The organism is Photobacterium sp. 2_MG-2023 (assembly GCF_030547675.1).
GTDB lineage: Bacteria > Pseudomonadota > Gammaproteobacteria > Enterobacterales > Vibrionaceae > Photobacterium > Photobacterium arenosum.
The window spans coordinates 1-57671 of record NZ_JAUOQQ010000029.1 but is presented as its reverse complement, the minus strand read 5'-3'; the positions used below and the strand labels follow the sequence as shown (position 1 = coordinate 57671).

The 57671-nt window shown below is 48.5% G+C and carries 38 protein-coding genes and 2 pseudogenes (1 of these 40 running past the window's edge); 27 read left to right on the top strand and 13 right to left on the bottom strand.

The genetic code is table 11. From position 1 onward, the window contains the following. The 3 genes from hemB to malK form a co-directional block, all read right to left on the bottom strand. Positions 1-760, bottom strand: partial view of a porphobilinogen synthase gene (gene hemB, locus Q4491_RS18945; RefSeq protein ID WP_237795023.1) — the 5' portion only. Its footprint begins 230 nt before the window's first position; only the first 760 of its 990 coding nucleotides appear in the window; it begins with the start codon at positions 758-760; its stop codon lies off the left edge, out of view. Positions 761-1154: 394 nt separating this feature from the next. Continuing rightward, on the bottom strand, positions 1155-1340 hold the full coding sequence (locus tag Q4491_RS18940; RefSeq protein WP_027251572.1) for a hypothetical protein: 186 nt from the start codon (positions 1338-1340) through the stop codon (positions 1155-1157). A 253-nt stretch (positions 1341-1593) separates the two neighbouring features. After that, positions 1594-2703 (bottom strand): maltose/maltodextrin ABC transporter ATP-binding protein MalK, encoded by a 1110-nt coding sequence (gene malK / locus Q4491_RS18935; protein WP_237795025.1) that lies wholly within the window; start codon positions 2701-2703, stop codon positions 1594-1596. Positions 2704-3304: 601 nt separating this feature from the next. Here malK and malE point away from each other — a divergent pair. From malE to Q4491_RS18890, 9 genes are all read left to right on the top strand, one after another. Next, positions 3305-4486, top strand: a complete 1182-nt coding sequence (gene malE / locus Q4491_RS18930; RefSeq protein WP_303459864.1) for a maltose/maltodextrin ABC transporter substrate-binding protein MalE — start codon at positions 3305-3307, stop codon at positions 4484-4486. Between the two features lie 106 nt (positions 4487-4592). Next, positions 4593-6134 carry a maltose ABC transporter permease MalF gene (malF, locus tag Q4491_RS18925; protein WP_303459902.1) on the top strand — a complete coding sequence of 514 codons (1542 nt, stop codon included), beginning with the start codon at positions 4593-4595 and terminating at the stop codon, positions 6132-6134. A gap of 11 nt (positions 6135-6145) precedes the next feature. After that, a complete protein-coding gene (malG, locus tag Q4491_RS18920) occupies positions 6146-7036 on the top strand; it encodes a maltose ABC transporter permease MalG (protein ID WP_192013548.1) in 891 nt (296 codons plus the stop codon). A gap of 465 nt (positions 7037-7501) precedes the next feature. Next, a complete protein-coding gene (locus Q4491_RS18915; protein ID WP_303459861.1) occupies positions 7502-18751 on the top strand; it encodes an RTX toxin in 11250 nt (3749 codons plus the stop codon). Positions 18752-18759: 8 nt separating this feature from the next. Beyond that, a complete protein-coding gene (locus Q4491_RS18910) occupies positions 18760-20907 on the top strand; it encodes a type I secretion system permease/ATPase (RefSeq protein WP_303459899.1) in 2148 nt (715 codons plus the stop codon). Beyond that, positions 20900-22219, top strand: coding sequence for an HlyD family type I secretion periplasmic adaptor subunit (locus Q4491_RS18905; RefSeq protein WP_303459858.1), 1320 nt, complete (start codon positions 20900-20902; stop codon positions 22217-22219). The genes Q4491_RS18910 and Q4491_RS18905 overlap by 8 nt, the downstream gene beginning before the upstream one ends. 23 nt (positions 22220-22242) lie before the next feature. Then, entirely contained in the window at positions 22243-23577 is a 1335-nt protein-coding gene (locus Q4491_RS18900; protein ID WP_303459853.1) for a TolC family outer membrane protein, read from the top strand. Next, complete coding sequence (locus tag Q4491_RS18895) at positions 23574-24164, top strand: OmpA family protein (RefSeq protein ID WP_192013556.1); 591 nt, start codon at positions 23574-23576, stop codon at positions 24162-24164. The genes Q4491_RS18900 and Q4491_RS18895 overlap by 4 nt, the downstream gene beginning before the upstream one ends. Positions 24165-24180: 16 nt before the next feature. Further along, positions 24181-25086: a PstS family phosphate ABC transporter substrate-binding protein gene (locus Q4491_RS18890; RefSeq protein ID WP_303459849.1), complete on the top strand. Its 906-nt coding sequence runs from the start codon at positions 24181-24183 to the stop codon at positions 25084-25086. A gap of 83 nt (positions 25087-25169) precedes the next feature. Here the strand turns inward: Q4491_RS18890 and Q4491_RS18885 are convergent, their stop codons facing one another. The 3 genes from Q4491_RS18885 to Q4491_RS18875 all read right to left on the bottom strand — a co-directional run bounded on the left by Q4491_RS18885 (position 25170) and on the right by Q4491_RS18875 (position 29194). Beyond that, positions 25170-26408, bottom strand: coding sequence for a GGDEF domain-containing protein (locus Q4491_RS18885; RefSeq protein WP_192013560.1), 1239 nt, complete (start codon positions 26406-26408; stop codon positions 25170-25172). 149 nt (positions 26409-26557) lie between these two features. Next, positions 26558-27103, bottom strand: a complete 546-nt coding sequence (locus tag Q4491_RS18880; protein ID WP_192013562.1) for a DUF1415 domain-containing protein — start codon at positions 27101-27103, stop codon at positions 26558-26560. A gap of 81 nt (positions 27104-27184) precedes the next feature. Then, complete coding sequence (locus Q4491_RS18875) at positions 27185-29194, bottom strand: exoribonuclease II (RefSeq protein ID WP_303459846.1); 2010 nt, start codon at positions 29192-29194, stop codon at positions 27185-27187. A 411-nt stretch (positions 29195-29605) separates the two neighbouring features. Here Q4491_RS18875 and Q4491_RS18870 point away from each other — a divergent pair, with 411 nt between their 5' ends. Continuing rightward, positions 29606-31294: a diguanylate cyclase gene (locus tag Q4491_RS18870; RefSeq protein WP_303459843.1), complete on the top strand. Its 1689-nt coding sequence runs from the start codon at positions 29606-29608 to the stop codon at positions 31292-31294. 214 nt (positions 31295-31508) lie between these two features. Beyond that, entirely contained in the window at positions 31509-33389 is a 1881-nt protein-coding gene (locus Q4491_RS18865; RefSeq protein ID WP_192013569.1) for a DEAD/DEAH box helicase, read from the top strand. A 99-nt stretch (positions 33390-33488) separates the two neighbouring features. Here Q4491_RS18865 and Q4491_RS18860 read toward each other — a convergent pair whose 3' ends face one another. Beyond that, positions 33489-34445 (bottom strand): LysR family transcriptional regulator, encoded by a 957-nt coding sequence (locus tag Q4491_RS18860; protein ID WP_303459839.1) that lies wholly within the window; start codon positions 34443-34445, stop codon positions 33489-33491. A gap of 398 nt (positions 34446-34843) precedes the next feature. Here Q4491_RS18860 and fabG point away from each other — a divergent pair, with 398 nt between their 5' ends. Next, positions 34844-35578, top strand: coding sequence for a 3-oxoacyl-ACP reductase FabG (fabG, locus tag Q4491_RS18855; protein WP_303459837.1), 735 nt, complete (start codon positions 34844-34846; stop codon positions 35576-35578). A 618-nt stretch (positions 35579-36196) separates the two neighbouring features. Then, the gene (locus tag Q4491_RS18850) at positions 36197-37132 is read left to right on the top strand and encodes a DUF4382 domain-containing protein (protein WP_192013577.1); all 936 of its coding nucleotides are present in this window, start codon (positions 36197-36199) and stop codon (positions 37130-37132) included. Positions 37133-37172: 40 nt separating this feature from the next. Here the strand turns inward: Q4491_RS18850 and Q4491_RS18845 are convergent, their stop codons facing one another. Then, positions 37173-37505 carry a DUF3392 domain-containing protein gene (locus tag Q4491_RS18845; protein ID WP_192013579.1) on the bottom strand — a complete coding sequence of 111 codons (333 nt, stop codon included), beginning with the start codon at positions 37503-37505 and terminating at the stop codon, positions 37173-37175. A gap of 202 nt (positions 37506-37707) precedes the next feature. Here Q4491_RS18845 and arfB point away from each other — a divergent pair, with 202 nt between their 5' ends. Together arfB and Q4491_RS18835 are read left to right on the top strand one after the other, a co-directional pair. After that, entirely contained in the window at positions 37708-38121 is a 414-nt protein-coding gene (gene arfB, locus Q4491_RS18840; protein WP_303459836.1) for an alternative ribosome rescue aminoacyl-tRNA hydrolase ArfB, read from the top strand. 116 nt (positions 38122-38237) lie between these two features. Next, positions 38238-39122 (top strand): aspartoacylase, encoded by an 885-nt coding sequence (locus Q4491_RS18835; protein ID WP_237795036.1) that lies wholly within the window; start codon positions 38238-38240, stop codon positions 39120-39122. Here the strand turns inward: Q4491_RS18835 and Q4491_RS18830 are convergent. Continuing rightward, positions 39106-39435 carry a DOPA 4,5-dioxygenase family protein gene (locus tag Q4491_RS18830; protein ID WP_237795037.1) on the bottom strand — a complete coding sequence of 110 codons (330 nt, stop codon included), beginning with the start codon at positions 39433-39435 and terminating at the stop codon, positions 39106-39108. The genes Q4491_RS18835 and Q4491_RS18830 overlap by 17 nt on opposite strands. Positions 39436-39663: 228 nt before the next feature. Here Q4491_RS18830 and Q4491_RS18825 point away from each other — a divergent pair, with 228 nt between their 5' ends. Continuing rightward, complete coding sequence (locus tag Q4491_RS18825) at positions 39664-40200, top strand: cysteine hydrolase family protein (RefSeq protein ID WP_303459835.1); 537 nt, start codon at positions 39664-39666, stop codon at positions 40198-40200. A 69-nt stretch (positions 40201-40269) separates the two neighbouring features. Here Q4491_RS18825 and malT read toward each other — a convergent pair whose 3' ends face one another. Then, positions 40270-42987: an HTH-type transcriptional regulator MalT gene (gene malT / locus Q4491_RS18820; RefSeq protein WP_303459833.1), complete on the bottom strand. Its 2718-nt coding sequence runs from the start codon at positions 42985-42987 to the stop codon at positions 40270-40272. A gap of 385 nt (positions 42988-43372) precedes the next feature. Here malT and Q4491_RS18815 point away from each other — a divergent pair, with 385 nt between their 5' ends. The 3 genes and pseudogenes from Q4491_RS18815 to glgB form a co-directional block, all read left to right on the top strand. Continuing rightward, on the top strand, positions 43373-45835 hold the full coding sequence (locus Q4491_RS18815) for a glycogen/starch/alpha-glucan phosphorylase (RefSeq protein WP_303459831.1): 2463 nt from the start codon (positions 43373-43375) through the stop codon (positions 45833-45835). Between the two features lie 103 nt (positions 45836-45938). After that, a complete protein-coding gene (malQ, locus tag Q4491_RS18810) occupies positions 45939-48122 on the top strand; it encodes a 4-alpha-glucanotransferase (RefSeq protein WP_303459830.1) in 2184 nt (727 codons plus the stop codon). Between the two features lie 63 nt (positions 48123-48185). Beyond that, a pseudogene (glgB, locus tag Q4491_RS18805) lies at positions 48186-50030 on the top strand (1,4-alpha-glucan branching protein GlgB); the annotation flags it as partial. Positions 50031-50076: 46 nt separating this feature from the next. Here glgB and Q4491_RS18800 read toward each other — a convergent pair. Further along, complete coding sequence (locus tag Q4491_RS18800) at positions 50077-50595, bottom strand: RNA methyltransferase (RefSeq protein ID WP_303459828.1); 519 nt, start codon at positions 50593-50595, stop codon at positions 50077-50079. A gap of 612 nt (positions 50596-51207) precedes the next feature. On the opposite strand from Q4491_RS18800, the gene Q4491_RS18795 reads away from it, so the two are divergent. From Q4491_RS18795 to Q4491_RS18780, 3 genes are all read left to right on the top strand, one after another. Beyond that, positions 51208-51618, top strand: a complete 411-nt coding sequence (locus Q4491_RS18795; protein ID WP_303459896.1) for a cytidine deaminase — start codon at positions 51208-51210, stop codon at positions 51616-51618. A gap of 148 nt (positions 51619-51766) precedes the next feature. Further along, positions 51767-52312, top strand: a complete 546-nt coding sequence (locus tag Q4491_RS18790; protein WP_303459826.1) for a GNAT family N-acetyltransferase — start codon at positions 51767-51769, stop codon at positions 52310-52312. A 145-nt stretch (positions 52313-52457) separates the two neighbouring features. Further along, positions 52458-52988, top strand: a complete 531-nt coding sequence (locus Q4491_RS18780; RefSeq protein ID WP_303459824.1) for a GNAT family N-acetyltransferase — start codon at positions 52458-52460, stop codon at positions 52986-52988. A 28-nt stretch (positions 52989-53016) separates the two neighbouring features. Here Q4491_RS18780 and Q4491_RS18775 read toward each other — a convergent pair. After that, positions 53017-53163, bottom strand: a pseudogene (locus Q4491_RS18775) (IS110 family transposase); the annotation flags it as partial. Positions 53164-53423: 260 nt separating this feature from the next. Between Q4491_RS18775 and Q4491_RS18770 the strand changes: the two are divergent. From Q4491_RS18770 to Q4491_RS18760, 3 genes are all read left to right on the top strand, one after another. Then, a complete protein-coding gene (locus Q4491_RS18770; RefSeq protein ID WP_303459823.1) occupies positions 53424-53948 on the top strand; it encodes a hypothetical protein in 525 nt (174 codons plus the stop codon). A 92-nt stretch (positions 53949-54040) separates the two neighbouring features. Then, positions 54041-54439: a VOC family protein gene (locus tag Q4491_RS18765; RefSeq protein ID WP_303459822.1), complete on the top strand. Its 399-nt coding sequence runs from the start codon at positions 54041-54043 to the stop codon at positions 54437-54439. A gap of 376 nt (positions 54440-54815) precedes the next feature. Further along, positions 54816-55148, top strand: coding sequence for a hypothetical protein (locus Q4491_RS18760; protein WP_303459820.1), 333 nt, complete (start codon positions 54816-54818; stop codon positions 55146-55148). Positions 55149-55387: 239 nt separating this feature from the next. Here the strand turns inward: Q4491_RS18760 and Q4491_RS18755 are convergent, their stop codons facing one another. Further along, entirely contained in the window at positions 55388-55633 is a 246-nt protein-coding gene (locus tag Q4491_RS18755) for a hypothetical protein (RefSeq protein WP_303459818.1), read from the bottom strand. Between the two features lie 106 nt (positions 55634-55739). Here Q4491_RS18755 and Q4491_RS18750 point away from each other — a divergent pair, with 106 nt between their 5' ends. Together Q4491_RS18750 and Q4491_RS18745 are read left to right on the top strand one after the other, a co-directional pair. Further along, positions 55740-56054 (top strand): hypothetical protein, encoded by a 315-nt coding sequence (locus tag Q4491_RS18750; RefSeq protein ID WP_303459816.1) that lies wholly within the window; start codon positions 55740-55742, stop codon positions 56052-56054. 139 nt (positions 56055-56193) lie between these two features. Then, entirely contained in the window at positions 56194-56523 is a 330-nt protein-coding gene (locus Q4491_RS18745) for a hypothetical protein (RefSeq protein WP_303459814.1), read from the top strand. The last annotated feature ends 1148 nt before the right edge of the window (positions 56524-57671 follow it).

Genomic DNA, 57671 nt, shown 5'->3' with positions numbered 1-57671 from the left:
CAAGATAGGGTGTGCCGGGTTTGACCATTAAGATATCGGCACCTTCTTGTTCATCCATTGAAGCTTCAATCAGTGCTTCCCTACCGTTTGTCGGATTGGCCTGATAGGTTTTACGATCGCCTGATAATTCACAATCCACTGCTTGGCGAAATGGGCCGTAAAATGCAGAAGCGTATTTCATTGAATGAGCCAAAATGCCGACATGATGGTAACCGGCCTGATCGAGAGCCTGACGAATCGCCTGTGTCTGGCCATCCATCATGGTTGAAGGAGCCAGTATGTCAGCTCCGGCTTTTGCTGCGGTCACAGCTTGCTTGGCTAAATTTTCTAATGTGGCATCGTTATCGACATCGTCTCGGTGAATCACACCACAGTGGCCGTGTGTGGTGTATTCACAAAAACAGATATCGGGGATCACAACAATGTCTGGGCATGCCTGCTTTATCGTCCGGATCATACGTGCCAGTAAGCCATGCTCATCCCACGTATCAGAGCCTTGGTTGTCTTTTGTATGCGATATGCCAAATGGCATCACGTAACGGATGCCGAGCTCGTACAACTCACGAACTTCCTGTGCCACATTCTGCTCTGCATAGCGTACTAACCCCGGCAGCGCATCAATAGGCTTATTGGTTGTGATCTGCTCTTCGATAAAAAGAGGCTGAATTAAATCCTGAATACCGATCTGGTGTTCCTGAACGAGTTTTCGAAGATGAGGACTCGCTCTGAGGCGTCGTTGTCGACGGCACATTGTTGTCATTATGATCGACCTTTTATTGTTCGTTTGAATGCATTGTTATGTTTTGAGGGCGAGATGTATTTCGCAAATCGGACACTTTTTTATTCAAATCGGACATGGGCGCCACCGCCTTTGAGTGACTTACTCGGCGGTAAAATGACTGTTAAGCGCGTCAGTGAAAATACGTCTGTAAGTGATACGATGTTTACGATTTTGAAGGCGGTTAGCCGATGGACTGCAAATAAGTGTCATGAACTAGGTGATTGGGCGGTTGCTGGAAATCGGGGACTGGTTGGTGTGTTTGACATCTTTCCCGCCAATTCAGCCCCGCCAATTCCAGAAATGCTGGCGATTCCCGGTGACGATTCGCCCGGCCATAATCAGGCCGGGCTGAGGAATATCTTACTGGTGGTAATTACTCTCCATCATCGGGATAGAAGCGACCTTCCGGGGTGTAAGGTTCTTTATCATCCACAATACTGCGCTGGCCACGAATTTCTCTCAGTTGGTGTTCAAGCATTCTTACCTGCTGATAATCTCCCTCCTGATAAGCGGCTGTGAGGCGTAGTTCAATGTCTTCAATGCGTTCTCGGATACTCATTGTGACCTCCGGCTCAATAGCTGTGACACAGTGCCAGTCAGTGTCTTCCTGACACGTTCCACTAACAAGCATACTGTAAAAAAGCCGACCTGTTTATTCCTATAAGAGGCAGGTTGTACTGTGTATTAGATGTATTAGAAATAAAGAAACCGGAAAGCCAGATTGGCTCCCCGGTTATTGAGATGAAAATGGAGCAGATTCAGTTTTATAGCCGATGGGTAGGCGAATTAACTGATGTCCGGGCGGATTGAGATTACACCCCAAATTCCTGGAAGAGTCTGCGGCAAGCCTGGCCGTCGCGATGGAACAGGTGACAGCGATGCGCCGGAATACCGACTTTGAGCACCTGGCCTGCATCGACATCCAGTATGTCTGGCTGACGGTAAACGAAATCGGCATCAACCCCTTTAAGGTTCAGATAAACCTGAGTTTCGTTGCCCAGCTTTTCTACCACCTGAATATCACCTTCTACTGTGGCGTCCCCTTCATCACCTGAGAGCAGGTGTTCAGGACGAATGCCCAGCGACATGCGATCCCCGCGGGTGACTGTGGTGCCATCAACAGGGATCCAGAAAGTGGTACCGTTAGCAAGCTGAACCATCACGCGCTCTTTTTCAACCTGCTCGACAAACACGCTGATGAAATTCATTTTAGGCGAACCAATGAAGCCGGCAACAAACCGGTTCTCTGGGTAATGGTATAACTCAAGAGGCTTACCAACCTGAGAGACGAAACCGCCATCAAGCACGACAATCTTATCAGCCATCGTCATGGCTTCTACCTGATCATGGGTCACGTAGATCATGGTGCAACCGAGTTGCTTATGCAGTTTGGCGATTTCAATCCGCATTTGGACACGAAGCGAAGCGTCGAGATTGGACAAAGGCTCATCGAGCAGGAAGACATTCGGTTGCGCGACCAGTGTACGGCCAATAGCGACACGCTGACGCTGACCGCCTGACAAAGACTTGGGCTTGCGGTCTAAAAGGTGGCCTAACTGAAGGATGTCGGCGGCGTTTTCTACCCGCTTACGAATTTCTGCTTTATCGGCTTTCGCCAGTTTCATTCCGAACGACATATTGTCGAACAGGTTCAGGTGCGGATACAGCGCATAAGACTGAAAGACCATACCCACACCGCGCTGGGCAGGTGGGATATCATTCATACGCTGTTCACCTATGTATAAATCACCTGAGGTAATGTCTTCCAGGCCAGCAATACAGCGCAACAGAGTGGATTTACCGCAGCCTGATGGCCCGACAAACACCACAAATTCTCCTTCAGCGATATCCAGATTGACGTTTTTTGAAATCAGGTTATCGCCATAAGCTTTACTAACATTGCGTAAAGTGACACTCGCCATCTGGCTTCCCTCTATATTTTGTCTCTGGCCCGCACAATGGTAGATGTCATTAGGCGTGCCAGTAAAGTCGGTGTAGAAAAAACAGGGTAGCGCCCAAAGTACAGCGGCATTGGAGTGGCTGCTACCCGTAAACTGCGAAAATGACTTCCCAACACTCTCGCAGGTGTGACGATGCCAAGTGGTGGACATCAATGTTGCTTCATGCAGCAACAATCAACAATAAAAAGACAGTTTACCGTTGAACACGCTCAAGCCTTGTTGAGGTTGATGTCATTGTGCGGAAAACACCTTAATACAACATCCTCCCTGCACTATTCTTCTCAGGGGGATGAGTGGGGGAGGAGTATTCAGATCACATTTTCTCAGACGTCGTGCTGCCTGTTGAAATCATTGCAAGTAGTATGTGCTCTCTGTCACGAATGGTCGTTGTTTTTTGAACTTGGTCACCTCCGTAAATGATAAGGATCACGATTTCCACTCTGCGCTATGGGGGGCGTAGCGTCTGGGATGATGCTTCATAGGGATGACTGATAGATGATAGAGGCTGGAAAATGTGTTGCCGATTGAAAACGCAACGATAACCATCTGGAAGGATATAACAATGAAGAAAGTCCTCAGTACTGTCGCACTCTGTACCCTTGCCGCACTCAGTTCTGTTTCAGCGCATGCTGCTATTGAAGAAGGTCAGATCACTATCTGGATTAATGGTGATAAAGGCTATACTGGCCTGGCCGAAGTGGGCAAAAAGTTTGAAGCTGACACGGGCATCAAAGTCACGGTTGAACATCCTGATAAGTTGGAGGAGAAATTCCCTCAGCTGGCATCAACCGGTGATGGTCCGGATATCGTACTCTGGGCACACGACCGTTTTGGTGGCTACGCTCAGGCAGGCCTGCTGACAGAAGTGAAACCTTCTGATGCGTATCGTAGCAAGTTTGCTGATTTTACCTGGGATGCCGTGTCGTACAACGGTAAATACGTAGGTTATCCGGTTGCGGTAGAAGCATTATCATTGATTTATAACAAAGATTTACTGCCTGAGCCGCCGAAGAACTGGGAAGACGTGGTTGCTCTGGATACTGAGCTGAAAAAGCAAGGTAAACGCGCCATTATGTGGAACCTGCAAGAACCCTTCTTTACCTGGCCACTGCTTGCAGCTGACGGCGGTTATGCCTTTAAATTCACCGCTTCCGGCTATGACGCGAAAGATGTTGGCGTAAACAACGAGGGCGCAAAGCGTTCCATGAGCTTTGTGAAGAGCCTGGTTGATAAAGGTGTGATTGCCCCTGACGTCGATTATGCCATCGCTGAGGCTGGTTTTAACAAAGGTGATGTGGCTATGACAATCAATGGCCCCTGGTCTTGGGCGAACATTGATAAAGCGGGCATTAATTATGGCGTGGCAATGCTGCCTAAGTTGAATGGCAATCCGTCCAAGCCATTTGTTGGCGTACTGACTGCAGGTATCAGCTCTGCTTCTCCAAACAAAGATCTGGCCGTTGAGTTTATTGAGAACTATCTGCTGACTAACGATGGTCTGCGGACTGTAAACAATGACACCCCGCTGGGTGCGGTTGCGTTGAATTCGTTTCAGGAAGAGCTGAGCTCGGATGCCCGTATTTCTGCGACGATGGGGAATGCGATGAACGGTGAAGTCATGCCGAATATTCCTCAGATGTCTTCTTTCTGGTATGCAGAGAAAGCAGCAATTAACAATGTGGTTAATGGGCGTCAGTCTGTGGAAGACGCATTAAATACTGTTGCTGATCGAATGACCAAGTAAACTTACCTATCGGAGCAAGCACCTGCTTGCTCCTTCCTCAGACGTACTGCGAGGAACGCTGATGCAGTCTCATCATGTTGCCGAACTGGCCCTTGACGCTACCGATATGACAATGAACTCAAAAAACAAACCTGCCCTGCGAACCTGGCTCAAGTGGGCCGCGCTGGGCGGAGTGAGCGCCATTAACGGTTATGCCACCATACTTATGTATGCACGTGCTGAATATGCGTTTGCATTACTGACCCTTATTCTGACAGCTCTGGGCGTTTATGTGTTTGCCCGCAAGAGTACCTATGCGCATCGTTATATTTATCCGGGTGTCGCCGGGATGATTCTGTTTATCATCTTTCCTCTCGTGTATACCGTTGGCCTCTCCTTCACAAACTACAGCGGGAGCAACCAGCTTAGCTTTCAGCGCGCCCAGTCAGTGTTAATGGAACAGTCCTTTCAGACAGGTGAAAGCTATAGCTTTTCTCTGTATGGCGAGGAGGGGCGCTATCAGTTAGCACTCAATACTCAGGATGGCTGGTATCTGAGTGAACCCATTGACCTGAAGGCATTGCCTGAATCGTTAAGCTTGTCTCTGTCCCAACAGCCGTCGACAGATGCGGCGCCACTAAAAACAGTGATTCAGAACCGTCAGCAGTTGAGCGCTCTGGTCGTCAGCTTGCCAAACGGCGAAAAACTGACAATGTCAGGCTTGCGTAAGTTTGCCGCCAGCCAGTCGCTTTTTGCACTGCAGAATGATGGTGAAACGCTGATCAATCAACAGACCAAGCAAGTGTACAAACCCAATTGGGAAACGGGTTATTATCAGGAAGTCAACGAGGCAGGGCAGTTTATCGGCGAGTCGATGTCGCCGGGCTTTATCGTCAACAGCGGCTGGGACAACTTCACCCGGATATTTACCGATCCTGGTATTCAGGGGCCATTTGTCAGTATTTTTATCTGGACCATAGTGTTCTCGGCCCTGACTGTTGTGTTCACTTTGGCGGTTGGTGTCGTACTGGCACAGGTGGTGTCCTGGGAGGCATTGAAAGGACGTGGCCTTTACCGCGTGCTGCTCATTTTGCCTTATGCCGTACCTGCCTTTATTTCGATTCTTATATTCAAGGGCCTGTTTAATCAGAGTTTTGGCGAAATTAATCAGGTATTGCAAGGTCTGTTTGGCTTGAGTCCATCATGGTTCACCGATCCGTTTCTGGCCAAAACCATGATTCTGATTGTGAACACCTGGCTGGGATACCCTTATATGATGATTCTGGCAATGGGCCTGCTGAAAGCCATTCCTGGTGATTTGTATGAAGCTTCCGCCATGGATGGGGCTGGCCCGTTGGATAACTTCTTCCGCATTACGCTGCCCATGCTGGTGAAACCGATGGTGCCACTCTTGATTGCCAGTTTTGCCTTTAACTTTAATAACTTTGTATTGATTCAACTGCTGACAAACGGCGCGCCGGATATGCTGGGTACCAGCGTACCTGCCGGTCATACGGATCTTCTGGTGAGTTATACCTATCGCATTGCTTTTGAAGGTGCGGGCGGACAGGATTTTGGTTTGGCTGGTGCGATTGCCACATTGATATTCTTGCTGGTAGGCGGATTGTCGTTACTGAATATGAAATTCACAAAACTGGATGCTGAGTAAGGGGAAGACTCATGGCGATGGTACAACCAAAATCATTGAAATATCGCGTTTGGGCGACGCATATAGCAATGTGGTGCTTTCTGGCGCTGATCATGCTGCCACTGTTGATGGTAGTCGCTATTTCCTTCCGTGAAGGGAATTATGCCTCTGGTGAACTTATCCCAAGTGATCCGTCGCTGGAACACTGGAAACTGGCGTTAGGGATTGCTGTCGAACATGCCGATGGCAGTAAAACAATGCCGCCGTTTCCGGTACTGACCTGGCTTTGGAATTCTGTGAAAGTTGCCGGGCTCACTGCCATCGGAATTGTGGCATTGTCCACAACTTGCGCTTACGCTTTTGCCAGAATGCGCTTTGCCGGTAAAAGCCAAATTCTGCGTGCTATGCTGATATTACAGATGTTTCCGCCAGTTTTGGCATTGGTAGCATTGTATGCATTGTTCGACCGCCTGGGCGCCTATGTTCCGTTTCTTGGCATGAATACTCACGGTGGTGTGATCTTTGCTTACATGGGAGGTATTGCTCTGCACGTGTGGACAATAAAAGGGTACTTTGAATCCATCGACAACTCACTGGAAGAAGCAGCAGCGTTAGATGGGGCAAGCCCATGGCAGGCATTCAGGCTGGTTTTGCTACCGTTATCTGTACCTATCCTGTCTGTAGTGTTTATTCTTTCGTTTATTGCCGCTGTAACCGAAGTTCCTGTTGCATCCTTGTTATTACGTGATGTAAATTCCTACACGTTAGCTGTTGGAATGCAGCAATATTTGTATCCGCAAAATTATCTATGGGGTGACTTCGCAGCCGCTGCTGTGTTGTCCGCATTACCGATTACTCTGGTATTTTTGCTGGCTCAGAAATTTCTTGTCGGTGGTCTGACTGCCGGAGGGGTAAAAGGATAATTATAAACAGGCCTGCTTTCACTTAGGTGCAGGCCACTCCCGAGATGAATACTTAGCTTTGGTTTGGCCGCCGATCTGTTAAGTCACTTCTCTCACATTATTGGCGTTGCTGCATAGCTGGACCTTCTCTCTGTTTTTATACAGACAGTGGTTTGATTGGTAACCATAGCCCGGTGTTTTCACCGGGCTTTTTATTATTGGAGCAATCAATACCATTACATTTCGAAGGGAGCTTCTGACGTTCGCTCATAGCCATTCCCAATAATCCCGCCCACTTTTTTCTCTTTAAACGCCACCTGAAGAATGTGTCTTTTATTCATACAGTGAATCCTGGATATTGAACTTTTTTGCTTGCAATAAATTTACTTGTGTTTGTGAACAAAAATATTAATCTGATATGCGACTCGTTTTATTGTGAATGAGTTGGTACGGGTTAATCAGTGTTTGACGTGCAGGGAGCAGGCAATGGATCCAATATTTTATATTGAGATTGAGGGTGTCATCTGGAAAGTGATGCCAGACGGAAGCTGGCAAAGACTGGCTCCGGATGAGCACATGGATCCAGCCATCACGCTGGTAGAAGATACCGCTCAGCTTGAGCAAGCCGTACAAGTTGGCGAGCAAGACTCCTCATCGTCGGTTCCGGCAGCTTCTGACATTGATACCCCTGCATCAACAACATCGACCTCTTCAGACGATAGCCAGGATCTCTCCAGCGACAGCGCAGGCTTTGTTACTTATATCTCGCCAGATTTACCTGAAGTGTTGCCGGAAGCTGGCTTCAACACCCAGCCGACTTCGTACCGGGCTGAAACGAATTCTCCGGCTGACGGTGTACTCAATCTGCTTAGTACAGAAGCCAGACTGACGGTACAGATTGATGACGGTGGTGATGGCTATGAAAATCGGTTTGAAGTACCTTCGGTAACGATCAGCGGTGATGCTTTTGAAATCCGGGACGGCTGGACCATTTCCGTGACTGTCACTGATGTAAACGGACAAACAGTGTCGCTGACAGCAAAAGTCAGGGATGAAAGGTACGAGATTGATAATGTTGATTTGAGCGGCCTTGCCGAAGGGCCACTGAACGTTTATGCCATTGCTACAGACGTACTGGATAATAGCGTTGATGCGACGGATGCCACCATTAAGGACACACTGGCCGAGCTCAGCGTGGACATAGACGGCAACGGCGATAACTATCTCAATCTGTCCGAAATCAGTCAGGATCAAACCAAAGTCACACTACAGCTGACTCATGTCGAAGATGGGCAGGCCGTAAAAGTCATCATTTCTGATTCTTCGGGTAACACTCTGGATTATGACGGTATCGTTTCAGGTGGCCAGGTTGTACTGGAGCAACTGGATCTGTCATCGCTGTCTGATGGCCAGTTAACCGTTAGTGCTGTCACCAAAGATGTGGCGGGCAACCCGGCCTCTGGCACAGACACCATCATCAAAGATACTCAAGCTGCTATCACTGTGGGTGTATTTGGTAATGGTGATGATTACCTCAATAAAGAAGAGTCTCTGTCAAGCTGGGCTGGCGGAACCGTTACTCATGTAGAAAACGGGCAGTCTGTCTATGTCACTGTGACGGATTCAGCCGGTACAAGCATTCAGGTTGAAACCCAAGTCATCAACGGCAAGTGGCTCGCAACTGGTGATATCTCGTCGTTGGCGGACGGTGAGGTAACAGTAACGGCAGAAACCACGGATATTGCAGGTAATCCAGCGATCAGTACGGACACCATCATCAAAGATACTCAGGCCGCCGTCACAGTGGATATCGACGGGCAGGGCGATAATTTCCTCAATCAGTTTGAAGCTCCCGTCAGCGATATCACAGGCACAGTCGATAATGTCGAAGACGGCCAGACGGTGTTCGTCACCATTACAGACATCAATGGCGATACAGTGACCGCTCAAAGCACGGTATCCGGCGGAGCCTGGAGCCTGCCGGATCTGGATCTCAGCGGCTTGTCAGACGGGGAACTGAGGGTACAGGCGGACACCACAGACATCGCGGGCAACCCGGCCACCAACACAGACACCATCATCAAAGATACCCAGGCGGCGATCTCAGTCGGGGTGTTCGGTAATGGTGATAACGTTATCAACCAGACTGAATCAGTCTCCAGCTGGGCCGGTGGTACTGTAACCAATGTTGAAGACGGCCAGACAGTGACGGTATCGGCCACTGATATCAACGGGCTGACTGTTCAGACGCAGACGACTGTGGTGGACGGCAAGTGGGTGGTGAACGGCGATGTGTCGTCACTGGCGGACGGTGAGTTGACCATTAAAGTCGAGACCGTCGATGTGGCGGGTAACCCGGCTTCCAGCATCACAAGTATTGTGAAAGATACGCAGGCGGCCATCACGGTAGATATTGACGGCAAAGGCGATAACTATCTCAACAAAGCCGAAGTTCCTGTCTCTGATATCACAGGGACAGTCAATCACGTTGAAGACGGCCAGAGCGTCACTGTCACCATCACAGACATTCATGGTGCGACTGTGACAACAGAAGCCACTGTTTCCGCAGGCGTCTGGTCTGTCGACGATCTGGATCTCAGCAGCCTGGCAGACGGCGAGCTGACGGTTCTGGCGGAAACCACAGACGTAGCAGGCAACCCGGCCTCAAACACAGATACCATCCTCAAAGACACGCAGGCGGGCCTCACAGTTACCATAGACGGCAAAGGGGATGGCTTCCTCAATGCGGCTGAAGCCCCTGTCAGTGATCTTTCCGGTACGGTCGACAACGTAGAAGACGGTCAGATTGTGTCTGTCACTGTGACTGATGTTAACGGTGACACTGTCACTAAAGACACCACAGTCTCGGGTGGTGTCTGGTCTGTTGACGATCTGGATCTCAGCAGCCTGGCGGACGGCGAGCTGACGGTCCTGGCAGAAACCACGGATATCGCAGGTAACCCGGCCGCGAATACCGATACTATCGTCAAAGATACACAGGCGGCCATTTCGGTTGAGATAGTAAGCCATGGTGATAACTATCTGAATAAGCAAGAGTCCGAGTCGAGCTGGGCTGGCGGTACGGTGTCCAATGTGGAAGACGGCCAGACTGTGCACATTACCGTCACGGATTCGTCAGGGAAGGTGGTGGAGCTGGAAACGACTGTCGTTGATGGCAAATGGACCATCAACGGCGATATCTCGTCACTGGCCGAAGGGGAACTGACAGTCAAAGCCGACACCACGGACCTGGCAGGCAACCCGGCCACATCAGCAGCCTCGGTGATAAAAGACACACTGGCCGCCGTCACAGTGGATATCGACGGGCAGGGCGATAATTTCCTCAATCAGTTTGAAGCTCCCGTCAGCGATATCACAGGCACAGTCGATAATGTCGAAGACGGCCAGACGGTGTTCGTCACCATTACAGACATCAATGGCGATACAGTGACCGCTCAAAGCACGGTATCCGGCGGAGCCTGGAGCCTGCCGGATCTGGATCTCAGCGGCTTGTCAGACGGCGAACTGAGGGTACAGGCGGACACCACAGACATCGCGGGCAACCCGGCCACCAACACAGACACCATCATCAAAGATACCCAAGCGGCTATTACGGTTAATGTAGACAGTGGTTCTGATGGTTTTCTGAATCCGTCAGAACTGCCAGCCACGCGTTTGTCAGGCGCTGCAACTCATGTTGAAGATGGTCAGACGGTGACCATAGTCGTTACCGATAGTAATAATGTGTCGCAAAGCTTCACCGCCATTGTTAACCAGGGCATCTGGGAAACCACGCAAGATTTGTCAGCGCTGGCTGACGGCCCGCTGAGTGTCACGGTAGCCACCAGCGATCTAGCCGGTAACCCGGCCACTGCGACAGATAACACAGTGGTTATTGATACTCAGGTGACTATAGACATAGACACGCTTGACGGTCTGGGTATTTACAACTTCAAGGGCGGCAACCTGACCTCACTACAAGGGACGACTACAGGGGCCGAAGAAGGCCAGACCGTCACAGTGACTGTCTCTGATGGGGCGAACAGTGTGTTGCTTACCGGTCAGGTCGCGGCTGATGGCAGATGGCTGGTTGAAAATATAGATATCAGCTCGCTGAACGCACAGGCAACCTGGACGATGGATGCCAGCGTGACCGATCTGGCTGGCAACCAGGCAATCGATGATATGCCGACACTGGTGCTGCCTGGCAGTGTCGTGCTGGAAGAATCTGAATTAGGTCCAAATGGTGATGGCACATCCGAAGCGGTGTCAGAGATTAATATTCAATTTGCTGAGTTCAGTATTCATGCGGATCAACCCTACCTCAATGCGCTGACGTCAAATGGCTTGTCAGCCAGTGCAGAATTGTCTGCTGATGGTCAGAGCCTGAACGTCATTCGCAGCGATGGCAAATTGATACTAAGTGCCGTGATTAACGGAGCAGGCGATGGGATAACCGTTACTTTGTATGCGCCCATCGATCAGGGGATTGGTACCGACACCACCCAAACGGCCATCATGATAGAAGGCACACAGCATGATGCGGACGGCACCACAGAAACCGTGCTCGCACCTGTTGTCACCTATATTCTCGATTCAGAGCCTGTTGCGACGGATGACTCTTTTGATGTTGTTGAAGCCTCGCTGAGTTCAGGCAATATCCTTGATAATGACTATGATCTGGATAAAGGGCTGGTGGTGCGTTTCATCCGTCACGATTTTGATGGCGATAACGTGATGCAGGATGCAGCAATTCCTGTTGGTGGAAGTGCTGTATTTACGACCGCACAGGGTGTGCTGACGATATTCAGTGATGGTCGGTGGACATTAGAGGCAGATCGTAACCTGGATAACAGTCAGGAACAGGCTGTGCGGTTTTCTTATCTGGCCGGTGACAGCGATATAGATTACGACATTGCAGATGTCGTCATCAATGTCCATGACGGCGCTGCAGGATCGATAAGCGATGATGCCGCGACGGCCACTGAAGGCAAAGTGTCAGACAGCCCCCAGTCTTTTGACGGCAGCATTCAGTTTATTGCCGGTTCTGATGATCCCGCTACAGCGACGTTTGCTTTCGACCCGGCGACGTTAGCATCATTAAATGCGCTTCAATTGACGACTGGTACAGGTAATCAACTTGTCCAGTTTACCTTAAGCAACGATGGCCGGGTGATCACCGGGACCACGGCTGAGGGCGAGATCGTACTCAGTATGACAATGTCAGGCAAAGTGGTTGGCAGTGATATTGAAGGCAATATTCAGCTGACGCTGGCACGGCCGATTAATCATACGTCGTCGAATGATGCCATCAGTCTGCCGGTGATCATTCTCGGTGAAGACTCGGACGGCACGACGATTCCTGCCGGTGAATTTGTCTGGACGTTAAAAGATGGTGCTGATCCTCAGCTGACCTCTGTGTCAGGTGTCAACCTCAATGAAGATGATCTGGAATCCGGGGATGTTACCGGGCAGGGCAGTTTCAATCTCACTGTCGGCAGTGATGCCATTCAGAGCCTGGCATTTAATCTTGCTGATCAACCGGAATTAAGCAGCGGTGGAGAGCCGATTACCTACACGCTTTCAGCCGATGGCAGTCTGTTGACAGCCTGGGCCGGTGGTGAAGAAGTCTTTACTGTTCAATTGGGAAGCTATCAGCCGGAAGCTGACGCCACAGTGACTTATGACTTTACGCTGAAAAAAGCCATCGATCAGCTCAACGGAGATACTGCGCTGCCTCTTGTCGTGACGACGATTGACGATGACGGTGACAGTTCAACATTAACCCTTCCCATTAATGTTAATGACAGCCAGTCCGGTGGCATTACTTCCGGGGCCATATCAGTTACAGAATTACCTAAGGTTGAAGCGGCACTTGATGCAGACGCGACAGTCTCGCTCACTGTCACTGCGAACAAAGATCCGATTATCAAAATTGGCCTTCAGCTGAGCAATGGCGATCCTGTACTGGACAGTAACGGCCAGCCCGTCACCCATTATCATGAAGCCCTGATCTGGCGCGACAACGGCGATGGCAGTTACGATGCCGTTCTGCCAAATGGCCAAAGCGTGTTTACGGTTTCCTTGCCTGAAACAATCTCTGTTGCTTCAGGTACAGTGGCCAATGTTGATCTTAACTTCACTCTGCATCAGCCTGTCGACCACGGCAACTCTGGCCTGGAAGATACTCAGCTTGAGCTGAATTTACCTGTGGTAGTCACAGACAGTGATGGAACAGAGCAGCAAGCAGACACGACAGTGACCGTGTTTGACGGCAAAGATCCGGTGTTGTCTGTGGCAGGCTCCATCTCTGTGGATGAAGATGGGTTGCTGGGTGATGGCACAGAAGATGGCGTTTCTTCAACAACCCCTGTGATATCAGTCGCTAAAGGCAGTGACGACATCGCTGAAATTGTACCGGATGTGGATGCATTTAATGCCTTGGGCTATCAGAGTGGCGGCGAGGCTGTGTTACTGAGTGATAAAGATGCCAATGGCTGGTATATCGCTAAAACTCAGACATCGGGTGACGAGGTATTCAGGCTCAAACTCAACACCGATGGCACAACGGAGTTTGTGTTGGTTTCTTCACTGGATCACCCGACGGGTAACGGTGAAAACAACCTGCCGCTCAACTTTAACGTCCATGCCGTTGATATGGATGGCGACACGTCAGCCAGCGTGACGCTTACCGTGAATGTGCAGGATGCTGTGCCGGAAAGCACCGACAGTACGCTGGAACTGGTTGAGGGGGAAATCTTTTCGACCAATCTGCTTAGCGATGTTCGTATGGGCGCGGATGGCGGAGAGCTGAACCGTTTTATCTATAACGGTGTTGAATATAACTTCGAGACCGCGGGTGTGGATTATTTCGATGTCGATTTGGTCAACACTGAGAATAATGAAACCTATGGCTCATTTCGTTTGTACAAAGATGGCCGGCTGGATCTGACCACAAAGGGCTCGGTGCAGACAGATCCAACTGTAATTGATGATCTGACTTATGTGGTTCGTGATAATGACGGCGATGAAGCAACCAATACCGCAAACCTGATCCTTGGCGATAATGCCGGCAGTATAAGAACATTGAATACTGAAACGCTGGAAGATACCCAGACTGGCTCTCTGCATATCTTCGTAACCCCAGGTGATAACGATCAGGGCGAGCGGGTAGCATCAATTCAAATCAGTGAGGCGTCGTTACAGGGTGGCACCTTGTATCTCAATGGTCAGGCACTAACGGCAGAAAATGGTTATGTCACATTGACGGGCGACCAACTGAGCAGCCTTCCCGGCGAAGTGACTGTGTTTCCTAATGGTAGCCTGACGTATATCCCACCACAGAATCAGTCGAATACGACAACGACAATCTCGCTTGATGTCAGTGCTGTGATAAGCACAACGAATGGGGATAAGTTGATCGATGGCACCCTTGATGTTTCCGTTTTACCTGTCGCGGATGCCCCGGAATGGGCGGAGTCCACTTTTGCCTATGACCTGGTAGAAGATGACCCCAATGTAGTCAATGTAGACATCACAGCCAATCTGGTGGATCAGGACGGCTCAGAAAATCTGAGCTACAAACTGAGTGGCATTCCTGACGGCATTACCCTGATGCTTAACGGCAGTGTGGTTCAGGAAGGGAAAGCCTACACACAGGCGCAGTTGTCACAAATGACAATACGTACCGACGCCAACCTGGCAGGTGTTTTCACCTTCACCGTTATTGCCATTGCGACTGAGAGCGGCAATGTGTTTGCTGACAGCAGTGATAAAACAGCACAGATTACTCATGAAGTCACGGTCAATGTCAGTCCGGATGCCGATGTCCCTAAATTATCTGTTCAGGATTATAAAGGGCTTGAAGATCAGGCTATTAACCTGAATAACATTATTACGGGTCAGTTAACAGATAAAGACGGCTCAGAAACACTCTCTTACCGCATTGAAGTGCAGGACGGCTGGTTGATCGAAGGTGGTACGGCGCAGGAAATATCGCCGGGTGTCTATATGGTATCCGCGGATGAAGTGGCGGCAGGGCAGATAAGATTAATTCCGAAGCAGGATATCAGCTCTGTGACGGAATCGCTGTCCATCAAAGTGACGGCAATTGCCACTGAGTCCTCGGCGGATGGGCTGGATCCGATTAATCAGACGGCAGAGAGCGATACCCAAACCATTACGATTGAACTCAAAGGTGTGGTGGATACCCCGGATGTAACAGATGGCGGGCAGGGACATTGGCAGTTTGATACTGGCACACAGGTGATCTCGGGCACCCAGTCGTTTGCCGAAGATAGCCTTATTCCTCTCGATTTCATTATCAGTACGTCGGACGATGATCAGTCTGAAGTGCTGAATTTGCTGTTAACCAATCTGCCTGATGGTTTTACCCTGGTTGACAGTGCGGGTAATCCCGTTGTGTTGCCAATTGCCAATGTCGACCCTGACACCGGTATCCAGTACCAGATATTCAGTGAACAATTACAGAATACCTACCTCAAGGCGCCGCAGGATTTCAGCGGTGATATCCACCTGGATATTTTGGTGGTTTCAACAGAACCGGATGGCGACTCTGACACGTTCAATCTGGGGGTTGATATTAGCGTTTCTCCTGTGGTCGATGAACAGGATGGCACAATATTCACCGCTGACGGTATAGAGGACAGAGCCGCCAGTTTTGCCGTTTTGCCTGTTCCCGGCCAGGATGCGGATGGCAGTGAAACACTGACGGGATACAAGATTGATTCCCTTCCTGATCAGCTGACGCTCTTTTTTGATGGTGTTGAAATTCAGGTACCGGAAGGCGGGCTGGATATCAGCACGCTTGACCCGGACGCGACCCTGGCCGAACTGATCCAAAGCGGCCGGATGACTGTTCGTGCTTCGGAAGATTTGAGTGGTACCTTTACGCTACCGGTGTCTTATCAGGTCACGGACACCTCACCTGATAATGCCTCAGATACAGACGTCAAATGGATTCAGGCACAAGTGGATGTACAGTTTCATGGTCGGGTTGAGTTGGATACGCATCTGGAATCAACGACAGAAGTGCTTGAAAGCACAGATGGCGGGCCAATAGATTTGTCAGATTCGGTCTGGTTTGTCGATGCGGATCTGGATGGTTCCGAATACCTGGATTATATCCTGATCAAGATGCCTCCCGGTTATAACTTTATTGTTGAGCATCCCAACGGGGCGACACAGGATGCCGAGGGGAACTGGGTGATCCCCGCCACAGGGCTGACCAGCGACTCCGTCAGGGAGCAGGCAGCTATGCTGCTCCAGCAGGCCACAATATCCAGTGCCTCAGATACAGACGTGGTCGAAATCATTGTCAGTGCCCGTGTCATTGACGATCAAGATGCGCGATTTATTGATACCTCATTGAATATACAAATAACGGGTCATTCAGGCGGCGGCACCTGCGATCCTGTCGGGCCACCGGACGATATTCGGGATAACAACGAGCCGGTTCATACCAAAGAAGGTGAACCGATTGATCTTTCCGGTTTACTCAATCCTGATGTTGCCAGCGATCCGGATAATGAGCTCTCCTTCTTCATTGATGCCTCAAGCTTACCTGAAGGCGTGACAATTCAGGGGCAGGGAGTGATCACTGAATACGATAACCAAGGCAATGTGATGGGTTACAGCATTCCGCCGGAAGGTTTATCAACGCTGCAGGTGGTGGGACTGGATGAAGACTGGGCGGGCAATCTGGTTCTGAATGTTGCAGTGATCGAAACCTCGGGCTGTAACGGTGACAGTGTCACGACCAATCAACAGGTCAACATAGTTGTTGAGCCGGTTGTCGATGATATTACGCTTACCGCAGATGCCACCAGCATCCAGGAAGATGTCGCAACGGATATCAATCTGGCCCTTATCCTGGGAGACAGTATTGAAACAGGCCAGAGCATAGAGGGAGAAGGGATCCCCGCTGAAGGGAAGGAAACGGTCAATACACTGACACTGACCCTGCCCGCTGACTGTGAACTGGTTGCCGATGATCCGGGACTGTTAGCTTATCAGGGCAATGGCGTATGGGTGATCAGTGATCCAGCCCGGCTTGATGAAATCACCTTAGTTCCGCCTGCTCATTTCAGTGGTGACATCACGATAACCGCGACCGCGAACATCACAGACGAAGCAACGGGCGTGGCTGTCACAGATACCGCAGACAAGTCTGTCACGATCACGATTAACGTTGCCCCCGTTACCGACTTGGCCCAACTGACGGCAGAGGATGTTGTTGGTGACGAAGACAGCTATATCGCGCTGTCTAATATCAGTGCATCTCTCATTGATACCGATGGTTCCGAGACCTTGTCCCTGTCAATTAAGGGCGTGCCTGATGGCGCGGTACTGGTGCTGAAACAGGGCGAAGAGTACGTGCTATTACCAAACAATGGCTATGACGGAGGCACATTTAACGGCACACCGACAATGGCCTGGCAGGTGCAGCCTGATCAGTTGGCGAATATCTATATCTTACCGCAGCAGGATTTCAGTGGTGATTTACCACTGTCGCTGGAGGCGATGACCCAAGAGACCGGCACCACAGATGTGAAATTTACCACTGAAGATTTTACCGTTGGCGTCAATCCGGTTGGTGATCATGCCCAGTTCTTTGGTGTGCCCGATACCCTGTCAGGTAGCGAAGGCGATCCGATTACTGTCCCGGTTAATATAACCAGCACTGAAACCAACAGTGATGAGTTCATTTCGTTGACAGTCACTGTAAATGCGGACTCTGATCCAACCGCCCTGATTGGGCTTGATCGCATCAAAGTCGGCGATCTTTTCGCTCGCTTCACTGTTAATGCCGATGGCAGTATGCAAGCGACTTTGATTGTCCAGGCCAATCAGATAGACAGCTTTGAGCTTTATGCCGGTGACGCATTTGGTGATCTGAACATCACTTTGACGGCCTCGACGGTTGATAACAATCAGGTGCTGGGCAATCCGGTAACAGATGTCGGCCCCGAGACCGCAGAAGACATGGTGATCTCGATAACGCCGGTTGTTGACGAGCCGGTTTTAACTGTCGAGTACCCCAGTATTATTGCTGAAGCCGATGGCCAGATACCGCTTGGATTGTCTTTGTCGCTGATTAATCCCGCCGTCAATGAGAAAGGAACACTGACCATTTCCGGATTACCGGACAACCTGACGTTATCGGCTGGCACCAGGCAGGGCAGCGACTGGATTATTGATCAGAGCGATGTGGCCGGATTGAGTATTTCCGGTGGCTACAGCGGCGGCAGCGATTTTGAGCTGTCGATAACCCCTTCAGCAACTCTGGGTGGCGATACCGCAAACAGTATGCCGCAGAGCATTCAGGTCAGCCTGGTTGCCCCCGGCGATAACACTTTGACCGCAACCAGTGAAGCTGATCGTTTTGTTATGGATGGCGGTACAGCCGGTATTCCCTCAACCGACACTGTCATTAACTTTGATTATTCTGCCGACAGCGATGCCATTGATTTAAGTGGCATATTGGCTGGTCTGAACATCACCGACGGCGTGGCGGCAGATACTGTCATTGATTTCACGCAAAGCGCATCGGGTATCGAAATTCAGGTAAAACCGGATGAAAGCCAGATAGAGCAAATCATAGTGCTGGATAACGTCTCCCGTGATGATCTGTATGGTGGTAATGCATCGGGTGTGTCTGAAGCAGAATTGCTCCAGAAAATGATTGATGATCAAAACTTAATCGTAAATAGCTGAGCATGAAAATGTCTGAAAAACCGGGTAAAGATGAGTGGCTGGAAACGATCATCTGGTTCTGCTGTCATTACGGCCTTCGTTGTCACCCCCTGAAAGTGACAGCGGGCCTGCCATTGGAGCAAGGCCAGCTGACGGCTGAGCTGTTTATACGGGCGGCCGCACAGGTGCAACTGGAAAGTGGTGCGATAGACAAACGCCAATTAGGGCAAGCGACCTTGCCTGCTGTTGCTGTTTCGTTAACGGGCCAGCCAATGATTCTGGTTGCGAAAGAGCAAGGGCAGTACAGGGTGCACTTGCCGGGGCAAAGTATTGAAGATCAGTTATGGTCAGACACTCAGCTGTTGCAAACGATTCAGCCGGAAATCTGGCAGGTATCTGCAGTGCCGCAAAGCGACAGTCGGGTAGACGATGTCAAGCCAGCCAGACAGATGCATTGGTTTCGTGCCGTTATCAGGGAAGTGCGGCCCTGGTACAGGGATATGTTTGTGGCATCGATTGTCATCAATTTGCTTGCTCTGGTCATGCCGCTGTTCACTATGAATGTGTATGACAGGGTTGTTCCCAATCAGGCATTTAACACACTCTGGGTGCTGTCTGTTGGTGTGCTGGTGGTGATTGTTTTTGACTGGTTGCTGCGTAGCGCCCGAAGCTCAGTTACAGATATGGCCAGCCGGTATCTGGATAACAAATTGTCGGCGCAGTTGTTTCAGCGAGTCCTGGGTATGCAGCTGGAGCACAGGCCACAGTCGGTGGGTGCGTTTACCCGCCAGTTACAGGAGTTTGACAGCGTAAAAGACTTCTTTACGTCGATCACACTGGTTGCGCTGATCGACCTGCCTTTTACCGCCCTGTTTTTGTTGCTTATTGGCTGGCTGGGCGGGGCGATGATGTTTGTCCCGGTCACAGTCATGCTCGGTTTGCTGTTATTAAGCGCCGTGATGAAAAACAAAATAGCCGACACGTTTACGGAATCGGGCCGTTACTCAACTCAGCGTCAGGCGCAGCTGTTTGACAGCCTGAGTACTCTGACGGAAATCAAACAGAATAATGCCGAGGGGCTGGTACAAAAACGCTGGGAACAGACGGTTGTTGCACTGTCGGAATGGCAGACTCAGTCGAGATATTATTCAAATCTGGTATCGCATTCCATTATGAGCAGTCAGCAACTGGTTACCGTCTTTTTGATTGCACTGGGTGTGTATCAGATTGCGGAAGGTCACCTCAGCATGGGCGGGTTAATTGCCATTGTGATGTTAAGCGGACGAGCGGCAGGATCGGTCAATCAGTTATCTATGCTGCTCCTGCGTTATCAGCAAACCCGTTCAGCCATCGATGGCCTGAATCAGATCATGGCGTTACCACAGGAAGAGACGCCTCATCAGGTGATAGATCGCGGTGAATATAAAGGCAGTTTTGCACTGGATAATGTGAGCTTTCGGTATCCGGATTCAGAGCTGGACGTACTGGAAAATATTACATTCAGTGTAAAAGGCGGCGAGCGGATCGGTATTATTGGTAACGCAGGCTCAGGTAAATCCACACTGATGGCGCTGATCGCCAGGCAACTGCAACCGACGCACGGGCAAATGTATTATGAGCAGTTGGATGCCAATTTGTGGCCACCCAGTGTAGTACGGAATGCTGTCGGCTGGGTCGGGCAAACGCCAGGATTCATCTTTGGTACTGTTTACGAAAACATCACGTTTGGTAATGACGTCATTGATGAAAGCCGTCTGGCGAATGCGATTGAGCTATCCGGATTAAATGCCTACATGCCACGTTTGATACACGGCCTGGAAACCCAGGTAGGTGAAAACGGGCGACATCTTTCTGGCGGTCAGAAGCAGGCTGTGGCTATCGCAAGGGCATTTTATCGTCATCCTTCCCTGTTGCTGATGGATGAACCCACCACAGGTTTGGATAAACAGGCAACCACTCAGCTTTTCCAAAGTATACAAGGCTTGCCGAGGGATACTTCGATTGTCATCTGCTCGCATCAGTCGTCATTTTTGTCGCTCTGTGATCGGATATTGGTACTGGATAAAGGCAAGCTGGTGGCCGATGGTAAGCCTCAGGACATCCTGTCACATCAGGAAGGCAGGCAAACCAGCCGGATTCGTTCGGTCAGCATAGTTAAAGGAGGCCAGCATGAGTAGTCAGATCATGTGGTCTAACAATCGGCAGGCTTACCGCTCCCGTAAGTTGATCTGGTTATGTGTGGCGTTGTGCGCGGCAACCCTGATTTGGGCCAGTTGGGCCAGGCTGGATGAAGTTGTGGTGGGTGAAGGTAAAGTTGTCCCTACCTTGTCGGTACAAAAGATACAAAGCCTCGAAGGCGGAATTATCAGGCAGGTGTTAGTGAATCAGGGCGACCGGGTCAGCAAAGGGCAGCCTTTAATGATACTGGACGATACCCGCTTTCGCGCGGCCTATCAGGAGGCTAGCCAGCAGGTACAGAGCTTGCTGGCGCAGGAGAAACGGCTTAAGGCCGAGCTGCACAGTGTAAAGGTCAATGCCAGGGCGGCAGACTGGCACCACCAGGTTACGATTGACATGCAGCCATTGGCGGTTGACCCGGCGATACCTGCGGAGCTGAATGCCAGAGCCAATTATGCTGAGCGGTTAGAGCAGCTTGCCTCCGAATTGGAACAAGCCAAGTTGCGCATCGATCAACAGGATCAGGCCTACCAGGACACGCAAAATACCATTGAGACACTCAAACGCAGTTTGGAAATCGTCGAAAAAGAGATCTCAATGCTTAGAGATGTCGTAGCAAGCGGTGCTGTGGCTGAAGTCGAACTGCTTAAATTGCGACGCGACTATGTGAAACTGATCGGGGATTTGGCCAGTGCCAACACTTTGGCACAAAAACAGAAAGCAACCTATTCCGAAGCGATTGTCGATTTTCGGGGCATTGCATTTGATTTTCGCTCCAAGGCACAAGGCCAGTTAAACGAAGTTGCAGCCAAACTGGCCCAGTTGAATGAAAGCCAGCAGGCGTTGGCCGATCAACTGAAAAGGACACAAATTTTATCCCCAGTGGAGGGCACAGTAAAAGATGTGCTTATCCGCTCGATTGGCGGCGTTGTTCGTCCGGGTGAACCCATTATGGAATTGGTGCCTTATAACAGTAGTTTGATTGTCGAGACCAAAATTTCGCCTCAGGATATCGCTTTTGTTCATGTGGGTCTCGAAGCAACGGTAAAGTTCTCCGCGTATGACTTTGTTATCTATGGCGGCAAGAAAGGAAAAGTGATCTATGTCAGTGCGGATGCATTGCAAACGGAAGAAGGGGATGCTTATTACCGGGCGCATATTCAGCTTGATGCGAACGAAGAAGTTCAGCCCTTCACCATCATTCCCGGCATGCAGACCGTTGTGGACATACTGACCGGACAGAAAACTGTTTTGAGTTACTGGCTCAAACCTTTGTTAAGAGCGAAAGAAGTTGCTCTGCGTGAACCCTAATAACAACAAGGACAGGATAGGTAATGCGATCCAAACTACTTTTGATGAGTTGTATGCTTGGTTTGACTCCGATGGGAATATCCTCAGCTTATGCGCTTTCTCTTGAAGAGTCGGTCGCTGCAGCAATTGATTACAGCCCGGACGTACTGGGGCAATATGCCAGATTCCAGTCTGTCGTCAGAGATCAGGACGAAGCCCAAGGCTTTTATTTACCCCAGGTTAACCTTTACGCCGCGGCCGGTTATGAAGAAACCCGCTACAGCAGCGGGAATAAAATTGCGCCGGATGACAGGGGGCTGACACGTACTGAAGTGGGCGTGAAAGTGTCACAGCTGATTTTCGATGGCTTGAAAACGTCCGCCAATATTGACCGGCTGGGTTATGAGGCTGAATCTGAACGATTAACACTGATTGCCGACGCCGAAAATGTTGCACTGGATGTCGTGCGGGTCTATCTCGAATATCTGAAGTCGCAACAAATTCTTGAGTTAAGCAAACGGAATGTTATTGACCATGAAACCATTTATAACAATATTCTTGACAGGAAAAACAAAGGGCTGAGCAGTAACTCGGATCTGGCTCAAATCGCAGCCCGTGTGGCAACGGCAAAATCCACGCAAATTTCTGCCCAAAATAATCTGTACGATCAGGAAGCGCAGTTTATGCGATTGGTCGGGCTGCCAACTAAAGAGTTAGTCACGCCTGTATTTGATTACAGCTTATTGCCTCCCGATCTGGACATAGCGATTAACCAGGCTGTTGAAAATCACCCGGAAATACAGGCTGCCATTCTTGATATCAAAGCGGCCCGCGAAGAAGTCAGGCGCGAAAAAGGGGGTTATTACCCTGAGCTGAAACTGGAGGCTTATGGTAATAAAAATGAAAATATCGGGGGCGTAGAAGGGCCGGAGGAAGATGCTCGTGTCATGCTCACTTTAGATTATGACTTGTTTAACGGGGGAAGTACCAATGCCCGCATCGAGTCGGCAGCATGGCGGGCAGAGCAAGCCAGATCAATCCGTTTAAGAGCTGAACGCCAGGTACGGGAAGGTACAACACTGGCATGGAATGCCTACAACATGCTGGAGACTCAGAAGCAATTGTTGCAACAGAACGTCGATGCGGCCAAAGCAGCAGAGGATGGCTATGTGCAGCAGTTCAACGTCGGACGTCGCAGCCTGCTTGATGTACTTGATGCTAAAGTGGAAGTCTTTCTTGCCAGAAAGAACTACGTGAATGCGTCATACGATCACACCCTGGCTGCTTACCGAATGTTCAATGCTATGGGGATTCTGACTTATGCATTGCGTGTAGAACACCCTGAAGAATGGCAGACAGAGAAGGAGAAACAAGGATGAGACATAGTCAGATTGGATTGATCACCCTGTCTTTATTAATACTGTCTGCCTGTGCTGACATGCCGGATACGGCAACAACACGTCATCAGATTGATGACCTGCGTGATGCCGATCAGGATGGTGTGATCAATCAAAGAGATATCTGTTTAGACACTCTCCGGGGCGCCCAGGTTGATGAGCATGGCTGTGCTTCCTGGCAGGTGTTTGAAAAATTAGATGTTTTATCTGTGTACTTTAACTTTGATGATGACCATATTCGGTTGGATCAGTCAGACTCATTTGATGAGCTTTTGACTATCATGAATGACAATCACGAAGCCAAAGTGATTTTAGTGGGGGATACCAGCCCGGAAGGTACCGATGAATATAATGATGCGTTGGCACAAAGGCGTACAGGTGTCATCAAAGATGCACTGGTGCTGAACGGTATTGCCCCGGAACGTATTTCTGAGCAGCGATATACGCAGATAACGTCGCTGACCCAGTTTTTAAAAGTACGTAAACGCCGCACTATTGCTGTTGTTACTAAGCAGGAAATGGCAGTGAAGCCAGCTTGGACAATTTTCAGTTCCGAGCAAACTCAGTGACAGGATAAATCACACCATGCGATTGATGACACACACCCTGATTGCAGCGGGGATCATGCTGGCCACCGGTTCAGTGCAAGCTGCGGTAGCCGTTGAAAAAGAGCTGAATGTAATGGTCAAAGAACTGGCCAATGCGCAAAATACCCCCGTTCAACTGATTGAGAAAGGCGATATTCAGGCAGCCATGATCGCCGATGAAGCCCGTCTGGGTATCAGCTCCCGCAAATGGCTGGATAGCGAAATAGCCTTGTTTGAGAACGCATTCGGTTATCGTCCAGTACAGATATTTTTTACCTACGATGCGGTTTCTATTCTTGTTAATAAAGATAACCCCGTAAGAGCCATGTCGATGGGACAGCTGAAACAGATTTTTGGTTGCCAGGATACACCTCAGAAGCTGGACTGGCGTCAGCTGCCAGATCATCAGAATGACGACTTTTCTGAGGCTGTTCCTTATGCTGTCTCGGGTGAACTGGACACGCATTTAAACTTTTCTAAGCTGGTGGACTGCGGCAGTGAGCAATATCTGGCTACACAGTTTCTCCGCAGCCATGATGAAATGAATGATAAGATTCGCAGTGATATCAATGCGATTGGTTACTCGGTATTACCCGAGCTGCCTGATGAGCTGAAACGGATTGCAATTTTGGATGACAGAGGCAAAGCCTTCACCATAGATCCGGAAACCGTGCTGTCGGGGCGTTATCCATTGGCAAATGTCTATTTTCTGTCGTTGAACATCCCACCCAAGCAGCAAGGGCTGACAAGTGAGCAGCAGGTGCTGGTTGACTTAACGCTTGACCAGGAAAACCAGTCAATAATTGAAAAGCATGGTTTTCTGCCGCTGCCTGCAGAAGCGGTGCACAGAAATCAAGTCAAATTAAAGCAGGTATTGCCTATGGTTGTCGGCGGTTATAAATAGCCACTGGACAGAAAGAAATGTAACAGCCTTATCAATACGATAAGGCTGTTACGCTTTTAAACAGATTGCGAGCGACAGGTGTGCTACACAACCTGATTTCGGCCGTTTTGCTTAGCTTTATACAGTGCTTTGTCTGCCACTTTTAAAACGTTAGCGGTTCTGGAGTCTTCCAGGCTGTCTGCAACACCAATACTGACGGTAATTTGTACCACTTCGGATTGCTTGCTCTTTCCGCGTTTTCGCTTACCGTCTTCATCATCAGAAGGTCGCTTTTCGAAATCTCTGATGTGCATAGGGTAGCTGGCTATGGCTTCACGTAATTCTTCAAGCGCATCAAGACACTGATTTTTGGTTTTTCCCTTAATTAAGATGGTGAACTCTTCGCCACCATAACGGTACACATCCGCTTTGATATTGATATTAAGGAGTAGCTGGGCAACTAAACGCAGTACATCATCGCCCGTCTTATGGCCGAATTTATCATTGAATTTCTTGAAGTGATCGACATCCAGCATTGCCAGTGTGTATGTGCGGCCAAGGTGCTTTAACTCAGTTTCCATTGCCCGGCGTCCGGGTATGCCCGTCAGCGGATCAATGAAAGCCAATTCATGCGAACAGGAAATCAGATTCAGTAACAGCAAACTGGAAGCGGCTGTAAAGGCAACACTGGAAATATAGGGCTGCTGGAACTGAAATAGCGTTAGCCCGGTAAACAGCAGACAGATGAAGGTGGCCTGATCATAGCCTTGATTTCTTTTCAGAATAATAGAAGCGCTGGCACAAGCCAGGGCAACAATCATGATTATTAAGAGCAGAGGTAACGGTGAATACTCACCGATGGTATAAAAATACATCTGCCAGGTGGCGTTATAATGTTCAGGGTTTACATGATTGATCAGTAACCAGCCCCAGCAAAGCTGCAGGCCCAGCACGCTGAGGTAGATCAAACCAAAGCGCGAGAAAAGCCGCCTTTCAGGAATAAAGTGAAGTTGGAACAGGTTAAGCGGCAGCAGTACTGCCAGTAAAATATATGTTACCCCGGTTTGCGACTGAGAAAGTGGCGCCTGCAGGTTTTGCTGAATCAGATAGTAGGCAAGTAGCATCAGCATTGCGCTGATTCCAGTTTTACTTTGGTTGAATGGCTGACACAACATCATTACCAGACTCAGCAATATGTAGGGAAGCAGTAGCAAAACATCAACGTGTTGCGACATGATAGCAACGATGTCGCTATGAGCCGCAAAAGTGCCTGCCACAAGGGCCAAAGGCAGAGCGAAACGCATTTTGGCGTTTCTAAATACTGAAAATGAGAGTGTATGCATTACAATATTCCCTATCAAGGAGATATCATAGCTAACTTAATGCTTAATCCCAACACATTTGAATGTTTACACTCGATAAGGTTGGTCAATGAGTTCTTTTGATTCATAGGTCAGAGGTATGAAATTAATAAGCCCTGCATGGTTATCATTTAGGCTTTGCTAAATAAAAACGGGAAAAGACGGCGAATGTCTTTCTCGGATAATGCATTCATTTTTTCAATATTGCGCTCAGGTATTCCTTCAGGATCAGGATAGTGAGCCAGCACTTTTTCCATACTATCTTCACGAATGAGGTGAAAGATGGGGTACGGAGCCCGGTTTGTCAGGTTTTCAGCATCTTCTGGTCTAGTCCCGTAAAAATAATAATCGGGGTGAAAACTGGCAACCTGATAGATACCATCCCGGTCGCACTGTCTGATTAAGGCATCCACCATATCAAGAAACTGATTGTACTCGTCAAAATCCTGTAAAACGTTAGGGCAAACGATAAGGCTTGTATCAAGATCACACACTGGTGTCTCATCCAAACGTATTAACTCCTGATAGATACTTTCCATCAGTGTTTCGAGAGAATCCGTCTCATAAATTGCAATACGAATTTGTCCCTTTCTGCGCGGTTTTGCTGCAAACGGGCACAGATTCAAACCAATGACGACATTATCAAGCCATTGTTCAACGTTATGGAGATACGACATGGAATACCAGAGTGTGTGTATGACTATTCAGATTGGAGAGTGAAACCAGGTTGGAGAGTTCCAACCTGGTTCTTGGGATTATCACGCTTTTTCGGTTTCGGCCTGATTTTCTTCGGGTTCCTGAGCGTTAATCTCAGGGAATTGCTTAACAGGTTTGGCAACCAATTGACGTGTGGTTTCACGGACTTCTGTCAGGACAATGTCGAAGTGATCACCAAGCTGGAACTCGCGCACTTTATCGATATTAATGATGCCCAGATCACCGTTACATTCGATGCGTTGCTTATTGTCCAGAATCAGTGGCGCAGGAATAAAGGCCGAAGCACCGTTTTCAAGCAAGCGAACACGCATGCCGGCGCGATTGATATCGAACACTTCAGCGGTAAAGACTGTACCTTCCTGAACCGCGTCTTTTAGCAGGCGAACATATAGCCAGTCAGCTACATCACGTTCTGCCATACGGTGATTACGGCGATGGGTGGCAATTTCCTCACCAATATTGTCATCTGGCGTTTGAGTCGGCTCATTGCCGGAAATGACCGCTTTCAGCATCCGGTGATTGATCATATCGCCGTATTTACGAATCGGAGAAGTCCAGGTTGCGTAGACATCCAGGCCCATTGCGAAATGCGGAGCAGGTGTGTTGCCTACTTCACTGTAGGCCTGGAATTTGCGCAGTCGGTTATCCAGATAAGTGGTATCAAGCGTGTTCAGCCAACGGCGAAGGGCGCTAAAGCCTTCCAGCGTCAGCAACTGCTCTTTGTCGAATGGCGCTTCTGCATTGGTCAGGAAGTCCATGGCGGTATCGAGTTTTTCAGGATTGAAGCCAGCATGAGTGTTGTAAACACCTTTGCCGAATTTTTCCTGAAGCATACGTCCGGCACAGATATTCGCGGTGATCATGGCTTCTTCGATCATTCGGTTCGCAGTGCGACGAGGATCGGTATGTATTGCGATCACATTGTTGTCTTCGCTCAATTCGAAGCGGTAGTCCGGACGATCCGGGAACACCACGGCGTTTTTGCTGCGCCATTCGCTACGGGCATTGGCAAAAGCCTGCAGGGCTCGTACCTGCTCATCGATAACTGCAGAAGGAGACCAGTTTGCTGAGCTGCAATTTTCCAGGTAGTCGGAGACATCATCGTAGCTTAAACGGCCTTGTGAACGGATCCATGCCGCAAAGAAAGTAATGTCGTCGCCAATCACACCGTCTTTATCCACCGTTACACGGCAACATAGGGCAGGGCGTTTTTCATTCTCCATCAGAGAACAAAGCTCATCGCTCAGCTCGCGTGGCAACATAGGGATGTTGCGGCCTGGCAGGTAGATTGTGAAGCCGCGCTCGCGAGCTTCCTTATCCATTTCATTGCCAACTTCGATGTAAGACGTCGGATCGGCAATCGCTATAGTGATTTCGAAGCTGCCATCTTCTTTCGCTACGGTATAAATGGCATCGTCCATGTCTTTGGTTGATTCGCCATCAATAGTAATGAAAGGTATTTCTGTCAGGTCTTCACGTGTCAGACCTTCGTCAAGCATGTTCCAGCTCTCTTGCGGAGCAGGTTCAGCATTAGGAAGATCATGGCGTGCCAGCGTGACCCACCATGGGGCAATTTTATCTTCGCTATCGGTAATTTTTTCTTTGATTTCACAGAAGAAAGTCTTGTTATCGCCAACAAGAGGATGGCGAGTCAGATGAGCGACAACCCAGTCACCTTCTTTCAGGGTTTCAGGGTTTAATCCCTTGACTGTACGAGCTTTGATAGCTTCTTTCAGCTGTGGATGATCCGGAACAACATTCAGGCGGTCTTTGATCAGTTTGACGCGGCCGATAAAGCGAGTCATGAACTGTTCAACCAACTCTTGCGGCTCAGCAACTTCACGCTCTTTTTCTGTACGAATAACAGCAATGACACGATCGCCGTGCATTACCTTTTTCATATAGTTAGGTGGAATGAAGATGCTTTCTTTTCCATCGACTTCCAGAAAACCAAAACCGCGGTCAGTGGCTTTGATTTGGCCTTCCTTCTTAGGAAGCGATTCTTGAATTTGTTTTTTCAATTGTGCTAAAAGCGGATTATCTTGAAACATTATGCCTGGTCCCGGATTATGAACCGTCACACTATACGTATTAACAGGCTCAAAACCAAGGGTAATCCGACTTTTCCGGCTTTCACTGTCAAGAAGGGCAGTGAGTGCTGTTGATAAAGCTATTCATTCAGCAGAAATTCTGGTTATCCAGATCTGGGTAATCATTTGTCGGAAAAGTGTCAGAACGACTTAATATACAATGATATACCTATCAATGGCCGGATAAACGCCTCTGGTGGAATAACGGACATTAATTGTTCATATTAATGATTGGTCACAAATGTTGCAGAAAGTTATCCTTCAATTTTCGAAGTGTGCATCTGAGGTCGTTATTATTTTCAATCTGGAGTATTTTGTACTCTGTTCTACCCACGATGAAGTGATAAGACAGATAATCGCGTAAGGAAAAGCATGCCGTTTAAACTCAACGATGAGTTGGATAAACTCGTTGATACGCTTGCCCGTCAGGCAAACATGGAGCGTTGGTGCCATCGTTTGCTTTCAACGCTGCATCATATGCTGGATTTAACCTATCTGACATTGCTAGTTGAGCATGAAGGCCAATCGAAAGTGCTAGCTAGCTGGATGGGTAATGAAGAGTTTAAGTATTACCTGCATCCTTTACCCTTGTCGAACTACAATGGTGTACCAGCAGATTTACTTTTAGAATCCAAACAATCCCGTAAGGCCGTTTCTGCCCAGTCTGCAACGCCGTTCAAAGCCATCTGGACAGAACAGACAGGCGATTGGCGCCGGGTGATTTTTCCGATCATAATGCACGAAAAAGTCGTTGCCTATTTATACGCAGAAACGCCAATCCCAGAACGTCTGGATGACAACCTGAAAGCCTTCGAGCGAGTACTGTTATTGATAGCGTCTGATATCAGTGTACATATGCTGCGTGAAGAAGCACTGACACATAATATCAGCCGGCGCAGTGTTGAGGCTGAACTGGAAGTTCGTAACTACTCGCTCAGAGAATACTTATCTTTACTAAAGCAGTTACATGAGGTCACGCTGGCACTTGCAGAATCCAACGATCTGGATTGTCTGTACAGAACCGCGATAGAGCTGGGCCGGCAAAAGCTGGGGATCGATCGGTTAGCTATCTTTCTGACCGATATGCAGCATTACACCATGCAGGGGACGTACGGCACTGATCCTCAGGGCAATGTTGTGTCTCGCCGCACTTTTGTTAACGATATTCCTGATCATCCGCTGGTCCATGAAGCACTCAGTCGCAAAGACGTGGTAGTGGTTAAGGAAAATGCGCCTCTTTATTATGGTACGCAGCAGGTCGGTACAGGCTGGAATGCCATGATATCAATGTGGAACAGTGACAACTGTATTGGCTGGATTGCAGCGGATAACCTGATCAGCCAGCGAAGCCTGACTGATCACCAGAAAGAAATCATGAAATTATTTGGCGCGGCGCTGGGCCAGCAAATCGTGATTAAGCAAAGTCATGAAGCATTAACCAAGCTGAATGCTGAACTCGAACAGCGCGTGCATTTACGCACCCAGGAATTACAGCAGACCAATAAGGCATTAGAAGACGCTAACCGGCGGCTGGAAGCCTGGTCCATGCAGGATGGCCTGACCGGCGTGGCGAACAGACGGTTTTTTGATCTGACGTTGAAGCGTTATTGGCAGGTGGCCAAACGCAAACAGTTACCGCTAAGTATTATTATTCTGGATGTGGATCATTTTAAGTCTTTTAATGATACCTATGGGCACCAAAGAGGCGATGTGTGTCTTAAACAGGTCGCGGTGACATTAGACAATATAGTGAACCGGTATGAGAAAGCGGTATTCAGCCGTTATGGCGGTGAAGAGTTTGTCTGTCTTGTACCGGAAATGGATGCTGAGACGCTCCGGCTACTGGCAGAGGAAATGCTTGATGCCGTCAATCAGTTAAAGATCCCGCATTCTGGTACGCGTCAAGGGGTTATCAGTATCAGTATGGGTCTGTATTCCAGAATGCCGACGGAAAACATTCAGGAAGAGGTGCTGTTAGCAGGTGCTGATCAGGGGTTATATCTCGCGAAACAAGGTGGCAGGAATCAATATTTTCAATGGGATGAGAATCAGTATGCCTAGAAAACTTGTCAGAATGTACATATCGCAAGCTGTTTGAATAATAAATAATTGCTTAAGTTATAATTTGTGACAGCAATCAATTTTTTCTGGTAATTTCGACTTGAATAGCGCACAATGCGCGCCTTAGTCGAGGCCCATGCTTGTGGATACAGTTGCTGAACCGTGTTAAAGGCAAAGGGGCCCCGTTTACGTTCGATTACCTATTGGGATCCCAATGCAAGAATCTGTTACAGAATTTCGCCAGTTAGAACTGGCCGACACTCTTTTATCCGCACTTGATGCGATGGGCTTCGTGGCACCTACTCCAATTCAGGCTGCTTCCATTCCACTTCTTTTAACCGGCACCGATGCGCTGGGTCAGGCTCAGACTGGTACAGGTAAAACTGCTGCATTCTCTCTGCCTCTGCTGAACAAAATTAACCTGAAGCAACATAAGCCTCAGGCAATTGTTATGGCTCCTACTCGTGAGCTGGCTATTCAGGTTGCTGCTGAAATTAAGAACCTGGGTAAAAATATCCAGGGTCTGAAAGTATTAGAAATCTACGGCGGTGCGTCTATCGTCGATCAAATGCGTGTGCTTAAGACTGGCGCTCACATTGTTGTTGGTACCCCTGGTCGTGTGAAAGATCTGATCAGCCGTGATCGCCTGCACCTGGATGAAGTCCATACTTTCATTCTGGATGAAGCCGATGAAATGCTGAAAATGGGTTTCGTTGACGACGTTACCTGGATTCTGGAGCAAGCGCCAGAGTCAGCACAACGCGTACTTTTCTCTGCAACTATGCCACCTATGGTGAAGGAAATCGTTGACCGATTCCTGCGCGATCCTGCACGCATTGATGTTGCGGGTGAAAACCGTACCGTAGCGAAAGTAGAACAGCAATTCTGGGTCGTAAAAGGCGTAGAGAAAGACGAAGCTATGATTCGTATGCTGGAAACTGAAGAAACCGATGCATCAATCGTTTTCGTCCGTACCCGTCAGGATACTGAGCGACTGGCTGATTGGCTGTCTTCACGTGGCTTTAAAGCGGCTGCACTTCACGGTGATATTCCTCAGTCTCTGCGTGAGCGTACAGTTGATCACATCAAACGTGGCGTTATCGATATTCTGGTAGCCACTGACGTTGTTGCTCGTGGTCTTGATGTACCACGTATTACGCACGTATTTAACTACGACATCCCGTTTGATGTTGAATCTTATATCCACCGTATTGGTCGTACTGGCCGTGCAGGACGTAAAGGTAAAGCGATTCTTCTGGTTCGCACTAACCAGATCCGCATGCTGCGTACCATTGAGCGTGTAACGAAATCCCGTATGGAAGAGATTCAGCTTCCTATGCGTGATGACGTAGCTCTGGCGCGTTTGGATCGTCTGGGTAAAGAGCTGGAAGAGCAGAAAGAAAGCGCCAGCCTGGAAGCATTTGTAGAGCTGGTTGAGAAACTGCAAGGTTCAGTGGATGTTGATGCGACCACTTTGGCAGCCATTCTGCTGAAACGTCAGCAAGGTAATCGTCCTTTGTTCTATAAAGGTCCGGACCCTATGATTGCTGCGATCGAGCGTGAGAAACAACGTCGTGATCGTCGTGGTGACCGCCCTGAACGTGGCGAGCGCAGTGAACGAGGCGAGCGTCGTGAGCGCCGTCAGTCCAACAATGCCGATTGGGATACTTACCAGTTGCAAGTTGGCCGTGAACAAGGTGTTCAGGTTAAAGACATCGTTGGTGCTATCGCGAACGAGCTGGGTCTGAGCAAAGACTATATCGGTGCTATCAAACTGGCTCCTGAGCATACTTATGTTCAGTTACCTAAGAAGATGACCCCGGAAATCATCGCTCAACTGAAGAAACTGCGTATTCGTCAGAATGACGTGAAAGCCGTGGTTGTTGAAGACAATGTTCTTCGTGAACACCGTCGTGGCGGCCGTGATGGCGCACCACGTGATGGTGCACCGCGCGGTGGACGTGATGGAAACCGTGGCCGTCGTGAAGGCGAGCGCCGTTTTGATCGCAACCGTGGTGGCGATCATCGTGGCAGCTTCCGTGGCGAGCGTAACCACGCTCCACGTCAGGAACGCAGTAAGCCAAGCGCTGAGTAATTGCTGACTGAAATGCCATGAAAGAAAAACCGGGGTTTCCCCGGTTTTTTTATGCCTGAAATTCACCGGGAACACTATGGCAGAAAATATATGACAGATTTATCCTGTTACTCGTATTCTGATGGGGTCGGGTAACCCCAGGGCTTTTTTATTTATTCTGTCCATTTCCTCAACGCGTTCAATTAAATAGTCTTTAAAATTAACACAACGTACAGGCATGTACTTACGGGGTTTAAAGTAAAGATTAAGTTCAAACTGGCTGCTGACATAATTTTTGAGAACAGCTTGAAGCCGGCCGTTATTTAATTCTTCACTGACAAGACTGTAAGGCAGATAAGCGATACCACCTCCGGCAAGCGCAATATTCTTCAGTATTTCGCTGTCGTCAGCTTCAACGGTTTGGGCTATTTCTACGGAATTGTACTCACCATGTTGCTCAAAAATCCATTTATTGCCACCGACCAGTGTCGTAGCGTAAAGACAAAAATGCTGTTTTAACTGTTCGGGGAGGCGCGGCTCACCGTACTGTGCGATATATTTGGGTGAACAACAGGCGATAAGTGGTTCACGGATGAGCGATCGTTTTACCAGCAGACTGTCTTTATCTTGAAAACCTCTGTAGGTTGCGTTTGCACGGATAGCGAAGTCAACTTCATGAACATGATCGACTTCAAATGCCGTTTCTAGAACAACAAAATTGATAGACGGATGGAGCTGGACATATTCACCAATAATCTGGCTGAGGTAACGCTTAGCAAACAGAGGTGTGCTGGCTATGCGTATCTGGCCTTTATCTTCATTACTCAGATTCTGAACTTCATTGAATACATCATTGATTTCACTGTTTATCAGGTTAAACCTGTCATACAAACGCTGTCCTGCCTGGGTCGGTGATATTTTCCGTGTCGTCCTTTTTAACAGGCTGACCCCCATGCTTTCTTCCAGCTCATTGAGCCAGCGGCTGCCGGCAGACGCAGAAATCCCGTATTGCTTTGCAGCTTCACTTAACGAGCCATTTCGCACTACGTGTAGAAAAAAAACTACTTTATCAAGCATGTCTGCATCTGATCCTTGCGCACTTCCCTGATACATTTATAGCAAATGCCGTCTTCATTACCAGTGAAGAGTTCATGACGAGGGAGTGATAACGACTAATCCTCTGTTTTATATGGAATAGTACAGGTGACTCAGGGGAGAAATGCGACCTGTGTAATTTAATGTCATATTGGTAACAAACTGTCTTGATAAAGTTGATGATTATTGCTGCGGTATGCAGCAGGGCGATTTGATTAATAGATTCATTAGAGTGGTCGCAAAGGTGAATTGCAGCATTGAGGGTAATCTTTTGATTTGTTTCATCTAAAATCAACATGATGGAAGTGAGCGGTGAAGCAGTGTGCCCGCACTGGATTCGATTTTCGCTTCAGTTTTTTTGAACTAAGAGGGAATTAAGTATGTTGAACAATAAAGTTTGCATCGTTACGGGAGGCGCACAAGGCATAGGCCGTTGTATTGTCGAGACCTTTGCTAACCAGCAGGCTGAAATTGTCTATGCCTGTGATATGAATGCAGCAGCTATGGCTGAACTGGAGAAAACTTACAAAAATGTAAAAGCCATTGAGTTGAATGTCTGTGACCGGGAGTCGGTTAGTCGCTTTGTTGACAACATTGTAAAAGATTATGGTCGTGTAGATGTGCTGGTAAATAATGCGGGGATCACCAGAGATAACCTGATTGATAAAATGACGGAAAATGAGTGGGATATGGTATTGGACGTGAACCTGAAAGGGGTGTTCAATATGACGCAGGCAGTGGCACCTGTGATGATGGCGTCCGGCGCAGGATCAATCATTACTATGTCATCTGTGGTAGGTACCGATGGTAATATTGGACAAAGCAATTATGCCGCCACTAAAGGCGGAGTGATAGCGATGACTAAGGGCTGGGCTAAAGAATTTTCACGAAAAGGTGCTCAGGTGCGAGCTAACTGTATCGCTCCTGGCTTTGTGGAAACGCCGCTGACCGTTAACCTGCCTGAAAAAATCCTGGAGTATATGAAATCGAAAACACCATTGCAGCGTATGGGTAAGCCAGAAGATATTGCAAACGGTGCGTTGTTTTTAGCCAGTGATAATTCCGCGTTTATCACTGGGCAGACACTGAAAATTGATGGTGGCCTTGTCATTTAATTCTCAGGTTTCTGCCGTTGCTTTGTTCACAGAAGCCTTGAGAAATCGAGGCTTTTTTGTTTTTAAGTCTTTCAAGTGAGATCTCAGTCCAAAGATGCATTTATGGTCATTTGTCCTAATAATTATGCCACTCTGAGTGAATGTAAATGTGTATAAATCATCTTTAAATATTCCGTATAACACCGTATTATTCCGGTCATTGGCATATTTTTGAGGTGAGTGAGTGCTTTTGGGTTATATTGCACCAAGTTTGCTGCTTATCGTTGTAGGGTGTTTGTTCACACTTGCAATGGCATTACATAAGCAATGGCTGTGGCTGACTCGTCTCTCGCTGATTGGTTTGCTGCTGGCAGCCGCGATGGTTGTTAAGTATCAATATCAGGATCTGCAGTCAGTAGGCTCCTGTCTTCATCGCCTTGAGAATCCTCGTTCTGTCCAGCATGGCTGCATACGGATGGATTAATCCCGTAACAAATAAGAAGCTTGTTTTTCATCACAGCATGCTCTGAGGGTATTTCCCTGCTCGCCATTGTCATCTTGTTGTTAACTTTCGTTGCGGATAATGCTTTGACTGCAATAACTCGTTAAGCTTGCTCAAAAAGCGAGTGGAGCAGTCAAATGAAAAAATTAATGATAGCCGCTACGGTAAGTATGCTATTGGCAGGTTGTGGCTCAGATTCAGATGACCAGTCGACGGGAAAACTTTCCCTGGCTATGTCTGACGCCCCGGTTGATGGTTTAAAGCAAGTCTGTGTGGCATTTGACAATATCACGGTTCATCACACAGGGGGCAGTGAAGCGTCTTGGGGAACAACGTCTTTTGCCGCTGCTCAAAGCTCAGCATCGTGCGTGCCAGATGGACTTTCTATTCCTGAAGATGCGAACGGGAATCCTGAGTTCATGGTGATTGACCTGCTGGATTACCAAGGTGCAAATGCCCTTCAGGTGCTGAGCGATGAAGTATTACTTGCCGGTCAATATACTCAGATGCGCCTCTCTGTATTGGAAAAGGGCACATATACTGACGGCACACCTTATTCGCATGTTGTTACTGAAAGTGATGCTGTGGAAAGTATTCGCGTCCCGAGCGGTGAACTGAAACTTGATGGATTTACTGTCGAGGCTGATTCAACCCAGGCTTATACCATTGAATTTGACTTGCGCAAAAGTATGGTACTTAATGCCAACGGCTACCAGCTGAAACCTCGTGGTGTCCGTGTGGTTGATAATACAGCAGTCGCTGCCATTGACGGCACGGTAAGCGCATCGTTGTGTAGTGGCGACTTGTCTGATGCATTTGTCTATGTGTATTCAATAGCCAATGGCGGTCAGTTTGGTGATTTAGGTTCTGACAATGAACCTGTGTCATCAGCAGCTGTTGATCCTGTCACTGGTCAGTATGAGATTGGTTACTTGCCATTAGATACTTATGACCTGAACCTGGTTTGTAACGGTAATGAAGATAATCCGGAGCAAGCCGGTGATACCCTGATTGTTGATATCACACTACTGGACCAAATACTTGGCACCGATGGTTTGACAGTGAATTTCTAATCGGTCCACTTAATAAATTAACCGCCGCAAGGCGGTTAATTTACACTTGGTTATTCCTTTGCGCCCAGCTGCCAAGAAAGATGAAAGTCCCCACTATTACGGTAAACAGCCATACATTACTCATCCCGCTCAACTGCCTGGCTAACCAGGGTGCGGCAGCAATGATCATAAAGCCATAGCCGAATGCATTCACAAAAATGAAGGCACAGGTGCGCAGGATAAAGTTCGTCCCCGACAGATAACGCCGCAGTATCATATTGATATCTGAGCCAAATACCACGAGCAGGCATGCCATCATGGCCGTTGCGATGTCGCTGATCCAAGGGCGTAAAAACTGGCCAGATTCTGCGATATACCCCAGTAAAATATTCATAACTGACTGTTGTAAAACATAATGATTGTTGATGACGACAGGATACGCTCACTCAAGGAAACGATGAATCCCCCCGCAGGCGAGATGCAGAGCAGATCACATATTGAAGGTGTTATCAGCCTGGGTAATTTGGCTTTTCACTGGCATTTCATGCTTCAGGCCCAGATAATACCAGTAGGGAAGTCCAAACGATTAAGTGGTTATGTTGCAGATATCGAACACAGTACAAATAGCAGACTGGGAAATAGAAATTACCGCCATTCGCGCTCAGGGAGCGGGAGGGCAGAATGTCAATAAAGTCTCTAGTGCCATACACTTGCGTTTTGATATTAAGCGCTCCACTTTGCCTGATTTTTATAAAGAAAAGCTGTTGCAGCTCTCTGATCAGCGGATAACCAAAGAGGGTGTGATTATCATCAAGGCTCAGCAGTTCAGAACTCAGGAGCAGAATAAAGAAGATGCGCTGCAGAGGCTGCAGACCTTGATTCAGTCAGCAGCCAGGCAAGAGAAAAAACGCCAGCCCACAAAGCCGACCAAATCCTCTCAGCGGCGGCGGGTAGATAAGAAAACCCAGCGTGGGCAGGTCAAATCGATGAGAGGCAAGGTAACGCATTAAGCGTTTGAATAAATTCGCCTTAAATGCGCCTGTTTATTCGTTTGTTTGCCGCTAAGAAGGCTGGCATACTGAGATTCTCTTCAAGTTTTCTGATAATCCAAGTGGTGATGATAAGGATGAAAAGCATTAATTCTGTAGCCGTTGTGGGCGGTACTCACGGTAATGAATTCAGCGGTATTTATTTGCTGCGCAAATGGCAACAAGATGCCAGTCGCATTACCCGAGAGAGCTTCACTACGCAGACTCTGTTTGCTAATCCCAAAGCGCACGAAGAGAATAAACGCTACCTTGACAGCGATCTGAACCGTCAGTTTGCGGTAGAAGATCTGGCCAACCCTGAGCTGGCGAACTACGAGCAAAGCAGGGCAAAGGTCATGAATGCGGTTTTGGGGCCAAAAGGGGATGCCAAAACAGATTTCATCATTGATTTACACAATACAACCAGCAACATGGGGCCTACGTTAATAGTGCTGCAATCGGATGATTTCAATATTCGAATGGGCGCGTATGTTAAAGCACACATGCCTGAAGCTGTAGTGGTCTTTGAAGATCAAATTCCACTGGCTGAGCATAAGTTTGTCTGCTCTATTGCAGAGCAGGGTGTGATTGTTGAGATTGGCCCTCAGCCGCAATCTGTCATTCGCCAGGATGTGCTGGATTGGATGGAGACAATGACAGGCCATATCCTGGATTATGTCGATCTGTATAACAAAGGCCAATTGCCGGAACTGCCCCCGACCTATGAAGCATTCCGTTACACAGAAACCTTAAAACTGCCAGAAAACGCGCAAGGCGAGCGAATCGGCATGGTGCATAAAAATGTACAGGATAACGATTTCAGACCTCTGCATGGCGGCGATCCTATCTTTACCCTGTTTGACGGCAGTGAGATTTGCTGGGACGGCGATTATGAAGCTTACCCGCATTTCATTAATGAAGCGGCGTACTACGACAATAACCTGGCTATGTCTCTGGCGGAAAAGATTACCGTTGAGCTGTAAAAATCTCAGTGTGCACGGGTAATTGTTTACCCAGCCAGCGAGCATGAATTGTGTGATCATTGAGCTCATTTTCTGATACCGGGTGGATCAGTACAGACAGACCTTCTCTGTGCTGATCCAGCCAGTCAATAAAGCCTGTCTGGTTATCGGCAAAATGCATTTCAAACATCGGTTTGTCGTGTGGGCCTACCAAGCGTGGCACCAGCGGGTAAATCGCCAGAATATCGGCTTTTCTTTCTGCAATGATGCGCTGGCGCACCTGCTCAGCTAAATCCAGTTGTGGTAAATCAAAATACACGTGAGCGTGAAACATACTGACTCCCCTTCTTGCAGCGAATGCCTTTCCCATGCCTTCATCTTACTTTGACCATGGCGCAGTACCAGAGTGCCGAAGTGAATAGATCGTTCGAAAAAGTTGAACTAGCCGGAGGTTAATAGCGACATCAGGATTGTTAATTTAAGGGTTTAACTGCATATTGTGCATTTGTTGACTGACTATCACTGACATTCTCTCCACCACACAATAATGTAAGGACACACGATGAAAACAGCCGTTCTGGTTATCGACGTACAGCGTATCTGCTTTGAACCTGAGCCTCAGCCATTTGAAGCAGATGCCGTGGTTGCACGGATTAATCAGCTCACCACATGGGCCAGAGAGAAAGCCTTGCCTGTGATTGTTGTTCAGCATGAAGAGCCAGATACCGAGATAGCCTATCAGAGCGAAGGCTGGCAGTTGCATAACGATCTGATCACCGCACAAGGCGATGTTTTTGTACGTAAAACGACGCCGGACGCCTTCCATGATACGGTACTGAAAACCACCTTGGATCGCCTTGAAATCGAACAGCTTGTCGTCTGCGGTTACGCGACGGATTTTTGTGTGGATACCACCACGCGGCGTGCGGCAGTGCTGGGTTATGAGATTGAATTAGTGTCTGATGCGCATACAACCCATGACAAGCCGTATGCTTCCGGCGAGTTGATCCGGCAGCATCATACCTTTGTGCTGTCGGCAGCCGATAGTTTTCCAACCAAGATTAAGGCGGTCACGACAGCAGATCTGCTTGAACGCTGATTGTCTGCAAAAAAGAGCCGGGGATGAGTTGTGGGGGAGGAGAGCCTCCCCCTGTTTAATACCTGAGTATCAAGATGCCTGGTAACCCATCAGGCTAAGCAGTTCCTGAGCGGTTTCAATGGCTTCGCTGCGGTTAGCGATGTTGAGCTTCTGATACAGATTACGAATGTGCGTTTTTATCGTCGTAGCGGCTACGTCCAGTTCAGAAGCAATCTGCTCGTTGCTGTAACCGGTATAAATTAACCCCAGCACCTGCCATTCCCTTTGTGTCAGCGGACTGGTTCTAATCAGCTCGGGCAAGTCAGGTAAATTGAGCAACTTTTCCACAAAAGCTTCATCAAAATGGACCAGCCGATGGCGCTCTTTACTGTTCATTTCACGCAGTAACTGACGTGCCCTGTGTTGCGACAACTCGTTTAATAGTTTTTCATCAATCAGTTCTTGCAGTAAGTCCTGAATGTCTTCGGCTGCAATCAGGAAGTTGCCGACCATGCCTGTGCTGTTGGTCAGCCGCAGTGCTTCGGCAAGGTGGGTTAACGCGGCGTTGCGATCACCGGCTTTTTTCCTGATCACGGCCTGAAGGATCAGGTTACGGTTTCTGTCGGTTATCAAATGATGCTTATCGCAACTGTCCAGCAGCATGCTGAGAATATGCTGGGCCTCGTCAATCTGCCCCAGCATCAGGTGCGCCATGGCCAGATTGCGCCATTGTTGCTGCTGGAAATGGTTGCAGGCGCCTTCCGGCTGTTCTGCCTGTGATAACCAGTGGCGGACACTCTCCAGCTCTTTGGTTTGCTGCCAGTAAAGCAGATTGGCGACATCAGTATTAGCGCGCCAGTCTATGTGGAAATCCGCGGTTTCCATGAGGTCATTACAGCGTTGCAGATACCGGGCGGCTTTGTCCTGTTCACCCCGGGTGATAGCAATTCTGGCCAGCATAGAGTAGGCCTGCAGGGATTTAGTGTCATCATAGGGGGCCAGCACATCCAGGCTTTTCAGTGCTGCTTCTTCTGCTTCATCAAGCCGGTTCCAGCACCAGAGTATTTGCGACTTCAGACGCAGCAGAAATTCATGCATGGGGACCTGCTGTAATTGCTGTTCACGGACTAACTTGAATCCTTGTTCCAACAATTCAAAGGCGGGCTGTACTGAGCCCTGCGCCAGCAGTATTTCACTTTGCTGCAATAAGGCCCAGAGCGCCTGATGATACACATGGTATTGGCGCGCCATTTTTTCAGTCTGCTGCATCATAGGAAGCGCACGGCTCAGATTGCCGAGGCAGTGATGGACTTCACCCACCACAGAGGTGGCGACGATGCGGCTGCGATAGGTGTTGGCCGGCAATTGTCCCAGAGCCTGCTCAGAGAGCAATAAGGCTTCCTCAGGTTTGCTTTGATTAATCGCAACCTGCGCACGTAGCGCATTGAATTCTCCCTGAAGGGCATCATTGAAACTGATATTATTACTTTGCATTTCAGCTTCAGATTCCGCAATCAGATCGCCCACTTCGTTATACCTGTGCTGGCTTTGAACCAGCCAGAGTCTGAGCAGGATCAGGCGCGGGCTGCTAAAGAGCATGCTGCGATCTAACGTTGCTATGCATTCTTCCAGCAGTTTGAGTTCTCCGTGGTGAAACATACTCCAGCCATGATCGCTGAGAATAGAGACCATCATCGGCTGATTGTTGCTTTTTCGCACATGGTAAAGCGCTTGCTGCGGGCTGCTTTGATTCAGCCAGGCTTTCGCCGCTTTGTTATGCAAATCCTTTCGTTGTTCAGGAATATGCGAGTGGCGTTTGTGGCGCAGAAATTCAGCAAAGAGGTGATGGAATCTGTACCAGTTATCTGCCCCTTCCAGCGGGGTGATAAAGAGTCCGTATCGGTTCAGGTACTCCAGCTTCACCAGTGCATCGCTGCGCCCGGTTAAATCAATCACCAGTTCAGCGTTAAACATATCCAGCACAGAACATTGCAGCAGGAAGGATCTCGTATCTTCATCGAGTAAATCAAAGACTTCTTCAGCCAGGTAGTCCCAAAGGTGGCTGCGATTAAAGTTGGCCAGAGACAGCGCCGATTCAATCAGATGGTTCGGCTTTTGCTGCGCATGCAGGGCAATCAGCTGCAAGGCAGAGGGCCAGCCTTCCACCTGAGCACGAAGACTGCTGAGTGCACTGGTTTCGATCTCATTGGCAACACGTTTGCTGAAAAATCGCGTGGTTTCTTCTTCATCAAAGGCCAGCCATTCATGATCGACTTCGATCAGCAGATCTCTGACCCTCAGGTTTGCTGTCCCCAATGGCGGCAGGCTGCGGCTGGTGACGACCAAAGTCAGTTCATCCGGCATGTTTTTCAGGAAGAAACGCATACCGTCATGTATGTCTTCGTTATTGATGACATGATAGTCATCCAGAACCAGATAGGTCTGGTGCGGATAATCCTGCAGTTCGGCAAATAATTCATTGAACAGGGTATTCAGGCAGGCGAATTGCCGGCGCTCCGCCATCGCCCTGGTTTTCAGACAGGCGTCTTTTGTGGCTTTATTGAGGGCCTGTAACAGGTAATTCGCGAAGCGGAAGGTATCATTATCACTGTCATCTAGGTTAATCCAGCCAGTATGCGGATGCTCATTCAGCCATTGAGAAGCCATGGTGGTTTTGCCATAGCCCGCAGGCGAACGGAAAAGCACCAGGCGGTATGAGGGGGCCTGGTGCAACAGGTCCAGCAGTCTGGGACGCATAATCGCATTGTGTAACCGTCCGGGACGGGTAAGCTTTGAAGGTATCCACATAATTCTGATTAATCTTTATTGTGATGAATGATTGTGCAGGCGCATTTATCATTACCCGAGTTACTCACTAAATCATCAGTTGTTATACCTCTCATCCCCATAAATAAGGGGTCGGTCACATTTCCATAACCTGTACAGTTATTTTTATTACTTCCCTGTACAAGCGCATTGCCAGCGATATTTGTGATAAACATCGGAACCGCAGCGGTGAAGCCCCCGAAAAGTCAGCGGCTTGTCACACTATTCTCGCGAACTGATCACTACGCCCTCGTGCTCCTCCCTCTGCCTCCACAGCATGGGATGATGTTTTTCAAGTACCGCGCAGGCAGCATTAGCCTTAACAGTTTTTCCTTTTCTACAATTACAACCCGACAGCGAGAAACGAATGATGCAAACGCAAACCAAGGTGCCTACCTTTGATAAGGCGGCTTTTCAGGCTTCGGTTGAGCAACATCTTCTGGTTACCTATGCGCAGACACCAGCGACAGCGACGTCACGCCATTGGTATCTGGCCATGAGCCGTGCACTGGCAGACATAAGCACAGGCAACCTCATTGAAACCGAGCAGCAGTTATCTGACCAATCCTGCCGCAGCGTGAATTACCTCTCACTGGAATTTTTGATTGGTCGTCTGACCGGTAACAATCTGATCAGTCTGGGCTTGTATGAGCAGGTTTCCGGCGCCATGGCTGCGCTTGGTCAGAACCTGACAGATTTGCTGGAAGAAGAGCGCGATCCTGCGCTTGGTAATGGCGGGCTGGGCCGGTTGGCGGCATGTTTTATGGACTCACTGGCCGCGCAGGAGTTTCCGGCTGTGGGTTATGGTTTGCACTATGAGTACGGGTTGTTCAGGCAATCCTTTGATCATGGCCGCCAGATGGAAGCCCCGGATGCATGGCGAGGTCAGGAAGGCTATCCCTGGGAAGTTTTGCGTCCGGAGCTGAACCAGAAAGTCGGCTTGTATGGCCATGTCGAGGTGTACACCGATGACGCTGGCGCAGAGCGTCGCCGCTGGGTGCCGGGTATGCAAGTAGACGGGATCGCCTGGGATCTGCCGATTATCGGTTATCAGAATAACAGCGTTTATCCTTTGCGCTTGTGGGAGTGCCGTGCGCCGGCACCGTTTGATCTGGCGCTGTTTAACGACGGCGATTACATCGCGGCGCAGCAGGCGGCGATTCAGGCTGGTAGTGTCACGAAAGTGCTGTACCCGAATGACAATCATGAGCAGGGTAAAACCTTGCGCCTGATGCAGCAGTATTTCCACTGCGCCTGCTCGGTGGCTGATATTCTGCGTCGTCATCTGGCCGCAGGCCATGCGATTGAAGACCTGGCCAAGCTGGAAACGATTCAGCTGAACGACACCCACCCGACAATCGCGATTCCCGAACTGATGCGTATTCTGCTGGATGAGCACTACATGAGCTGGGACGATGCCTGGTCTGTCTGTAATTCAGTCTTTGCCTACACCAACCATACCTTGCTGCCGGAAGCGCTGGAAACCTGGAGCGAATCACTGCTCGCCAATTTGTTACCGCGTCACTTAGAGATCATCTTTGAGATCAACCACAGATTCATGGATCTGGTCGAGGAAAAATGGCCGGGCAATGATGAGGTGAAGCGTAAACTGTCTGTCATTCAGGAAGGCAACCAGCGTATGGTGCGCATGGCAAACCTGTGTGTGATTGGCGGTTATGCGGTGAACGGGGTGGCAGCGCTGCACTCGGAGCTGGTCAAGCGTGACCTTTTCCCTGAGTTCGACGCACTGTATCCGGGTAAACTTCAGAACGTCACTAACGGTGTGACCCCGCGTCGCTGGCTGAAATTCTGTAACCCGGCACTGAGCGCACTGATAGATGAAAAAATCGGCACAGACTGGCCGGCTAAGCTGGAACAACTGTCGTCACTGGCTGACTTTGCCGATGATGCCGAGTTCCAGCACGCTTTCATGGCAGTGAAGAAGGCCAACAAACAGCGTCTGGCCGATTGGGTGTCCGACAACATGGGGATTACGCTTACCACAGATGCCATCTTCGATGTGCAGATTAAGCGACTTCATGAATATAAACGCCAGCACCTGAATCTGGTGCATATTTTGTCGCTCTATCACCGTCTGCTCAATGATCCTAAGTTTGATATGCAGCCGCGGGTGTTCATTTTCGCGGCCAAAGCCGCGCCGGGTTACGCGCTGGCGAAAGACATCATTTATGCCATCAACAAAGTGGCAGACAAAGTGAACAATGATCCGCGTCTTGCCGGCAAGCTGAAAGTGGTCTTCATTCCTGATTATCGTGTCAGTCTGGCGGAGATCATCATCCCGGCTGCGGATGTGTCGGAGCAAATCTCGACGGCCGGTAAAGAAGCCTCCGGCACCGGAAATATGAAACTGGCCCTGAACGGTGCGCTGACTGTCGGCACCATGGACGGCGCTAATGTCGAGATCCGTGAAGAAGTCGGCGATGACAATATCTTTATCTTCGGTTTGCTGGTGGACGAAGTCATGGAACTGGTTCAGAAAGGCTATCAGCCAACCCGTTACTACGAGTCTGACAGTCTGCTGAAAGCCTCGCTGGATCTGCTGCTGGGCGATACCTTTACACCGGGTGAGCCTGACGCACTGGCAGGCATTCGACACAACCTGCTGGAAGGGGGCGATCCGTATCTGGTGCTGGCCGATTTCGCGGATTACGTCACGGCGCAGGAACGCATTGACCACGCTTACCGGGATAAAGCCGGTTGGGCGCGAAAAGCGATACTCAATACCGCACTGGTCGGCAAGTTCAGCTCGGACCGCAGTATTCGCGATTATGTAGAGAACATTTGGCAACTAAAAGCGGTAAAACGCTGATATTTTTGCCGGGGCTGTGTAGTCCCGGCGTTATTGTAAGTAGTGACATAGGCTGAATTTGTGGGAGAGACAGTCAGCCTTAACCGTGTCACGGAGAAGAAGAATGAGAACAGAAAAGGTTGTGAAAGAGATTGCCAGACAGGCCGGGCTGGCTGACAGCTACATCAGTGCCTGGGGGGCGGAAACATCTGTAAGTACTGAGACACTGAGCCGGTTACTGAGCGCACTGGGTTACGATACCAGCAGTGATCAGGCGCTGGAATCCTCAGCGGCCAGATTACAGCCGAGAGAAGTGCTGGCCCCGGTGAAAGTCGTCCACCGCGGTGAACCTGTGCATATCGAACTGACTTTGGGACGCAGTGCCCGTATCAGCGATTTCAGCTGGCGGCTGGAAACGGAACAGGGTGAAGTCATGGAAGGCTGGCTGCAGTCGCAGTTGGTGACAGATGACCGTGAGCAGGGCGGCGGTATGACGTTTGCGCTGCCAGATCTTGCGCTGGGCTATCACAGGCTTGAGATTTTCCGTAAACGCCGTCAGTCACCCTATGAGATGACACTGATTGTCACCCCCACGGCTTGTTATAAGCAGCCGGCACTGGATAAGGGCAAGAAGCTCTGGGGCGCCAGTGTCCAGCTGTATTCAGTGCGTACCGGTCATAACTGGGGTATCGGCGATTTTGGCGATCTCAAGCATCTGGTGTCTGATATTGCCTCTCGTGGCGGCGATTTTGTCGGCCTGAACCCGATCCATTCTTTGTTTCCGGCCAATCCGGAAGGTGCCAGCCCGTACAGTCCGTCTTCCCGCCGCTGGCTGAACATTATCTACATTGATGTGTGTTCCGTCTCGGAATTTGCCCAGTGTGATGAGGCGTTGCAATTAGTGGGCAGTGACGAATTCCAGCAGCGCCTGGTGGCGGCCCGTGACAGTAACTGGGTCAATTACAGTGAAGTGGCATGCCTGAAAATGACTGTGTTGCCAATGCTGTTTCACACCTTTCAGCAGCGTCATCTGGCATCACTGACCGCCCGTGGCCGACAGTTTCTTGATTTCGTTGAAAACGGCGGTGAAAGCCTGCTGCACCAGGCCGCGTTTGATGCACTCCATGCCGAGCTGAAAAATCAGCACGATCAAACCTGGGGCTGGCCGGTTTTTCCTGAGCAGTATCGTCACTTCGATAACGCCGCGGTAAAACAGTTTATCGCTGCGCATCCAGAGCAGGTTCAGCTGTATATGTACCTCCAGTGGCTGGCAGATACCCAGCTGGCTGAAGCGCAGCAACTTGCCGAAGAGAAAGGCATGGTCATGGGGCTTTACCGGGATCTGGCCGTCGGAGTATGCGATTCCGGCGCCGAAACCTGGGCAGATCATGATGCGCTGTGCCAGGGTGTCAGCGTTGGTGCGCCGCCGGATATTCTGGGCCCGCTGGGACAGAACTGGGGATTACCACCGTTTAACCCGCAGGCTTTGCGTAAAACCGCCTATCAGCCGTTCATTGAATTGCTGTGTGCCAATATGCGCCATTGCGGTGCGCTGCGTATCGATCATGTACTGGGTCTGCTTCGCTTGTGGTGGATTCCAAAAGGCGAATCGGCCAAACAAGGTGCTTATATGTACTATCCGGTCGATGATCTGATGGCTATTCTCGCGCTGGAAAGTCACCGCCATCAATGCACCGTGATTGGTGAAGACCTGGGTACAGTGCCTGATGAAATTGTCGATAAACTGGCGAGCGCCGGTATTCACTCTTATAAGGTGTTTTTCTTCGAAACCGCTGAAGACGGTGGCTATTATTCGCCGTCGCATTATACCGCTCAGTCTATGTCGGCCCTGTGTACCCACGATATGCCGACCTTAAGAGGCTTCTGGCATTGTGACGATCTCAAGCTCGGGCGTGATCTGGGTTTGTACCCGGATGAGCAGCAACTGCAGGGATTGTTCGACAGCCGTGCCGAGAGCAAACAGCGCATTCTGGACAGCGTCAACTGGCATGGCTTCCTGCCGCACAATGTCGGCCGTGATGCTCAGTATGTGCCTATGGACCGTACTCTGGCCGAAGCGCTGCAGTTGCATCTTGCCGCGGGTTCCAGCGCATTGCTCAGCCTGCAGCTGGAAGACTGGCTGGAAATGGATAAGCCGGTCAATATTCCGGGCACGGTAGATGAGTATCCGAACTGGCGCCGCAAGCTGTCGGTGAATCTTGAAGACTTGTTTAACCGTCAGGACATCATGGATCTGACTAAGCGGTTGACGGATATACGCCGCCAGGCTGCCGAGAAGCAGGAGTAAATCGTGAGCGCCGGACATGTAAAGATCAAAGACTGGTTGCCGGATCTGGCTGAACAGGCTCACCCCTCAAGCCAGTATCACCATATGGGTGCGCAACTGTTAACGCTTGAAACCGGCGGCTCACCGATCTCCGGCGTACGTTTTCTGGTGTATGCGCCTAATGCCTCGGCGGTGAGCGTGGTGGGCGATTTTAATCACTGGGACAGTCGCAGCCACCCTTTATCCGCGCTGGAGCAAGGATACTGGGGCTGTTTTGTCGACGGTCTGGCAGCCGGTGAACGCTATAAATTTGAGCTGCGCGATCATGCGGGCAACAGCCTGCCTCACAAGGCCGATCCCTGGGGCTATCAGGCCGAGCAGTATCCGTCATTTGCATCCAGAGTCTATGATCACAGCCGTTATCATTGGCGGGACTCATCGTGGCAGCAGCGTCAGGTGACAGCTAAGCATGAGCAACCGCTTTCTATTTATGAACTGCATCTGGGCTCGTGGCGGCGGCAGGCATCCGGTGAGAGCCTGAGCTACCGGCAGTTGGCGGCAGAGCTGATCCCGTACCTGACGGATATGGGATACACCCATGTTGAGCTGATGCCAGTGGCGGAACATCCTTTTTACGGCTCCTGGGGCTATCAGCCGGTGGGGCTGTTTGCCCCGACCAGTCGCTATGGCTCGCCGGATGATTTCAAGTATTTCGTCGACCAGTGCCATCAGGCCGGGTTAGGCGTGATTCTTGACTGGGTGCCGGCACATTTCCCTGCCGATGATCACGGCCTGGCCTTTTTTGACGGCACCGCCTTGTTCCATGATCCGGATCCGCGTCGCGGCTGGCATCAGGACTGGCAGAGCTATATCTACGACTATGGCCGAGAGCACGTGCGCCGTTTTCTGGTCGCCAATGCCCTGTACTGGTTTGAGCATTTTCATATCGACGGCCTGCGGGTCGATGCTGTCGCATCTATGTTGTATCTGGATTACTCCCGACAACCAGGGGAGTGGATACCCAATGCCGAAGGCGGCAATATCAACCATGACGCGGTCAGTTTATTGCGCTGGATGAATGAAGAAGTGTACCGCCTGTATCCCAATGCCATGACGATTGCGGAAGAGTCGACCAGTTTTCCCGGTGTCTCACGGCCAACCTATGAAGGCGGGCTGGGGTTTGGGTTCAAATGGAATATGGGCTGGATGCACGACAGCCTGAGCTATATCCGCAAGGATCCGATTCACCGACAGTACCATCACGATACGCTGACTTTTCCTTTGGTATACGCCTTTAGCGAGAACTACGTGCTCTCGCTGTCGCACGATGAAGTCGTCTATGGCAAAGGTTCGCTGCGGAATAAAATGCCGGGCGATGAATGGCAGCAAACGGCCAATCTGCGTGCCTACATGGCGTATATGTATGGCCAGCCCGGTAAAAAGCTGAACTTTATGGGAGCCGAGATCGCCCAGAGTGCGGAGTGGAATCACGATGGGGTGCTGGAGTGGCATTACCTGCAGTATGACCGCCATACCGGCGTACAGCGTTTAGTGCGGGCGTTAAATGCCCTGTATCAGTCAACCCCGGCTTTGTATGAACTGGATTGTGATACTTCCGGCTTTGCCTGGTGTGTGCAGAATGATGCGTCCCGCAGTGTGATCGCACATGAGCGTTTCGCCCGCAATGGCGACAAGGTGCTGGTGGTCAGTAACTTCACCCCTGTAGCCCGGCAACACTATCTCATACCTGTCCCTCAGGCGGGTCAGTATCGGTTAGTGCTCAATAGTGATGACAGTCATTACTGGGGCAGCGGGATGCCGGTAGAACAAACGGTGAACACCGTCTGGGACGAGGCATCGGGTAGTGAAGTGCTGATGATTGATTTGCCGCCATTGTCGACCTTGTTCTGGCAATGTATGCCGGATTAGACGGTGCGATGAAACAGAAAGGGCCATGGGATGGCCCTTTTTTACGTCAAGCGCAGCCTTTGACGGCCAGCTTGTTTTTGTTGTCACGGTTCGAGACGATTTGCTGATGATCATCAATCGTCCCCAGTGTTTTGGCTAATCTGTCATACAAGACCACATTGACAGTCGCAGCCAGATTCATGCAGCCATTGGTGGGCACATACACAACATGATGGGCTTTATCGACAACCTCTTGTGGCAGTGAGCTGTCCTCTGGGCCAAACACATACACAGCGTTTTCAGGATGGGTAAAGCGAGGCAGTGCCGTCGCGCCAACCACTAATTCAACACAGACAATTTCTACGTCGTCCGCTAACCCGGCGGTGAGATCGTCCATCTCGACCAAATCAATGCGCTCATGGCTGTTGTGGGTATCGGTGTGGAATTTTGCTGCGCGGTTATAGCGGTTACCGTTATAGCGCACCTGTGTTGCGTCATAGCAGCCTGCGGCACGCATCACCGCGCCAACATTCGTCGGGCTTTTGGGGTTGTACAGTCCAATAATGACCGTTGACTGTGTTGTCATTGTGTTTGATCTACTTTTGTATTGCTTAAAGGGTTGAGTGTGGGGGATTATCGCCCTAATGCAGCAGAAGTGCTATTGCGGGGTAACATTTTTTGGGATTCGGTGAGTATGTCGCGCTTGAGTCCGGTGCATTTCTTGGCATGGTGCGATGCGCGCCAGGTACTCTTTGTTGGGGCAAAGAGTACCCAGAAAGCCCCTTTTTGTTCTTTGGTGTGGTCCGGGGCGGTTGTAGGCGCTCCCGGCGCCGACAACCTAAAAATTCGTCCTGAATTTTTCCCTGGGGGAATGGGTTTCTTGGATTTTTTGGGGGGCTGTGCAGTGCGTTTTCTGCCAGACATTCAGCATTCACCTTGTCATTGCCGCGCAGGCGGCAATCCATAAGCGAGTGCGATTTCTGTGGAATTGAGGGTATGCCAGAGGTTTCTTTGTACTGATTAAGTGATTGATGTCTCTTAATCATAAGCCCATACGCGCTGATTTTTGTGGTAAGTCATGAAATACTAAGAAAGCAAAGAATATAAATTGGGTGGCATAAGGCGTTTGAGTAAGATATACGACATGGTGTCGTTGAATAAAATGTTATAACGCAATTCAAAATATGGAATTGGTGAAATTGACAAAATAGAAAAAGAACTTTATGACGCAGCGGTGAAATTAATCGAGTCTCGTTATCCGACGGGGTGGGGCGGTGCAGCAGCTGTGAGAACCCAATCAGGAAAAGTTTTGACTAGTGTTGCCCCAGACGTGAAAAATGATGCCTTATCACTTTGCATGGAAGTGGGGGCTTATTTGGAAGCTCATAAATTAAATGAAGCGGTAACTCATTCGTTGTGTCTATGTCGTGAAGATGAAAAGAGTCAGCTATTGGTTTTATCGCCTTGTGGTGTTTGCCAAGAGCGTTTAGTGTATTGGGGTGGTGACGTAAAAGCTGCAATAACAACAGCGAGTAATCAGTTAGTGTTTAAAACTATTCGAGAGCTCATGCCACACCATTGGTCACTAGTGAATGGAACCGCGCTATAACAAACGTCTCAAGAGGGACTGTCAACGCGTGGCGTTTCCAGTTCCATTGAGCAGCGATGGTTTCGGTTGTTGTGTTTGAGTTTGGTGGTAATGCGTTGCCAGCCCTTAGGCGGACGTTATGCGTAATTAATGGAGTGCAGAGTAATAGATGGAAGTAGTAGAAGCGAAAAAATCGGATTTAAATTCATTCTTTGTTTATCTTGAAAATCAGCTGTCTGAAAATGGTGATGGAGAAATTCCTCTTTTCCAGCCCATGTCCAGAAAGCAAAAAGAAATACCAGAATCAACAAAAGAAAAATTTATCCAAGGGTTTTCTCATCAGTTTGGAGATTTTGGTTGGAGAAAACTTTGGGTTGTAAAAGATCCTTCCGGAAGTATAAAAGGTCATATTGATCTTCGTCACCACGGTGATGAAAGCCGCTCTCATAGAGTTTTACTTGGTATGGGCGTAGATTCTACTTGTCGGAAGCAAGGCCTTGGTCAAAGACTCATTGATACAGTTATAAACTACTGCCAAGAAAAAAAAGAAATTGAATGGCTTGATCTTTGTGTATTGTCAGAAAATACACCAGCAAAGAACCTCTATCTTAAAGTAGGGTTTAGCATTATCGGTGAGTTCAAAGATCAATATAGAATTGATGGCCTATCAGTCTCAGAGACAGCAATGACAAAGCATATCAAAAATTACGCATAATCAAATTTTAAAGAGGGATTCGCAACGCGTGGCATTTTCACTATGCGTTGGTTTAAATAATTAAGGTGGCATGCGGCAGCTTGGGTATTGCGTTGCTAAACCCTTAATAGAGCGTTATAAGCACGTGCAATCAACAGGAGTCCAGATGGAAAGTGAAAGGCTAGAATTGGTTCCATCATCATTGAAATATGCTGATGCAATGTATCAAGTGATAGATGAATCTAGGCTTGAACTTTCTCAATTTTTGCCTTGGGTTTCAGATGAGTTCACCAAGAGTAGTCTTAAGCAAAATATCAAAGAAGCAGCGCATAACTTTGCTAACTTTACTGATGAGTTCTGGTTCAATATCATCGAAAAAGAAACTGGACTGTTTGTCGGTGCCATCGGTTTTATTGTCAGAGACAAAAGTGTGCCTTACTTTGAAATTGGCTATTGGCTGAAAACATCAAAAACTGGTTTGGGTTATGTGAGTGAAGCTATTGAGTTGGTAGAGCAATATGCCTTTATCAATAAGTCGGCTCAACGAGTCGAAATAAAAATGGCTGGTTCAAACCTCAGGAGTCAGTCAGTAGCCAATCGTTGTGGCTACAAGCTTGAAGCTCATTTAGCCAACGCAAGACGCTTACCATCTGGTGAGTTAGATAGTACTGTTGTTTACGTAAAACTGTGCTTATAACAAACGATTTTGGCGTCAATCGTTAAAATCATGCTGATTTTTCATTCCATAATACGTCATCGCGTAACATAGAATTGAGGATGGTAACCATCTTCCTGACACAGGCGATAATCGTCACTTTTTCGGGTTTTCCTTCAGCCAGAAGTCGTTGATAGGTTCCTCTAAAAGCAGGGTTACAGTAGGCTTCCATCCCGATTATTGCTGGCGGGATATTGGCAAATATCGAGAGAACTTTTGAGCGTGATATTGTTTTGTGGATCAAGATCTTGCCTTGATGATCTTCACCGTGGATACTGAAGCTATTTTTAGCTAAATCAATGCTATAAATAGAATGTGACATGGTGGCCTCCGGTAATTTCGTAGTCAGACTTACCTAGTGTGGCAGAGCTTGATGAGAGGGAGTCCATGTCATTCGTTAGGGCTCAAAGGTATATAATGGATATTTCCCAGTTTTTTGAATATGTAGGAAAAGCGGTGAGCTTGAGTGCAGCTCTCTTTGGGCTGTATTGTGTAGTCCTCAAATGGCGAAAGAGAGAAGAACATTTTCCCCGCATTAATTTCGGTATAGATGCCGAGGTTATAGACACTGTTGACGGTATGGTCATTCTCAATGTTGTGGCATCTCTCGAGAATAAGGGCGTTGTACCTCTTAAAATCAAAGAGTTCATTTGCGAACTTCGTGGTATTTCTCATGAAGACAAAATTGAGTTGGGTGGGGGAAGCATAAGACACCAATTAAATTTTAAGAACGATCTGGGAAGCGGAGCTTTTTTCCCATTAAATTGGGACTTCTCATTTGTTTATCCTTCTGTGACTACTCAGTACACATACATTACGATTATTCCTGCAGACACTAAATATCTGTTAGTTAAAGGGCGTTTTCATTACATGTCAAAAAATGAAAGTCATCATGCAGGGAAGGTTATAAACGTGTCTCGCTTGACGAAAGCAGAGCCCTAACAAATAAGGATACGTGTCGCGCAGCCGACACTTCTAACCGGGTGTTGAACAAGCCCGGACAGCCTTATTAAAATAAAGGATTGGAGAAGATAATGATCCCTAAATCAGCAAAACTTAGAGTCGCTCGCCCAACGGATAATCTGGCAAAAATTACGGAAATGTACGTCAATGGTTTGGGGTTCAAACTATTGGGTTCTTTCGAAGATCATAATGGCTTTGATGGCTCAATCATTGGTCACGAGCTTCATCATTATCATCTAGAGTTTACTCATCATAAAGGTACGGAAGTAGGGCAGGCTCCCACGCAAGATAACCTACTTGTATTCTATCTTCCTGAGCAGGATATTTGGGCTCAATGTTGCGAACAAATGGAGAAAGCGGGATTTGTCGTCGTACCTTCTTATAACGATTACTGGGATGTTGTAGGGAAAACGTTTGAGGATATTGATGGTTATCGGGTTGTTCTTCAAAACAGAGAGTGGTCATCTTAAGCTCGCAGATAGCAAACGCCTCAAGAGAGACTGTCAACGCGTGGCGTTTCCAGTCCAAATGACCTGAAGTGGTTAGGGCTGTTGCGATGAAGTTTGATGGTAGTGTGCTGCCAGCGCCTATAGTCGCGTGATGTGCCAGCTCAATCAGTGCATATAGTGAACGATAAAGTAGACAAATCTTGAGTGGGTAACATGTGGCAAGGCATTTAAGTGTATTAGTCTTGTAAGGAAGCACAATGACAATGGCACACAAATCTGTGGGTTAGAAAATTGTGAGTGGGCACATAACAAACAAAGGCAGCATCGCCCCTGGGGGCTGGATCTCGTTACGTTTGGCCGCTGTTGGTGTTGTTAGCGTCTTGAGGAGAAACTTCAGATGTCATCTGTATCTGAAAATGATTGGAAAGTGCTTAGTGGTCTCAAGGCGAACCTGCTCAATTCGGTATGCGAGACGATCTTTCAACGTATTGAGCAAGTATCATCTAACCGAGAAGGTCGGGAACATGAGAGTTATTTAGAGCTTTGGAAGTTAATTAGCAAAGAAGATGACGCCATCGCTGAGATGTTTAATGATCTCAAACGAAGTAATGCATTGTTGAAGATTGCAGCTTTAAAGCATTATGGCGTGTTAACTGATGAACAATTGACGCTATTTTCACCAGAAACACAAGATGAAGTAGCACGTCTTTGCGAGTACAGACGCGAATAAACTAATTTTATCGCCAGCAAAAAGGTCAACCCGCAGCGAGGTTTTCCGCGCTAAATTTGAGCGTTTGCAGGTTTTCGGGTATTGGTCACGTTGTTCTTCTGGGCTTCGCTTAAAAATTTTACAGGTTCTGGTGGGCTCGCAGTATTGCAACAGACTGGTTCAGTGTTTGATAAAAAAGCAGCTTGCTGCAGTTCAGGCTTGTCAGTCCGGCAAGCCGCGTAAGTCCGGTACATCTGCATTCAGTCTGTTAACTGGTTTTCATGCAGTGTCTCTGGCATTTGACCGAATTTCACCAGATCCCGTGTCCAGTAATGAGAAGCACCGCAGGCTTCCATCCGGATCATTGCGGGTGGCATATTGGTAAATGTCGAGAGAACCTTTGAGCGTGATATTGTTTTTTGAATCAACATCTTGCCTTGGTGATCTTCACCGTGGATACTGAAGCTATGTTTGGCTAAATCAATGCCATAGACAAATTGTGACATGGTGGCCTCCGGTAGCTACAGGATAAGACTTACCAAGTGTGGCAAAACCTGATGAGGGTGGAGTCCATGTCATGCGCTATGTTCTAATCAAGTGAGGAAATTTCATATGAAAATATTTGTGACAGTGTTTCTACTTTTTGTATCTGCTGGTGCGATAGCTTCAGGAAAGGAAGCCAGTGGAAATGTTCAGCTCTTTGCGGTTGATGGAGAAATCATCCTTCAGCTAAGCGGCAGTAATTCTAGTTGTGGGAGTCGGTATTATTTTAAACCAGACACTGATTACAACAGAGCTTTGTTATCTATGTTGTTATCAGCACAGATGTCCAATAAGCAAGTATGGGTGAATGGCTCTGGTAATTGTATTGAAACTTATCCAAAGAACAACGCATATAAACTAGAGAACATGACAATCTACAATTAATAACACAAAAAATGAATAATCCATTAGCTTCTGAAGATGAAAATGCTCCTAAGATAACTGATTATTGAATAGGTATACCCGTAATTTTTTCGGCATTTACGTGGTCGGTAGCTTGGGCGCTATGCGTCAGGAGGTAAATTTGTCAGAAAAAGTGCTTTTTGCAGATTTCGTAAACACAGATTTGGTTGAGTTCAAATATAACATCGATCCTTGGGACTCACTGAATAGTTCGATTGAAATGGTTTCTCATGACAGGACAGGTCGTTTTCGAAGGTTCAAGTTTAAGAATGTATCAAACCTAATCATAGAAAACGGCTTTACTGGTTATTTAGGAGGTATGGTTATTGTAGACATTAGTTGTCGTCAATGGTCCCATGCCAAAATTGAGGTTCAAAACTTTGAGTCAGGTTCGGGAATTTGCTTTTTAGCGATGAGTTTAGAAATATCGAGTGCTGCAGAGTTCAGATAATCAAGGTGAGCCGTTACTCTAGGTGGTTTTGATGTGAAGTACAGTGTGCTTTTTTAGTTTAGTGACGGGCTAAATCAATGCCATAGACAAATTATGATGAGATGGCCTCCAGTGATATTGTGTTCAGACTTTCCAAGTGTAGTATTGATACTGGTCCTGGAGTCATCATTACCGGAGCAATAGGTAGAGTCCTTTTTGGTGTGGCTGGAGATTTTGGCGCAGACAGGATAGCAGATTTTATTTATGAAAATTAAATTTATTGAAAGATTTTTAATAAGAAGAAACAGCAGATCCCTGTTGTTCCGTTAACATTGGACTTTCATCAGTCTTATCCGAAAGTCACCTTGTCTAACGCGTTCAATAAACAGGCTTATAACCTTTTATTCCTGATTAAGAATGAATGCCTGACTCAGTTGAAGAGCATTTTACAAAGCCAGTACCCAGAGGTCAGTGTTGAGGTCTATAGAAAGACACAGGAGATAAAAGGGTCAGACTCTTCAATATTTCAATTAAATTTACTGGATGATTTCGTAGGGTGTGTAGTCCATCTGATCACGAACGATCACTCAATTGTTAACGCAATTTTAGATGCCCATTTATCCCCACCAGAACCAATGATTTCATTCCCTGACATAAACCCGGATGAGTATGGGAGTTTACAGGGAGATATAGATTTTTGGTTTACTTGGCTCTGGACACCTTACTGGGAGTCTTTGACACAAGATGAAAGGGCAGAGCTAAAGCTAACTTCTTCATGGCGGGAGTTTATAGAATTTCGGACAGAAGACGTTTAGTTCCATGCCAGCAAGATATTGCAATATCTCAATTATCAACAAATCACATCGACAGTCATGTCCGTGCCTGTGAATTCCAAGATAAGATGGAGGTATGGTTCCATTAACGATGATAAAACCTCATTCTCTGAATGGAAAAGTTTACGAGTTGAAAAATAATCTATACAAACATTCAAAACTTCAAAATACTTATTTAATCTGATGTCAATGATTTGGCACAGCAGTTATAAATCGTGTCTGTCCAATAGCGAACCAGAACCCCAAATGTCTAAAAAACCCCGATTTCAGATAATAAGTGCGACATTCATGGGAAGGTGTAGAAGAGGAAGCCAACTGCTAAAAGTGGTACGCTCT

Bases quoted from the DNA above. Each gene is read 5' to 3' on its own strand.
- Q4491_RS18940 (WP_027251572.1), bottom strand. From the start codon at position 1,340: ATGAGTATCCGAGAACGCATTGAAGACATTGAACTACGCCTCACAGCC.
- malK (WP_237795025.1), bottom strand. From the start codon at position 2,703: ATGGCGAGTGTCACTTTACGCAATGTTAGTAAAGCTTATGGCGATAAC.
- malE (WP_303459864.1), top strand. From the start codon at position 3,305: ATGAAGAAAGTCCTCAGTACTGTCGCACTCTGTACCCTTGCCGCACTC.
- malF (WP_303459902.1), top strand. From the start codon at position 4,593: ATGACAATGAACTCAAAAAACAAACCTGCCCTGCGAACCTGGCTCAAG.
- malG (WP_192013548.1), top strand. From the start codon at position 6,146: ATGGCGATGGTACAACCAAAATCATTGAAATATCGCGTTTGGGCGACG.
- Q4491_RS18915 (WP_303459861.1), top strand. From the start codon at position 7,502: ATGGATCCAATATTTTATATTGAGATTGAGGGTGTCATCTGGAAAGTG.
- Q4491_RS18910 (WP_303459899.1), top strand. From the start codon at position 18,760: ATGTCTGAAAAACCGGGTAAAGATGAGTGGCTGGAAACGATCATCTGG.
- Q4491_RS18905 (WP_303459858.1), top strand. From the start codon at position 20,900: ATGAGTAGTCAGATCATGTGGTCTAACAATCGGCAGGCTTACCGCTCC.
- Q4491_RS18900 (WP_303459853.1), top strand. From the start codon at position 22,243: ATGCGATCCAAACTACTTTTGATGAGTTGTATGCTTGGTTTGACTCCG.
- Q4491_RS18895 (WP_192013556.1), top strand. From the start codon at position 23,574: ATGAGACATAGTCAGATTGGATTGATCACCCTGTCTTTATTAATACTG.
- Q4491_RS18890 (WP_303459849.1), top strand. From the start codon at position 24,181: ATGCGATTGATGACACACACCCTGATTGCAGCGGGGATCATGCTGGCC.
- Q4491_RS18885 (WP_192013560.1), bottom strand. From the start codon at position 26,408: ATGCATACACTCTCATTTTCAGTATTTAGAAACGCCAAAATGCGTTTC.
- Q4491_RS18880 (WP_192013562.1), bottom strand. From the start codon at position 27,103: ATGTCGTATCTCCATAACGTTGAACAATGGCTTGATAATGTCGTCATT.
- Q4491_RS18875 (WP_303459846.1), bottom strand. From the start codon at position 29,194: ATGTTTCAAGATAATCCGCTTTTAGCACAATTGAAAAAACAAATTCAA.
- Q4491_RS18870 (WP_303459843.1), top strand. From the start codon at position 29,606: ATGCCGTTTAAACTCAACGATGAGTTGGATAAACTCGTTGATACGCTT.
- Q4491_RS18865 (WP_192013569.1), top strand. From the start codon at position 31,509: ATGCAAGAATCTGTTACAGAATTTCGCCAGTTAGAACTGGCCGACACT.
- Q4491_RS18860 (WP_303459839.1), bottom strand. From the start codon at position 34,445: ATGCTTGATAAAGTAGTTTTTTTTCTACACGTAGTGCGAAATGGCTCG.
- fabG (WP_303459837.1), top strand. From the start codon at position 34,844: ATGTTGAACAATAAAGTTTGCATCGTTACGGGAGGCGCACAAGGCATA.
- Q4491_RS18850 (WP_192013577.1), top strand. From the start codon at position 36,197: ATGAAAAAATTAATGATAGCCGCTACGGTAAGTATGCTATTGGCAGGT.
- Q4491_RS18845 (WP_192013579.1), bottom strand. From the start codon at position 37,505: ATGAATATTTTACTGGGGTATATCGCAGAATCTGGCCAGTTTTTACGC.
- arfB (WP_303459836.1), top strand. From the start codon at position 37,708: ATGTTGCAGATATCGAACACAGTACAAATAGCAGACTGGGAAATAGAA.
- Q4491_RS18835 (WP_237795036.1), top strand. From the start codon at position 38,238: ATGAAAAGCATTAATTCTGTAGCCGTTGTGGGCGGTACTCACGGTAAT.
- Q4491_RS18830 (WP_237795037.1), bottom strand. From the start codon at position 39,435: ATGTTTCACGCTCACGTGTATTTTGATTTACCACAACTGGATTTAGCT.
- Q4491_RS18825 (WP_303459835.1), top strand. From the start codon at position 39,664: ATGAAAACAGCCGTTCTGGTTATCGACGTACAGCGTATCTGCTTTGAA.
- malT (WP_303459833.1), bottom strand. From the start codon at position 42,987: ATGTGGATACCTTCAAAGCTTACCCGTCCCGGACGGTTACACAATGCG.
- Q4491_RS18815 (WP_303459831.1), top strand. From the start codon at position 43,373: ATGATGCAAACGCAAACCAAGGTGCCTACCTTTGATAAGGCGGCTTTT.
- malQ (WP_303459830.1), top strand. From the start codon at position 45,939: ATGAGAACAGAAAAGGTTGTGAAAGAGATTGCCAGACAGGCCGGGCTG.
- Q4491_RS18800 (WP_303459828.1), bottom strand. From the start codon at position 50,595: ATGACAACACAGTCAACGGTCATTATTGGACTGTACAACCCCAAAAGC.
- Q4491_RS18790 (WP_303459826.1), top strand. From the start codon at position 51,767: ATGGAAGTAGTAGAAGCGAAAAAATCGGATTTAAATTCATTCTTTGTT.
- Q4491_RS18780 (WP_303459824.1), top strand. From the start codon at position 52,458: ATGGAAAGTGAAAGGCTAGAATTGGTTCCATCATCATTGAAATATGCT.
- Q4491_RS18770 (WP_303459823.1), top strand. From the start codon at position 53,424: ATGGATATTTCCCAGTTTTTTGAATATGTAGGAAAAGCGGTGAGCTTG.
- Q4491_RS18765 (WP_303459822.1), top strand. From the start codon at position 54,041: ATGATCCCTAAATCAGCAAAACTTAGAGTCGCTCGCCCAACGGATAAT.
- Q4491_RS18760 (WP_303459820.1), top strand. From the start codon at position 54,816: ATGTCATCTGTATCTGAAAATGATTGGAAAGTGCTTAGTGGTCTCAAG.
- Q4491_RS18755 (WP_303459818.1), bottom strand. From the start codon at position 55,633: ATGTCACAATTTGTCTATGGCATTGATTTAGCCAAACATAGCTTCAGT.
- Q4491_RS18750 (WP_303459816.1), top strand. From the start codon at position 55,740: ATGAAAATATTTGTGACAGTGTTTCTACTTTTTGTATCTGCTGGTGCG.